Source organism: Micromonospora sp. DT178 (genome assembly GCF_049841695.1).
Lineage (GTDB): Bacteria > Actinomycetota > Actinomycetes > Mycobacteriales > Micromonosporaceae > Micromonospora.
This window is the reverse complement of record NZ_JBNCKV010000018.1, coordinates 1-57,671: the sequence shown is the minus strand read 5'-3', so window position 1 is coordinate 57,671 and position 57,671 is coordinate 1. Positions and strand designations below refer to the sequence as shown.

At 74.5% G+C, this 57,671-nt stretch carries 48 protein-coding genes (1 of these 48 running past the window's edge); 31 read left to right on the top strand and 17 right to left on the bottom strand.

The window, feature by feature from the left end; genetic code table 11:
- From ACLQ22_RS26440 to eccCa, 3 genes are all read right to left on the bottom strand, one after another.
- On the bottom strand, positions 1-736 hold the 5' portion of the coding sequence (locus ACLQ22_RS26440; protein WP_425694698.1) for a phosphatase PAP2 family protein. It extends 35 nt beyond the left edge of the window; the window shows 736 of its 771 coding nt (coding positions 1-736); its start codon is at positions 734-736; the stop codon falls past the left edge of the window.
- Positions 737-859: 123 nt separating this feature from the next.
- Positions 860-2,266, bottom strand: a complete 1,407-nt coding sequence (gene mycP / locus ACLQ22_RS26435) for a type VII secretion-associated serine protease mycosin (RefSeq protein WP_425694697.1) — start codon at positions 2,264-2,266, stop codon at positions 860-862.
- A gap of 74 nt (positions 2,267-2,340) precedes the next feature.
- Entirely contained in the window at positions 2,341-6,309 is a 3,969-nt protein-coding gene (eccCa, locus tag ACLQ22_RS26430) for a type VII secretion protein EccCa (RefSeq protein WP_425694696.1), read from the bottom strand.
- Positions 6,310-6,410: 101 nt separating this feature from the next.
- Between eccCa and eccD the strand changes: the two genes are divergently transcribed.
- Positions 6,411-7,811: a type VII secretion integral membrane protein EccD gene (gene eccD / locus ACLQ22_RS26425; RefSeq protein WP_425694695.1), complete on the top strand. Its 1,401-nt coding sequence runs from the start codon at positions 6,411-6,413 to the stop codon at positions 7,809-7,811.
- Between the two features lie 33 nt (positions 7,812-7,844).
- Here the strand turns inward: eccD and ACLQ22_RS26420 are convergent, their stop codons facing one another.
- Positions 7,845-8,351, bottom strand: a complete 507-nt coding sequence (locus tag ACLQ22_RS26420) for an inorganic diphosphatase (protein WP_121401614.1) — start codon at positions 8,349-8,351, stop codon at positions 7,845-7,847.
- A 551-nt stretch (positions 8,352-8,902) separates the two neighbouring features.
- Here ACLQ22_RS26420 and dacB point away from each other — a divergent pair.
- The 4 genes from dacB (at position 8,903) to ACLQ22_RS26400 (ending at position 14,302) form a co-directional block, all read left to right on the top strand.
- On the top strand, positions 8,903-10,327 hold the full coding sequence (gene dacB / locus ACLQ22_RS26415) for a D-alanyl-D-alanine carboxypeptidase/D-alanyl-D-alanine endopeptidase (RefSeq protein ID WP_425694771.1): 1,425 nt from the start codon (positions 8,903-8,905) through the stop codon (positions 10,325-10,327).
- 191 nt (positions 10,328-10,518) lie between these two features.
- Entirely contained in the window at positions 10,519-11,589 is a 1,071-nt protein-coding gene (locus ACLQ22_RS26410) for a zinc-dependent metalloprotease (RefSeq protein ID WP_425694694.1), read from the top strand.
- A 10-nt stretch (positions 11,590-11,599) separates the two neighbouring features.
- Positions 11,600-12,592, top strand: coding sequence for a tRNA lysidine(34) synthetase TilS (gene tilS / locus ACLQ22_RS26405; protein ID WP_425694693.1), 993 nt, complete (start codon positions 11,600-11,602; stop codon positions 12,590-12,592).
- A 69-nt stretch (positions 12,593-12,661) separates the two neighbouring features.
- Positions 12,662-14,302 carry a gamma-glutamyltransferase family protein gene (locus tag ACLQ22_RS26400; protein ID WP_425694692.1) on the top strand — a complete coding sequence of 547 codons (1,641 nt, stop codon included), beginning with the start codon at positions 12,662-12,664 and terminating at the stop codon, positions 14,300-14,302.
- 33 nt (positions 14,303-14,335) lie between these two features.
- On the opposite strand, the gene ACLQ22_RS26395 is transcribed toward ACLQ22_RS26400, so the two are convergent.
- Positions 14,336-15,292, bottom strand: coding sequence for a GlxA family transcriptional regulator (locus tag ACLQ22_RS26395; RefSeq protein ID WP_425694691.1), 957 nt, complete (start codon positions 15,290-15,292; stop codon positions 14,336-14,338).
- A gap of 150 nt (positions 15,293-15,442) precedes the next feature.
- Between ACLQ22_RS26395 and ACLQ22_RS26390 the strand changes: the two genes are divergently transcribed.
- The 4 genes from ACLQ22_RS26390 to folE all read left to right on the top strand — a co-directional run bounded on the left by ACLQ22_RS26390 (position 15,443) and on the right by folE (position 19,479).
- On the top strand, positions 15,443-15,580 hold the full coding sequence (locus ACLQ22_RS26390) for a hypothetical protein (RefSeq protein ID WP_192581456.1): 138 nt from the start codon (positions 15,443-15,445) through the stop codon (positions 15,578-15,580).
- A gap of 101 nt (positions 15,581-15,681) precedes the next feature.
- Positions 15,682-16,257, top strand: coding sequence for a hypoxanthine phosphoribosyltransferase (gene hpt, locus ACLQ22_RS26385; RefSeq protein ID WP_366643717.1), 576 nt, complete (start codon positions 15,682-15,684; stop codon positions 16,255-16,257).
- A 493-nt stretch (positions 16,258-16,750) separates the two neighbouring features.
- Positions 16,751-18,775, top strand: coding sequence for an ATP-dependent zinc metalloprotease FtsH (ftsH, locus tag ACLQ22_RS26380; RefSeq protein ID WP_425694690.1), 2,025 nt, complete (start codon positions 16,751-16,753; stop codon positions 18,773-18,775).
- Positions 18,776-18,813: 38 nt separating this feature from the next.
- On the top strand, positions 18,814-19,479 hold the full coding sequence (gene folE, locus ACLQ22_RS26375) for a GTP cyclohydrolase I FolE (RefSeq protein WP_121401600.1): 666 nt from the start codon (positions 18,814-18,816) through the stop codon (positions 19,477-19,479).
- 92 nt (positions 19,480-19,571) lie between these two features.
- Here folE and ACLQ22_RS26370 read toward each other — a convergent pair whose 3' ends face one another.
- Both ACLQ22_RS26370 and ACLQ22_RS26365 read right to left on the bottom strand, forming a co-directional pair.
- Positions 19,572-20,255, bottom strand: a complete 684-nt coding sequence (locus ACLQ22_RS26370; protein WP_425694689.1) for a hypothetical protein — start codon at positions 20,253-20,255, stop codon at positions 19,572-19,574.
- A gap of 68 nt (positions 20,256-20,323) precedes the next feature.
- Positions 20,324-22,873, bottom strand: a complete 2,550-nt coding sequence (locus ACLQ22_RS26365) for an FtsK/SpoIIIE domain-containing protein (RefSeq protein WP_425694688.1) — start codon at positions 22,871-22,873, stop codon at positions 20,324-20,326.
- A 195-nt stretch (positions 22,874-23,068) separates the two neighbouring features.
- Here ACLQ22_RS26365 and ACLQ22_RS26360 point away from each other — a divergent pair, with 195 nt between their 5' ends.
- On the top strand, positions 23,069-23,623 hold the full coding sequence (locus ACLQ22_RS26360) for a hypothetical protein (protein ID WP_425694770.1): 555 nt from the start codon (positions 23,069-23,071) through the stop codon (positions 23,621-23,623).
- A gap of 4 nt (positions 23,624-23,627) precedes the next feature.
- On the opposite strand, the gene ACLQ22_RS26355 is transcribed toward ACLQ22_RS26360, so the two are convergent.
- Genes ACLQ22_RS26355 through ACLQ22_RS26325 form a run of 7 tightly spaced genes read right to left on the bottom strand, consistent with a single transcriptional unit; the run spans position 23,628 to position 32,062 of the window.
- Positions 23,628-24,230 carry a hypothetical protein gene (locus tag ACLQ22_RS26355; RefSeq protein ID WP_425694687.1) on the bottom strand — a complete coding sequence of 201 codons (603 nt, stop codon included), beginning with the start codon at positions 24,228-24,230 and terminating at the stop codon, positions 23,628-23,630.
- Positions 24,231-24,243: 13 nt separating this feature from the next.
- Positions 24,244-25,413: a M23 family metallopeptidase gene (locus ACLQ22_RS26350; protein WP_425694686.1), complete on the bottom strand. Its 1,170-nt coding sequence runs from the start codon at positions 25,411-25,413 to the stop codon at positions 24,244-24,246.
- Complete coding sequence (locus tag ACLQ22_RS26345; RefSeq protein ID WP_425694685.1) at positions 25,410-25,967, bottom strand: hypothetical protein; 558 nt, start codon at positions 25,965-25,967, stop codon at positions 25,410-25,412. Before ACLQ22_RS26345 ends, ACLQ22_RS26350 begins: the two co-directional genes overlap by 4 nt.
- Positions 25,964-27,919 (bottom strand): MFS transporter, encoded by a 1,956-nt coding sequence (locus ACLQ22_RS26340; RefSeq protein ID WP_425694684.1) that lies wholly within the window; start codon positions 27,917-27,919, stop codon positions 25,964-25,966. Before ACLQ22_RS26340 ends, ACLQ22_RS26345 begins: the two co-directional genes overlap by 4 nt.
- Position 27,920: 1 nt before the next feature.
- On the bottom strand, positions 27,921-31,322 hold the full coding sequence (locus tag ACLQ22_RS26335) for an ATP-binding protein (protein ID WP_425694683.1): 3,402 nt from the start codon (positions 31,320-31,322) through the stop codon (positions 27,921-27,923).
- 49 nt (positions 31,323-31,371) lie between these two features.
- Complete coding sequence (locus tag ACLQ22_RS26330) at positions 31,372-31,734, bottom strand: hypothetical protein (protein WP_121401589.1); 363 nt, start codon at positions 31,732-31,734, stop codon at positions 31,372-31,374.
- 13 nt (positions 31,735-31,747) lie between these two features.
- The gene (locus tag ACLQ22_RS26325; protein WP_121401588.1) at positions 31,748-32,062 is read right to left on the bottom strand and encodes a hypothetical protein; all 315 of its coding nucleotides are present in this window, start codon (positions 32,060-32,062) and stop codon (positions 31,748-31,750) included.
- 343 nt (positions 32,063-32,405) lie between these two features.
- Here ACLQ22_RS26325 and folP point away from each other — a divergent pair, with 343 nt between their 5' ends.
- From folP to ACLQ22_RS26290, 7 genes are all read left to right on the top strand, one after another.
- Complete coding sequence (folP, locus tag ACLQ22_RS26320; RefSeq protein ID WP_425694682.1) at positions 32,406-33,326, top strand: dihydropteroate synthase; 921 nt, start codon at positions 32,406-32,408, stop codon at positions 33,324-33,326.
- Positions 33,323-33,688: a dihydroneopterin aldolase gene (gene folB / locus ACLQ22_RS26315; protein WP_121401586.1), complete on the top strand. Its 366-nt coding sequence runs from the start codon at positions 33,323-33,325 to the stop codon at positions 33,686-33,688. Before folP ends, folB begins: the two co-directional genes overlap by 4 nt.
- On the top strand, positions 33,685-34,212 hold the full coding sequence (gene folK / locus ACLQ22_RS26310) for a 2-amino-4-hydroxy-6-hydroxymethyldihydropteridine diphosphokinase (protein WP_425694681.1): 528 nt from the start codon (positions 33,685-33,687) through the stop codon (positions 34,210-34,212). The genes folB and folK overlap by 4 nt, the downstream gene beginning before the upstream one ends.
- 19 nt (positions 34,213-34,231) lie before the next feature.
- Positions 34,232-34,774 carry a DUF3180 domain-containing protein gene (locus tag ACLQ22_RS26305; RefSeq protein ID WP_425694680.1) on the top strand — a complete coding sequence of 181 codons (543 nt, stop codon included), beginning with the start codon at positions 34,232-34,234 and terminating at the stop codon, positions 34,772-34,774.
- A 122-nt stretch (positions 34,775-34,896) separates the two neighbouring features.
- Complete coding sequence (locus tag ACLQ22_RS26300) at positions 34,897-36,111, top strand: ABC transporter permease (RefSeq protein ID WP_425694679.1); 1,215 nt, start codon at positions 34,897-34,899, stop codon at positions 36,109-36,111.
- Positions 36,112-36,165: 54 nt separating this feature from the next.
- Entirely contained in the window at positions 36,166-36,480 is a 315-nt protein-coding gene (locus ACLQ22_RS26295; RefSeq protein ID WP_121401583.1) for a hypothetical protein, read from the top strand.
- 60 nt (positions 36,481-36,540) lie between these two features.
- The gene (locus ACLQ22_RS26290) at positions 36,541-37,038 is read left to right on the top strand and encodes a hypothetical protein (protein ID WP_366643734.1); all 498 of its coding nucleotides are present in this window, start codon (positions 36,541-36,543) and stop codon (positions 37,036-37,038) included.
- Positions 37,039-37,050: 12 nt separating this feature from the next.
- Here ACLQ22_RS26290 and ACLQ22_RS26285 read toward each other — a convergent pair whose 3' ends face one another.
- Complete coding sequence (locus ACLQ22_RS26285; RefSeq protein ID WP_425694678.1) at positions 37,051-38,052, bottom strand: ABC transporter ATP-binding protein; 1,002 nt, start codon at positions 38,050-38,052, stop codon at positions 37,051-37,053.
- Positions 38,053-38,054: 2 nt separating this feature from the next.
- Between ACLQ22_RS26285 and ACLQ22_RS26280 the strand changes: the two genes are divergently transcribed.
- The 4 genes from ACLQ22_RS26280 to ACLQ22_RS26265 all read left to right on the top strand — a co-directional run bounded on the left by ACLQ22_RS26280 (position 38,055) and on the right by ACLQ22_RS26265 (position 42,786).
- Positions 38,055-38,738 (top strand): ABC transporter permease, encoded by a 684-nt coding sequence (locus tag ACLQ22_RS26280; RefSeq protein ID WP_121401580.1) that lies wholly within the window; start codon positions 38,055-38,057, stop codon positions 38,736-38,738.
- Positions 38,739-38,911: 173 nt separating this feature from the next.
- Complete coding sequence (locus tag ACLQ22_RS26275) at positions 38,912-39,634, top strand: ABC transporter permease (protein WP_421455508.1); 723 nt, start codon at positions 38,912-38,914, stop codon at positions 39,632-39,634.
- A gap of 249 nt (positions 39,635-39,883) precedes the next feature.
- Positions 39,884-40,888, top strand: a complete 1,005-nt coding sequence (locus ACLQ22_RS26270) for a glycine betaine ABC transporter substrate-binding protein (protein ID WP_425694677.1) — start codon at positions 39,884-39,886, stop codon at positions 40,886-40,888.
- 167 nt (positions 40,889-41,055) lie between these two features.
- On the top strand, positions 41,056-42,786 hold the full coding sequence (locus ACLQ22_RS26265) for a hypothetical protein (protein ID WP_425694676.1): 1,731 nt from the start codon (positions 41,056-41,058) through the stop codon (positions 42,784-42,786).
- Positions 42,787-42,855: 69 nt separating this feature from the next.
- Here ACLQ22_RS26265 and ACLQ22_RS26260 read toward each other — a convergent pair whose 3' ends face one another.
- Entirely contained in the window at positions 42,856-44,016 is a 1,161-nt protein-coding gene (locus ACLQ22_RS26260; protein WP_425694675.1) for an NADH-quinone oxidoreductase subunit D, read from the bottom strand.
- A gap of 4 nt (positions 44,017-44,020) precedes the next feature.
- Complete coding sequence (locus ACLQ22_RS26255; RefSeq protein WP_425694674.1) at positions 44,021-45,124, bottom strand: SAM-dependent methyltransferase; 1,104 nt, start codon at positions 45,122-45,124, stop codon at positions 44,021-44,023.
- Positions 45,125-45,321: 197 nt separating this feature from the next.
- Between ACLQ22_RS26255 and ACLQ22_RS26250 the strand changes: the two genes are divergently transcribed.
- From ACLQ22_RS26250 to ACLQ22_RS26205, 10 genes are all read left to right on the top strand, one after another.
- Positions 45,322-46,275 (top strand): Rossmann-like and DUF2520 domain-containing protein, encoded by a 954-nt coding sequence (locus tag ACLQ22_RS26250; RefSeq protein ID WP_425694673.1) that lies wholly within the window; start codon positions 45,322-45,324, stop codon positions 46,273-46,275.
- 53 nt (positions 46,276-46,328) lie between these two features.
- The gene (panC, locus tag ACLQ22_RS26245; RefSeq protein ID WP_425694672.1) at positions 46,329-47,177 is read left to right on the top strand and encodes a pantoate--beta-alanine ligase; all 849 of its coding nucleotides are present in this window, start codon (positions 46,329-46,331) and stop codon (positions 47,175-47,177) included.
- A gap of 36 nt (positions 47,178-47,213) precedes the next feature.
- Positions 47,214-47,642, top strand: a complete 429-nt coding sequence (gene panD / locus ACLQ22_RS26240) for an aspartate 1-decarboxylase (protein WP_425694671.1) — start codon at positions 47,214-47,216, stop codon at positions 47,640-47,642.
- A gap of 178 nt (positions 47,643-47,820) precedes the next feature.
- Positions 47,821-48,714: a septum formation family protein gene (locus tag ACLQ22_RS26235; protein ID WP_425694670.1), complete on the top strand. Its 894-nt coding sequence runs from the start codon at positions 47,821-47,823 to the stop codon at positions 48,712-48,714.
- Between the two features lie 82 nt (positions 48,715-48,796).
- Positions 48,797-50,491 (top strand): L-aspartate oxidase, encoded by a 1,695-nt coding sequence (locus ACLQ22_RS26230; protein WP_366643755.1) that lies wholly within the window; start codon positions 48,797-48,799, stop codon positions 50,489-50,491.
- Entirely contained in the window at positions 50,488-51,384 is an 897-nt protein-coding gene (gene nadC / locus ACLQ22_RS26225; RefSeq protein WP_425694669.1) for a carboxylating nicotinate-nucleotide diphosphorylase, read from the top strand. The genes ACLQ22_RS26230 and nadC overlap by 4 nt, the downstream gene beginning before the upstream one ends.
- Before the next feature lie 32 nt (positions 51,385-51,416).
- Positions 51,417-52,175, top strand: a complete 759-nt coding sequence (locus ACLQ22_RS26220) for a type III pantothenate kinase (protein WP_121401570.1) — start codon at positions 51,417-51,419, stop codon at positions 52,173-52,175.
- 206 nt (positions 52,176-52,381) lie between these two features.
- Complete coding sequence (gene lysS, locus ACLQ22_RS26215) at positions 52,382-53,890, top strand: lysine--tRNA ligase (RefSeq protein ID WP_425694668.1); 1,509 nt, start codon at positions 52,382-52,384, stop codon at positions 53,888-53,890.
- A gap of 109 nt (positions 53,891-53,999) precedes the next feature.
- Positions 54,000-54,350: a histone-like nucleoid-structuring protein Lsr2 gene (locus ACLQ22_RS26210; RefSeq protein WP_165947879.1), complete on the top strand. Its 351-nt coding sequence runs from the start codon at positions 54,000-54,002 to the stop codon at positions 54,348-54,350.
- A gap of 461 nt (positions 54,351-54,811) precedes the next feature.
- Positions 54,812-57,343 carry an ATP-dependent Clp protease ATP-binding subunit gene (locus ACLQ22_RS26205; protein WP_366643778.1) on the top strand — a complete coding sequence of 844 codons (2,532 nt, stop codon included), beginning with the start codon at positions 54,812-54,814 and terminating at the stop codon, positions 57,341-57,343.
- The last annotated feature ends 328 nt before the right edge of the window (positions 57,344-57,671 follow it).

Genomic DNA, 57,671 nt, shown 5'->3' with positions numbered 1-57,671 from the left:
GCGGCGCCGGCCGGCCGGGCGGGTCGACCCGCCAGACGGTGAGAGCGGCGGCGGTCGCGGCCACCACGGCCGCGCCGAGCAGCCAGCCGGCCAGCACGTCGCTGGTCCAGTGCACGCCGAGGGCCACCCGGCTGAACCCGGTCACCAGGGCGAGCAGCACGGCGGCCGTCCACACCACCCGGCGCGCGGCCGGCCGGGCGTGCGGGAGGAACACCACCAGCAGCACCCCGGCGGCGAGGGCGGCGTTGAGCGCGTGCCCGGACGGAAAGGCCAGGCCGGGCGCCTCGGCCACCGGGTCCGGCAGGTCCGGCCGGGGCCGACCGACGAGCAGCTTGAGCAGCGGGCTGAGCAGGCCGCCGACCGCCATGGTGACGGCCACCCAGACCGCCAGCTGCCGGGCACCCCGGCGGACCAGCCAGAGGACCAGGACCAGGGCCCCGACGCGCAGCGGCATCGGGGCGAACACGTCGGTCCAGAGGGCCATCAGGCGTACCCACGCCGGGTGGTCGGCGGCGTAGCCGACCAGCGCGTGGGTGACCGCCGTGTCCAGCCGGCGCAGCGGGGACCAGTCTCCGAGGACCAGGACGGCCAGCAGCGTGAACGGCACCGCCACCAGGAACGCGGCAGCCGCCGCGAGGGTCAGCCGCAGGCCCCGGGCGTGCTCCGGGTGCAGGCGGCGGTCACGCCACGAGGAGCGCGGCGGGGCGGCGAGGGTACGCGGGCCGGACGGGCTCATGACAGTCGTTCTACCCGGGAGGCGGCCCGGTCAGACCCGATCGGGGACCTCCGCCGGGGCCGGTCGCCCGCGCGGGGGCGACGACGGCTCCTCCAGAGGGCGACGACGGGGAGCGCCGGCGGCTCAGCGCGCCGGCGGGCGACGCCACGTCCCGGTGCCGCGCCGGGGCGAGGCCAGCGGGGTCCACTGGCGGAACCGGCGCACCATCAACGCCGCCCCGGTCAGCAGGGCGACGAAGAACGCGGCCCCGGTCCACAGCTGCTCCGGCGTGCCGTCCTCCTGCGTACCCGCCGGCTGCGCCGCCCACCGGGACTGCTGTCGCGGCACGGTGAAGCCGCGCGGGTCGCCGCCGACCCCCGCGACGTCCGGCTGCGTCGACCCCGGGGCGGGGCCGAACCCGACCACGCCCGGGGAGGACTGGTCGTCCAGCGGGTTGCGGCCCACCGGGCTCACCTCGGCGTCCAGCGCGGCGACCGGGTCGACCATGCCGTACCCGAAGCGGTCGTCCCGACCGGTGGGGCCGATGTCGCGGGCGCTGGCGAGCAGCCGGTTGACGACGTCGCCGGCGGACATCTCCGGGTAGCGGGCCCGCACCAGCGCGGCGGTGGCGGCGACCAACGGCGCCGCGAAGCTGGTGCCCTGCACCCGCCAGTAGCCGCCCGGCCGGGCCCCGACCAGGCCGGTCGCGGGGGCGGTGAGCACGGTGGCCCGCCCGGTGATCGAACCGGACCAGAGGTTGTCGCTGTCGCGCTCCGACCCGGCGACCGCGATGACGCCCGGCTCCCGGGCCGGGTACCAGACCTTCGCGTTGGACGAGTTGCCCAGGTTGCCGGTGCAGGCGACCACGACGACGTCCCGGGCGAAGGCGTAGTCGAGCGCCGCCGCCAGGGCGGGGCTGTCGCCGCTGCCGCCGAGGGACAGGTTGATCACGCGGGCGCCGTTGTCGACGGCCCAGCGCACGCCCTTCGCGACGATCAGGGCGTCGTCGTAGCGGTTCTCGGCGTCGAGGACGCGGACCGGGAGGATCCGCGCGTCCGGCGCCAGGCCGACGGCCCCCCGCGCGTCGTCGTTGCGGCCGGCGATCAGCCCGGCCACGGTGGTGCCGTGGCCGACCGGATCGGGGTCGCCGGCCGCGCCCCGGGGCGCGACCAGGTCGAGGCCGGGCAGCACCTGGCCGGCCAGGTCGGGATGGGCGGCGTCCACACCGGAGTCGATCACCGCGACGGTGACCCCCTTACCGGTCGAGCTGCGCCACGCGGTCTTCGCCTGCAACACGTCGAGCTGCCACTGCTCGTCGCGGACCTGGTCGGGGCGGTTCTTGCTGTCGGGCGCCGCGAGCGCCACCGGGACGGCGGCGGCCGGGGGGTGGAGGACCGGCCGGGCGGCGGGCTGCCGAGGGGCGGCGTCGGCCGCCGTGACCGGACCCGCGACCGACACGACGGCGGCCGCCAGACCGAGCAACGTACGTCCGGCGATCCGCCGAGCCGCTGGCGGACAGCTGTGCCGCACGGTCGTCACATCCTCAGGCATTCATCGCGACGCAAACATGACGATCGGAGATTACCGGTTCCTCGCCGCCTTGCGGGGCGTTCCCGGGACACCGGTCACGGCGGCGGCAGATGGGCCAGCTGGACGAGGCGTACGCCCTCGCGCCGGGTGACCAGCCGGCCGCGCCCCGGGGGCAGCGGGCCGGGCCGGACCGGGCCGACCAGCGCCCCCTCCTCCGGGCTGCCCGCCATGACCAGCCCCGAGGTGGACAGCTCGCGCAGGCGCTGCACGAGCGGCTCGTACTGGGCCCGTCCGGCGCCGCCCGAGCGACGGGCGAGCACCAGGTGCAGCCCGACGTCCCGGGCGTGCGGCAGGTGCTCCTCCAGGGCACGCAGCGGGTTGGACGGCCCGCTGGCGACCAGGTCGTAGTCGTCGACCAGCACGAACAGCTCCGGCCCGGACCACCACGACCGCTGCCGCAGCTGGGCGGGCGTGACGTCGGGCCCGGGCACCCGCCCCGCCATGTAGCCCGCGGCGGACTCGATCAGGTCGGTGGTGTGCGCCGCGGCGGAGCCGTACCCGATCAGGTGCGGCGACGCCGACTCGGTCAGGTCCACCAGGCTGCGGCGGTAGTCGACCAGGATGACCCGGGCCTGCTCGGGGGTGAACCGGGTCATGATCGAGGTGGCCAGCGCGCGCAGGAACGACGACTTGCCGCACTCGGCGTCGCCGAAGACGACGAAGTGCGGCTCGGTGGCGAAGTCCAGCGCGACCGGGCGCAGGTCGGCCTCGGCGATCCCCACCGGGACGCGCAGGCCGGTGGCGGCGGTCAGGTCCAGCTCGGCGTACGGGAGCACCGGCGGGAGCAGCCGCACCGGGGGCGCGACGGGGCCGGCCCAGCCCTCGGCGGCCCGCTTGACCAGGTCCGTGGCGTCCCCGCCGGAGGCGGCGAGCTGCGGCAGCGCGGTGAGGAAGTGCAGGCTCTCCGCCGTGATGCCCCGGCCGGGGGTCTTCTCCGGCACGTTCGTCGCCGCCCGGCGGGCCACCAGCGAGTCGGCCGGGTCGCCGAGGCGCAGCTCCAGCCGGGAACCGAAGAGGTCCCGGATCGCCGGCCGGAAGTCCAGCCAGCGCACGGCCGTCGCCACCACGTGCACCCCGTACGACAGCCCCCGGGTGGCCAGGTCGGTGATGAGCGGCTCCAGGTCGTCGTACTCGCCGCGCAGGGTGGCCCAGCCGTCCACCACCAGGAACACGTCGCCGAACGGGTCGGCCCCGGGCTGGCCGGTGTGCGCCAGCGCGGCCCGCCGTTGCCGCCAGGCGGCCATCGACTCCACGCCCAGCTCGGCGAAGCGCTGTTCCCGGTCGACCAGCAGGGTCGCGATCTCGCCGACCGTACGCCGGACGGCCGTCGGGTCGGCGCGGCCGGTGACCCCGCCGACGTGCGGCAGGTCGCGCAGCGCCGCCAGCCCGCCGCCGCCGAAGTCGAGGCAGTAGACCTGCACCTCGGCCGGGGTGTGGGTGAGCGCCAGGGCGCAGATCAGCGTGCGCAGCGCGGTCGACTTGCCGCTCTGCGGCCCGCCGACCACCGCGACGTGGCCGGCGGCGCCCTCCAGCGCCAGCCAGAGCAGGTCGCGGCGCTGCTCGAAGGGCTTGTCGACGATCGCGACCGGCACCTGGAGCGCGCCGTGCAGTTCCGGGTTGCCGAAGGTGAGACCGCGCGCCGGGTCGACGCCGACCGGCCCGAGCAGCTCGTCCAGCGCGGGCGCCCGGCCGAGCGGGGGCAGCCAGACCTGGTGGGCGGGCGGCCCCTGCCCGGCGAGCCGGTCGACCATCAGCTCCAGCAGGCTCTCCGTGCCGCCCTCGTCGGCCGTCGCGGGCAGGGCGGGCGGCCCGACCGGCTCCGGCTTGGGCACGAGGTGGGTGGAGAAGGCGAGCAGGCGCGGGGCCCCGGTGCCGCCCGCGCCCGGCGCCGCACCGCGCCGGCGCAGCGCCCCCGAGACGTACGCGGCCTTGAACCGCACCAGCGGTTCGGTGCCGAAGCGCAGGTAGCCGTGCCCGGGGGAGCGGGGCAGCTCGTGCGCGTCCGGAACCCCGAGCACCGTGCGCGACTCCAGCGCCGAGAAGGTCCGCAGCCCGATCCGGTACGACAGGTGGGTGTCCAGCCCGCGCAGCCGGCCCTCCTCCAGCCGCTGCGAGGCCAGCAGCAGGTGCACGCCGAGCGACCGGCCCAGCCGGCCGATCTGCACGAACAGGTCGATGAAGTCGGGCTTGGCCGAGAGCAGCTCGGAGAACTCGTCGCAGATCAGCAGCAGCGACGGCAGCGGGGCGAGCGGGGTGCCGGCGGCGCGGGCCCGCTCGTAGTCGCGCAGGCTGGCGAAGTTGCCGGCCCGGCGCAGCAGCTCCTGGCGGCGGACCAGCTCGCCGTTGATGGCGTCGACCATCCGGTCGACCAGCGGCAGCGCGTCGGCCAGGTTGGTGATCACCGCGGCGGTGTGCGGCAGCCGGTCGAACGAGGCGAAGGTCGCGCCGCCCTTGAAGTCGATCAGTACGAAGTTGAGCTGCTCCGAGCTGTGCGTGGCGGCCAGCCCGAGCACCAGGGTGCGCAGCAGCTCGGACTTGCCGGAGCCGGTCGCCCCGATCAGCAGGCCGTGCGGCCCCATCCCGTCCTGCGCCGACTCCTTCAGGTCCAGCTCGATGGCGCCGCCGTCGGTGCCCACCCCGATCGGCACCCGCAGCCGCTCCCGGGCGGACCGGGGCGCCCACCCCTGCTCGGCGGTGAAGCTCTCCGGGTCGCCGAGACCGAGCAGCTCGGGCAGGCCCAGCTCCGCGCCCGGCGGGGCGTCCGGGCCGCGTGCCGCGGTGGCCAGCCGCAGCGGGGCCAGCCGCCGGGCGACCGCCTCCGCGTCGACCGGGTCCAGCCGGTCCGCCGTACCGACCTCGGCGTGCCCCTCGGCGGAGTGGGAGTGCAGCCGTCCCCCGCGCAGCTCCAGCAGCAGCGCGAACCGGTCCAGCAGGCGCGGCGGCGGGGTGTCCAGGTCGATGATCGTGACCGCGTCGATGCCGCCGTCGCCGGTCAGGTCGGTGGCCCCGGTCAGGTCGCCCCCGTCGAGCACCACCACCACGTGCGGGCCGTCGGTGGCCGGGCCGGCGGGGCTGAACCGGGACCGGCTGGCCAGCACCTCGTCCAGCAGCCCCTCCAGTTCGGCCCCCGCGCTCGTGACCAGCCGGACCGGGCCGAGCGCGTCGGTGCGGGTGGGGTGGTGGGCGTGCGGCAGCCACTTGACCCACTCCCAGGCGGCCCGCCGTTCCGGCCCGGCGCAGACGGCGACGAGCAGCTCGTCCGGGGCGTGGAAGACCGCGAGCTGGGCGAGCATCGCCCGGGCCAGCGCCTGGGCGGCGGGCCCGTCGCCGTCGTCGGCCGGGCCGGCGGCCCGCACGAAGACCCGGGCGAAGCTGCGCAGCGAGAGCGCCACCGGCAGGTCGGGCACCACGGAGTACGCGTCCAGGAACCGGCGCAGCGCGCCGGCGGTCATCGGTTCCAGCTCCTCCAGCGGGCGGGTGACCGGGGGGACCAGCGGGGTGGCGAGGGTCTGCGGGCCGACGGCGACCCGGACCACCGCGAAGTCCGGGTCCGTGGGGCGGCGTTCCCAGACGCGGTGGCTGTCGACGGTCGACCAGAGCCGGCCGGGATCCGGGTGCCGGTAGTAGAGCCCGGCGCGCTGCTGCCCGGCGGTCTGCCGGACCCGGCGTCGCAGCACGGTCAGGTGCCGCAGGTAGTCCCGCCGGGCGGCCATCATCTCCGACTTCTTCGGGGTGCCGGAGGCGCTGCCCCACGAGGTCACCAGCATGGCCAGCGAGGAGAGCCCGAACATCCCGCCGACCACGTAGGAGTAGGCGCCCCCGCCGCGGCCGAACATCATCGCCATCGCCACGGTGCCGCCGAGCATCGGCAGCACCATGAGCAGCTGCTGCCAGCGCCCGCCGGCGACGGCGGGGATCTCCGGCGGCGCGTCCACCGGCAGCTCACCCACCGGAATCTCCGGCGCCGGTCGGCGGGGTGGCCGCTTGATGACGACAGTGGACACTCGACCTCCTGACAGCGCTCGGTAACCCGAGCCTGGCTCATGGTAGGTAAAGTCCTGTCGTCCGCGCAGCCACCAACCCCGCCGGAGATGGAGATCAGTCGATGACGATCGGGCTGGCCCGGGTCACCATCAGCGCCCCCCAGCGGCGGGTCGACGTCGCGCTGCCCGAGCAGGTGCCCCTGGCCGAGCTGCTGCCCGAGGTGCTGCGGCACGCCGGCGAGGGGCTCGCCGACGACGGTGAACGGCACGGCGGCTGGGTGCTGCGGCGCACCGACGGCGCGGTGCTGACCACCGCCCAGGCGCTGCTGCCGCAGGGGGTCCGCGACGGCGAGGTGCTGCACCTCGTGCCGGCCCGCGCGCAGTGGCCCGAGCTGGAGTACGACGACGTGGTCGAGGCGATCGCCGACGGCGCCCGGCGGCGCGGCGGGGCCTGGTCACCGGCCGCCACCCGGGCCGCCGCCCTGGCCGGGGCCGCCGTGCCGCTGGCCGTCGGGCTGCTCGCCGTGACGGCCGGCGGGCCGGCGTACGAGTCCGCCTGGCCGGCCGCCGCCGTGCTGGCGCTCCTGCTCACCCTCGCCGGGGTGGTGGCGTCCCGGGCCCACGCCGACGGGCCGGCCGGCGCGACGCTGGGCGGCTACGCCCTGCCGTACGCGGCGGCGGCGGGCGCGCTGGCGGTCAGCTCCGGCGACCCGGTCGGGCCGGTCCCGGGGCTGCGCTGGATCGGCGCGCCCGAGCTGCTCGCCGGGTCGGTGGCGCTGCTGCTGGTGTCGGTGCTCGGGCTGGTCGGCGTCGCCACCCGGCTGCGGGTCTTCGTGGCGGGCGCCACCGCCGGGTTCGTGGGCGCGCTCGCGGCCCTCGGCGGACTGCTGCTCAGCCCGGCCGGCACGGCGGCGGTCCTGCTCTGCGTGCTGGTCTTCGCCGTGGGGGCGGTCCCGCTGCTGGCCATCCGGCTCGGCAAGGTGCCGCTGCCCCCGATCACCCTGCCCACCGGCGAGCCGGACGGCGCCGACCGGGCCCGCGACCTGCCCGACCGGGACCGGGTCTACGCGGCGGTGGCCCGCACCGAGGAGATGCTCACCGGGATGCTGCTCGGGCACGCCGTGCTGGCGGTCGCCGCCGCGGTGGTGCTCTGCCTCGCCGGCGGGACGGCGGGCCGGCTGCTGGTGGCGGTCGCCGCGGCCGTGCTGCTGCTGCGCTCCCGGCTCTTCGTGTCCCTGCGCCACCGGGTGCCGACCGTCGCCGCCGGCCTCGCCGGGTACGCCGTGCTGGGCGCCGTGCTCGTCGGGCGCCTCGGCCCGACCGGCCGCCTCGCACTGGTCGTCGGCGGGCTGGCGCTGGCCCTCGTGGCGGTGGCCGCCGGCACCACGTACGCCCGCCGCCCGGTCTCCCCGTACGTCGGCCGGATCGCGGACCTGACCGACACCGCCCTGGTGGTGTCGGTGGTGCCCGTCGCCTGCGCGGTGCTCGACCTGTACGAACGGGCCCGGGGGCTGCTCGGCTGAGCGGCCCCCGGGCCCGTCGGTGGTCTGGTCGGGTCAGTGCGCGGACTCGCCGCGCGCCTCGGCCTCCCGGGCGCGCCGGTACGACGCCACGATCTCCGCCTCGGCCTCGATCCGCCCCACCCACGTGGCGCCCTCGACCGACTTGCCGGGCTCCAGGTCCTTGTAGACCTCGAAGAAGTGCTGGATCTCCAGCCGGTCGAACTCGCCGAGGTGGTGGATGTCGCGCAGGTGCTCCTGGCGCGGGTCCTCGTAGGGCACGCAGAGGACCTTGTCGTCGCCGCCCTTCTCGTCCGTCATCCGGAACATGCCGATCGTGCGGCACCGGATCAGGCAGCCCGGGAAGGTGGGCTCGGGGACCAGCACGAGCGCGTCCAGCGGGTCGCCGTCCTCGCCCAGCGTCCCCTCGATGAAGCCGTAGTCGGCCGGGTACTGCGTGGAGGTGAAGAGGGTACGGTCCAGCCGGATCCGGCCGGTCGCGTGGTCGACCTCGTACTTGTTGCGGTGACCCTTGGGGATCTCAACCGTAACGTCGAAATCCATCTGCACGCTCCCTCGTTTGCCCACGCTGGCCAACGGAAACCAGCGGCACGCCGCTCCCGCACGGGTGAATGCCCACCCGCGGGCTCCGGCCGCCGCATAGTGTTCGGACCGAAGTAGTGTCACCCAAGCAGATTTTCGGGGGCGAGGAGGGGGCCGTGGGGAGGGAAGATTCACACTACCGTCCGGATGCCGACGCTGGACCGGGTACCGGTCGATCTGCTTCCGGCGGGGCGACCGGGCGGTTCCCGGTGCCCGACGCCCACCTTCCCCGCCCGCCCGCGTCCCCGGGCGACCGCGACCTGACACCCGGCCCACCCCCGGGCATCGCCGCCCCGAGCAACGGTGCCCCGGGCAACGGTGCCCCGGGCAGCGGCGTCCCGGCCGGTCCCGGCGGTCAGGCCGGCGCGACCGGTCCGACGGGTCAGGACATCTCGTCGGGTTCGACCGATCTCTGGGCCGCCGCCGCGAACCGGCCCGCCGGCGGGCCACCCGGCCCCGGCGCCCCGGACCCCGCCGCGCCGCCCGCGCCGGCCCCCCGCCGCCGCCGGGCCCTGCCCGTCGTGCTGGCCGCGGTGCTCGTGCTGGTGCTGGCCGCCGTCGGGATCGCCGTGGTCCGGCCGGGACCGGTGGCGGACTGGCTGGGCGACGAGCCCGCCGGTCGCGGTGCCGCCGCGACGGTGGCGGAACCGGCGCCCGTCGAGGTGCTGGCCGGCACGGACGCGAACGCCCCGATGCCCACCCCCGAGGGCGTACGCGCCGCGCTCGCCCCGCTCGTCGGCGTGCCCGCCCTCGGCGACCGGGTGCACGTCTCGGTGGCCGACGTGACCACCGGCCAGCCGCTCTTCGGCCGGGGCGAGGACGACGCCACGGTGCCCGCCTCGGTGACCAAGCTGGTCACCGGCGTCACGGTGCTCGCCGCGCGCGGTCCGGCGTACCGCATCCCTACCCGGGCGGTCGCCGGCGCGGCCCCCGGAGAGGTGGTGATCGTCGGCGGTGGCGACCCCACGCTGGCGGTCGACAAGAAGGGCTTCTACCCGGGCGCGGCCCGCCTGGACGACCTCGCCGCCCAGGTGCGCGCGGCCCTCGGCGGCACGAAGCCGACGAAGGTGACCGTCGACTCGTCGCTCTACTCCGGCCCGGTCTTCGAGCCCGGTTGGGACGACGACATCCCCACCGGCGGCTACGGCGGCGCGATCACGGCGCTGATGACCGACGGGGCCCGCAGCGACGTGACCCGCGCGAAGAAGGACGAGGCGGCCGGCAACCACTGGGCCGAGCGGGTACCCCAACCGGATCTCGCGGCCGGCCGGGCCTTCGCCCGGCTGCTCGGCGTGCCGGCCGGCGCGGTCGCCCGCGGCACCGCCCCCGCCGACGCGACCCCCGCCGCCGCCCCGGGGCCCGGCGCGGAGCTGGGCAGGGTGGAGTCGCTGCCGATGGTCCGGCTGGTCGACGTCATGATCAGCGACAGCGACAACATCGTCGCCGAGGCGCTGGCCCGACAGGTCGCGTTGGCCCGCAACCAGCCCGCCTCGTTCGCCGGCGCCGGGGCGGCGATGGACGCCGTGGCCGGGGAGCTCGGCCTGCCGGCCGACGAACTCACCCTCGCCGACGGCAGCGGTCTGTCGCGCAGCAACCGGATCAGCCCCTCGCTGCTCACCGACCTGATCGCGCTCGCGGGCGACGGCAGCCGCCCCGAGCTGGCCGCGATCTTCGGCGGCCTGCCCGTGGCCGACTGGTCCGGGACCCTCGCCGACCGCTACGAGACGGCGGCGACGAAGGCCGGCGCCGGGGTGGTCCGGGCCAAGACCGGGACGTTGACCAAGGTGCACGCCATCGCCGGCCTGGTCAGCACGGCGGACGGGCGGCTGCTCACCTTCGCGGTGCTCACCGACGCGGTGCCCCCCGACGGGCTGACGGCCGCCCGGGGAGCGCTGGACCGGATCGGCGCCGCCCTGGCCGGCTGCGGCTGCCGCTGACCGCCGCCGCGCGGCACCGCCACCGCGCGCACCGCCACCGCGCGGCACCGCCGCCGTGCGGAGCCGGCCTCGGGCGGCACCGGCGGCGCGCAGTGCCGGCCCCGGCCGTGGACCGCCGCCGGGCGGGACCGGCGTCGATCGCCGGATGCGAGCCCGGGCCGGGGTGTCGCGGCGCGGGTACGGTGGGGTGCATGGCGCAGTTCGTGGACTGGGATCTGGCCGCCGCGACCGCGGGGGCACTGAGCAAGTCGGGCCCCCGGGTGTCGTACGCCGAGGCCACCGACGTGGTCGCTGAGCTGCGGCGGCTGACCGACGAGGCGGCCGGGCACGTCGCGGACTACACGGGGCTGCGTTCGCAGGTGTCGCACCCGCCGGTGCGGGTGGTGGACCGACGGGACTGGGCGGCCACCAACATCGCCGGCCTGCGCGAGGTGATCACCCCGCTGGTCGGCCGGCTCACCAAGGACAAGCGGCCGGGCGCGCTGACCGAGGCGATCGGCTCCCGGGTCACCGGCGTGCAGGCCGGCACCGTGCTGGCGTACCTCTCCGGCCGCGTCCTCGGCCAGTACGAGGTCTTCTCCGCCGACCCGGGGCAGCTGCTGCTGGTCGCGCCGAACATCGTCGAGGTGGAGCGCAAGCTCGGGGCCGACCCGCGGGACTTCCGGCTCTGGGTCTGCCTGCACGAGGTGACCCACCGCACCCAGTTCACCGCCGTGCCGTGGATGCGGGCGTACTTCCTCAGCGAGGTGCAGGCCTTCGTGGACGCGTCGTCCAGCGGCGGCGAGCACCTGCTGGAGCGGCTGCGCCGGGGCGTGGCCACGCTCTCGGACGCGGTGAAGGACCCGGAGAGCCGCACCAGCGTGCTGGACATCGTCCAGACCCCGGCGCAGCGGGCCGTGCTGGACCGGCTCACCGCGCTGATGACCCTGCTGGAGGGGCACGCCGAGTTCGTCATGGACGGCGTCGGCCCCCAGGTGGTCCCGAGCGTCGAACAGATCCGGGCGGCGTTCACCCGGCGCCGGGAGGCCGGCAACCCGCTGGAGAAGGCCATCCGCCGGCTGCTCGGCATCGAGGTCAAGATGCGCCAGTACGCCGAGGGCCGCAAGTTCGTGCACGGCGTCGTCGACCGGGTCGGCATGGCGGGCTTCAACAAGATCTTCGGCTCGCCGCTCACCCTGCCCCGGCTGGAGGAGCTGGGCGACCCGGACGCCTGGGTGGCGCGGGTGCACGGGCCGGTCGGCCCGGCCCCGACCCTCGGCTGACCGCACGCCCGTGGCCGCGCTCGCCCCGCCGGTGGCCGCGATCCGGGTCGCGGTCCGCCGCGCGCTGGCCGACCTGCCGCCCGGGGGACCGGTGCTGGTCGCCTGCTCGGGCGGCGCGGACTCGCTCGCGCTGGCCGCCGCCACCGCGTTCGTGGCGCCCCGGACGGGTCGCGCCGCCGGCCTGGTGACGGTCGACCACGGCCTCCAGGAGGGCTCGGCGCGGCGGGCCGCGGCGGTGGTGACCTGGGCCCGCGAGGTCGGCCTGGCCCCGGTCGAGTCGGTACGGGTGGAGGTGGCCGGGCGACCGGGCGGGCCTGAGGCGGCCGCCCGCGAGGCCCGCTACCGGGCGCTCGCCGAGGTGGCCAACCGGCTCGGGGCGGCGGCCCTGCTCACCGGGCACACCCGCGACGACCAGGCCGAGACCGTGCTGCTCGCGCTCGCCCGGGGCGCCGGCCCGCGCGGGCTGGCCGGGATGCCCGCCCGACGGGACCTCGACGGGGTGCCGCTGCTGCGCCCGCTGCTGGACATCGGCCGGGAGCAGACCCGCACGGCGTGCGCGGTGCTCGGGCTGAACCCCTGGGAGGACCCGCACAACGCCGACCCGTCGTACGCCCGGGCCCGCGTCCGAGCCGACCTGCTGCCCGCCCTGGTCCGCGCGCTCGGGCCGGGGGTGCTGGACAACCTGGCCCGGACCGCCCGGCTGGTGGCGGCGGACAACGCGGTCCTCGACGAGCTGGCCGCCGCCGCGCTGGCCGACGTCCGCCATCCCGACGGCGGGCTCGCGGTACGGGCGCTGGCCGGTCTCCCACCCGCGGTGCGCGGCCGGGTGCTGCACGCCTGGGCCCGGGAGTTGGGCGCTCCGCCGGCCGCCCTGTCGCACCGGCACGTGACCGCGCTGGACACGCTGGTCACCGGCTGGCGGGGGCAGGGGGCGGCACACCTGCCGGGCGGGCTGCGGGTGTTGCGCCGCGACGGCCGGCTCGCCGCCATCGGCCCCCGCTGATCCACTCGCCGGGAAACGGGGGCCCGTTCCGGGGCCGCGGGATCCGCCGGGAGGCGGTAGACATGGCGCATGGCGTACCCCCGACAGCCGCTCTTCGCGCCGCACGGCGCGGTGGCGACGAGCCAGCCGCTGGCCGCGGCGGCCGGCCTGGCCGTGCTGCGACGCGGCGGCAACGCCGTCGACGCGGCCCTGGCCACCGCGATCACCCTGACCGTGGTGCAGCCCCCCTCCAACGACATCGGCGGCGACCTCTTCGCGATCGTCTGGGACGGCGAGCGGCTGCACGGCCTCAACGCCTCCGGCCGGTCCCCGGCGGCCCTGACCCGCGAGCTCGTGCTCGCCGCGACCGGGGGGCGCGGCGCGGCTCCGGTCGACGCCCTGGGCGGCGCGCAGCGGGTGGGGGCGGCGATGCCCGCCCGGGGCTGGCTGCCGGTGACCGTGCCCGGCGCGCCGGCCGGCTGGCGCGACCTGCACGACCGGTTCGGCTCGCTGCCCTTCGCGGATCTCTTCGCCGACGCGATCGGCTACGCCGAGCACGGTCACCCGGTCTCCCCCGGTGTGGCGGGGATCTGGTCGCGCGCGCTCGCCGCGCCCGGCCCGACCGGTGCGGAGTTCGCCGAGTTCGACCGCGTGTTCGCGTCTGGCGGCCGGGCGCCCCGGGCCGGGGAGCGCTGGCGCAACCCGGACGCGGCGCGGACCCTGCGGCTGATCGCCGACACCGGGGCGGAGGACTTCTACCGGGGCGGGATCGCGGAGGCGCTGGCGGCGCACGCGGCCCGCACCGGCGGCCTGCTCACCGGCGACGACCTGGCCGGGCACGCCTCGACCTGGGTGACCCCCGTGTCCGCCCGCTACCGGGGTCACGAGGTCTGGGAGCTGCCGCCCAACGGGCAGGGCCTGGCGGCGCTGCTGGCGCTGCACATCCTCGACGGGGCCGACCTCGCCGGGCTGCCGCTCGCCGAGCGGCTGCACCGGCAGATCGAGGCGATGAAGCTCGGCTTCGCCGACGCGCACGCCCACGTCGCCGACCCGGAGCGGGTGCCGGTGCCGACGCAGGCGCTGCTCTCGCCGGCGTACGCGGCGGCCCGCCGCGCGCTGATCACCGAGCGGGCCGGGGAGCCGACCGCCGGCGACCCGGAGCGCGGCGGCACGGTCTATCTCTGCACCGCCGACGCCGGCGGCATGATGGTCAGCCTGATCCAGTCGACCTACCTGGCGTTCGGCTCCCGCGTGGTGCTGCCCGGGCACGGCTTTGCCCTGCAGAACCGGGGGCTCGGGTTCCGCCTCGACCCCGCCCACCCCAACGTGGTGGGGCCGGCGAAGCGGCCCTACCACACGATCATTCCCGGCTTCCTGACCCGCGACGGGCGGCCGGTGGGCCCGTTCGGGGTGATGGGCGGGCACATGCAGCCGCAGGGGCACGTGCAGCTGGTCTCGGCGACCCTGGACGGCGGGCTCGACCCGCAGGCGGCGCTGGACGCGCCGCGCTGGTACTGGCACGCCGGCCGGTCGGTGCTGGTCGAGTCGGAGCTGGTCGCCACCGCCGAGGGGCGGGCCGCGGTCGCCGAGCTGCGGGCCCGGGGCCACGAGATCGCCGTCGCGGACGAGCCGGGGGTCTTCGGGCACGGGCAGGCGATCTGGCGGCTGCCGGAGGGCGGCTACGCCGTCGGCTCGGAACCCCGGGTGGGCGGTGGGATGCTCGGCTGGTGACTCCGCAGTCGGCCCCGCGATCGGCCCGAGGGCTCAGGCCCCCACCCGGTCGCGGAAGGTGGTCCGGTAGGTGTGCGGGGTGGCGCCGACCCGGCGGGCGAAGTGGTGCCGCAGCGCCGCCGAGTCGCCGAAGCCGGCCCGTTCGGCGACGGCCTCGACGCTGAGCCCGGTCTCCTCCAACAGCCGCCGGGCCAGCAGCACCCGCTGGTTGGTCAGCCAGTCGTGCGGCGTGGTGCCGGTCTCGGCGCGGAACCGCCGGGCGAACGTGCGCGGGGACATCTCCGCCCGGGCGGCCAGCTCGTCGACGGTGACCGGGCGGTCCAGGTGCCCCATCAGCCATTCCAGCACCGGCTCCAGCGTCGGCGCCTCGGGGGTCGCGGGGATGGGCGCCTCGATGTACTGCGCCTGCCCGCCGTCGCGGTGCGGGGGGACCACCATCCGGCGGGCCAGCCGGGTGGCCGTCGCCGAGCCGTGCTCCTGGCGGATCAGGTGCAGGCAGGCGTCGATGCCGGCGGCGGTGCCGGCGCTGGTGAGCAGCCGGTCGTCCTGCACGTAGAGCGAGTTGCACCGGACCCGGGCGGTCGGGTGGCGGCGTTGCAGCTCGTCGACGTACCGCCAGTGGGTGGTGCACTCCCGGCCGTCGAGCAGGCCGGCCTCGCCCAGCACGAACGCGCCGGAGCAGACGCTCAACACGTACGCCCCCCGGTCGGCGGCGCGGCGCAGCGCGGCGAGCACCGTGGCCGGCACGACGGTGCCGTGGTGGGCCGGGACGGCGACCAGGTCGGCCTCCTCCATGGGGCCGAGGTCGGCGTGCGGGGTCAGGTGGAAACCCGACGAGGTGCGGACCGGGGCCCCGTCGGGGCTGCACACGTGGAAGCGGTGGCCGGGGAACCCGTCGGCGGTGCGGTCGGTCCCGAAGACCTCGGCGAGGACCCCGAGTTCGAATGTGGCGACCTGGTCCAGGACGAGAACCGCGACGGATCTGAGCATGTGACGAGGGTAACCGCACAGGTGGCAGGAAATCGAGGGGGAGTGGCATTCCTGCCACTGTCCGGGCGGTGGTGGCCGGCGGAGACTGGTTCCAGTCCGGTGCGCACCGGCGGCGAAAACGACAGCAACCACGCGAAAGCGAGCGCCGCCATGGAGATCCTGCTCTTCCTCTTCTTCTTCGTCCTCCTCGCCCTGGCCTCGGCCGCCGGCCTCACCGCCGACAGTCGGGACTCGGCCGACTGGAAGCCGTCCGACGACGGTCGCCGCTGGCGGTCGCGTGCCTGCTGAGGTGGATCGCGGCCTTCGCGAGGTTCGTCCGGGGTGGGACCGCGCCCAAAAGGGGCGGCCCCGCCGACGGAGGCCATCCGGCGTACGGCAGGCTAGGAGCCATGGCTGACGGCTCCTGGTACGACGCCGACATCGACCACGTGATCATCTCCGAGGCGCAGATCCGCGAGAAGACCGCGGAACTCGCCAAGCAGGTCTCGGCGGACTACGCCGACGTCGATGACGGGCTCCTGTTGGTCTGCGTCCTCAAGGGCGCGGTGATGTTCATGGCCGACTTCGCCCGGGCGCTGGGACGCAGCGGGCCGCCCGCCGAGCTGGACTTCATGGCCATCTCCTCCTACGGCCAGGGCACCACCTCCTCCGGCGTGGTCCGCATCCTCAAGGACCTGGACCGGGACATCGCCGGCCGGCACGTGGTCGTGGTCGAGGACATCGTCGACTCCGGCCTCACCCTCTCCTGGCTGCTGCGCTACCTGGAGTCCCGCTCGGCCGCGAGCGTCGAGGTGGTCGCGCTGTTCCGCAAGCCGGACGCGGTCAAGGTGCCGGTGCCGGTCAAGTACGTCGGCTTCGACATCCCGACCGAGTTCGTCGTCGGCTACGGCCTCGACTTCGGCGAGCGCTACCGCGAGCTGCCCTACGTCGGGGTGCTCAAGCCAGAGGTGTACGCCCGGTCCTGAGCCCTCACCGGGCCCCGGCGCATCGGCACCGGTCGAGCGGACGTTCAGCGGGCTCTCAGCGAATCGGACTACGGTAGAGGCCGGTGGCGTGGAGGCACCCTCCACGCCCGACCCCTCGAACCGCGGGACCGGGCGGACGGGAGGCCGGGCGCGGAGCTCCCGTCACGCCGGCTGACCCGGTTCGCCCTACGCGTAATTGTTGGGCTCGCAGGCGCGTTCCGCGCGCGCACGATGATCGGATCGTGCGCGATCGCGGGGTTCGCAAGCTCGCTCGGTGCGCGCACAGCTGTTCCCTTTGTGCGCGACTGCGGGGCTCGCAAGCTCACTCCTCGCGTGCACGGTGTACCGTCGAATGACCGCGGCGCGGCAGTTTCGTGCCTCGGGGTCGAGCCGGCCCGCACGGCGGCTCCGGCCGCCGCCGCAGGCGGCGACACCATCAGACGGTCAGGACGTCGATCAGGAGGATGCGGGCGCCTCGGCGCTCGACAACAGCATGGAACGTACGCGTTTCTTCCGCCGACCGGTGGTCTGGATCATCCTGGTCATCCTCGGCGCCGTTGTGCTCAGTCAACTGTTCACCGCTGGTCCCAGCTACCACCGCGTGGACACTTCCATTGCGCTCGACCAGCTCAACAAGGGCGGCATCGACAAGGTCGTCTTCCAGGACAAGGAGCAGACGCTCCGGCTCGACCTGAAGGACAAGGCCAAGTTCGGTGACACCGACACCGACCGGATCGAGGCGCAGTTCCCCTACGAGGTCGGCGACGAGGTCTGGAACGAGGTCCTCGAGGCCAAGGCGAACAACCGGGTCACCGGCCCGGCCAACGTCGAGGTGTCGTCCGACAGCATCTGGGTGAGCCTGCTGGTCAACCTGCTCCCGATCGCCCTGCTGGTGCTCCTGCTGCTCTTCTTCATGTCGCAGATGCAGGGCGGCGGCTCCCGGGTGCTCAACTTCGGCAAGTCCAAGGCGAAGATGATCACCAAGGACACGCCGAAGACCACGTTCGCGGACGTGGCCGGCGCCGAGGAGGCCGTCGAGGAGCTGCACGAGATCAAGGACTTCCTGCAGAACCCGGCGAAGTACCAGGCCCTGGGCGCCAAGATCCCGAAGGGCGTCCTGCTCTTCGGCCCGCCCGGCACCGGTAAGACGCTGCTGGCGCGCGCCGTCGCCGGCGAGGCAGGGGTGCCCTTCTACTCGATCTCCGGCTCGGACTTCGTGGAGATGTTCGTCGGTGTCGGCGCCAGCCGGGTCCGCGACCTCTTCGAGCAGGCCAAGGCGAACGCGCCCGCCATCGTCTTCGTCGACGAGATCGACGCAGTCGGCCGCCACCGCGGCGCCGGCATGGGCGGCGGTCACGACGAGCGCGAGCAGACCCTCAACCAGCTGCTCGTCGAGATGGACGGCTTCGACACCAAGGGCGGGGTCATCCTGATCGCCGCCACCAACCGGCCGGACATCCTCGACCCGGCGCTGCTGCGCCCGGGCCGCTTCGACCGGCAGATCCCGGTGGACGCCCCCGACATGGAGGGCCGCAAGGCGATCCTGCGGGTGCACGCCAAGGGCAAGCCGTTCACCCCCGACGTCGACCTCGACGCGGTGGCGCGGCGCACCCCCGGCTTCAGCGGTGCCGACCTGGCCAACGTGATCAACGAGTCCGCGCTGCTCACCGCCCGCAAGGACCAGCGGGCGATCTCCAACGACTCCCTGGAGGAGTCGATCGACCGGGTGATCGCCGGTCCGCAGCGCCGGACCCGGGTGATGAGCGACCAGGAGAAGAAGATCACCGCGTACCACGAGGGTGGGCACGCGCTGGTCGCCTGGGCGCTGCCGCACGCCGCGCCGGTGCACAAGGTGACGATCCTGTCCCGCGGTCGGTCGCTGGGCCACACCCTGGTCCTGCCCACCGAGGACAAGTACACCCAGACCCGCGCCGAGATGGTCGACACCCTGGCGTACGCGCTGGGTGGCCGGGCCGCCGAGGAGCTGGTCTTCCACGAGCCGACCACCGGCGCCGGCAACGACATCGAGAAGGCCACCCAGCTGGCCCGCGCGATGATCACGCAGTACGGCATGAGCTCCAAGCTCGGCGCGATCAAGTACGGCACCAGCGGCGACGAGCCGTTCCTGGGCCGCAACATGGGCCACGAGCGGGACTATTCCGACGTCGTCGCCGCCGAGATCGACGGCGAGATGCGGGCGCTGATCGAGCTGGCCCACGACGAGGCCTGGGAGATCCTGGTGGAATACCGGGACGTCCTGGACAACATCGTGCTGGAGCTGATGGAGAAGGAGACCCTCTCCACCGCCGACATGGCCCGGATCTGCGCCCGGGTGGCCAAGCGGCCGCCGATGGCGCCGTACAACGGCTTCGGCAAGCGCCAGCCCTCCACCGAGCCGCCGGTGCTCACGCCGGCGGAGAAGGACGCGCTGAAGGTGCAGGCCCAGGCCGACGGCGCCCAGGCGACGGTGGGCGGCGGCAGCCCGAACAACTCCAACAACTCGGACGGTACGCACTGAGCACCGACCCGACGGCCAGTTCCCGGGAGCACCGGGAACTGGCCGTCTCCGCGACCGAGCCGGACGGCGACGACACCCTCGACTACGTCGCCGCGCGCCTGATCAGCGGCAAGCTCACCGGCCGGCCCGTCGAGGAGACCATGGACCTCGGGCGGATCGAGAAGGCCGTCCGCGAGATCCTGATCGCAGTCGGGGAGGACCCGGACCGCGACGGGCTCCAGCAGACCCCGGCCCGGGTGGCCCGCGCGTACGCCGAACTCTTCGCCGGCCTCCGGGTCGACCCGGCCCAGGTGCTCAGCACCACCTTCGAGGCCAACCACGAGGAGCTGGTGCTCGTCCGGGACATCGACGTGATGAGCCTCTGCGAGCACCACCTGCTGCCGTTCCGGGGCAGCGCCCACATCGGCTACATCCCGGGGCCGGACGGCCGGATCACCGGCCTGTCCAAGCTGGCCCGGCTGGTCGAGGTCTTCGCCCGCCGGCCGCAGGTGCAGGAGCGGCTCACCTCGCAGATCGCCGACCTGCTGATGGAGCGGCTCGCGCCGCGCGGCGTGGTGGTGGTGCTCGAATGCGAGCACATGTGCATGGCGATGCGCGGCATCCAGAAGTCGGGTGCCAAGACCATCACCTCGGCCGTGCGGGGCACCCTCCAGCGCGACGCCAAGTCGCGCGCCGAGGCGATGGCGCTGATCATCCCCCGCTGACCGCCACAGACCGGCCGGCCGGACCCGCACCGCGGGTCGGCCGGCCGTCGCGTGTCAGCCCGCCGACGCGGGCCCGCGAGGTGGGGCGCCGCTCAGCCGGCCAGCATCGCGAGCAACAGGCCCGCGCTGACCAGCACCGCCGGGACCAGACACACCAGGGCGCCGAGCCGGGCCGTGCGCTCCACCCGGCCGCCCGCCGGCGGGGGAAAGAGCCGTCCGACGCCGATCCAGCCCGCCACGAACGCCACCGCCGGCATCGGCAGCCCGCAGACCAGCGCGGCCACGCTGGCCGCCCCGGTGCCGGTCGCCACGAACAACGCGAGCTGGATCGCCGGCACCAGCAGCGCCAGGGGTCCGTACACCAGCAGGTTCCGCGGGCGCGGCGGCCAGGCGGCCAGCCGGGGCAGCCCACGCGCGGAGAGCGTCGCGTCCGCGGCGTCCGCCCGGCCCCGGGCGGCGCGCAGCGCGGCCAGCACCGCCGCCGGCCCGCCCGCCATCGCCCGGGCCGCCTCGGTCAGCTCCGGCGGCGTCGGGACCAGCGAGATCGGCGGTACGCCCCGCTCGCGCAGTCGGGCCTCCTGCGACGCCAGCCGGGTGCGTACGGCGGTCAACTCCTCGCGGGCGGCCTGCACCGACCGGGCCTGCTCGCCGGCGGCGGTGGCCGCGTCGCGGCGTACCCCGTCGAGCTGGCGGGCGGCGGCGAGGTACTCGGTCCACGCGGCGCGCACCGGGTCGACGCCTCCCGCCGGCCCGGCCGTGTCGGTGCTTACCGGCATCGGATCGGCGCCGGAACGCTGCCGCCCCGGCGCGGCGTGCCCCGTCGTGTTCCGTGCCCCGCCGCCGGTCATACCGGATCCCCCTCCTCGCCGAACGGGACCAGCACGGTGCCCTGCTCGCCGGGGCCGTCCCAGAGCACCGCCCGGCCGGGGCGGGGCCGCCACTGCACCTGCCGGCCGAAGACCGACGCGAGCTGCGCGCCCGGCAGGTCCACCACGGCCACGGCGGCGAGCTTGTCCACCTCGCCCTCGGGTTCGAGCAGCGCCGCGAAGGACGGCACCGTCCGCCAGCGGCCCAGCAGGTGCCGGCCGGCGGGCGGTCCCTCCCGCAGCAGCGCGCGCAGCCGCTCCGGGGGCAGCTGCTCCGGCGTCGGCACGTCCAGTCCGAAGACCACCAGGTAGGCCGGCACGGCGTCGTCCACGGCGGCACGCAGGCCGGCGAGGTCCACCGTGTCCACCGGGTGCCGCCCGGCCAGCTCGGCCGCCAACGCCTCGGCCACCGGCCGGCACTCCTCGTCCGGCGCGGCGAGCACGAAGCGGGCGGCCCCCGGCGCGTGGTGCGCCGCCGCGCTGCGCGCCGCGGTGGCCAGCAGCCGGGCCGCCTCCGGCCCGGGACCGAGCACGGCCAGGTTCCGCCCCGGGGCCGGCCCGAGCGACACCGCGACGGTGGTCCGGGGCACGTCCACCGCCCGGCCCAGCAGGGCGGCGGGACCGGGTGCCTGCCCGGCGAGCGCGGCCCGGTGCCGGGGGTCGTTGCGCAGCAGCGGGCGGGCGTAGCCGGCGAAGACCACCGGCGGGGTGGCCCCCTCCGGGCGGGCCGACCAGAGCCGGTGCCGCAGTTCCTCCACCGTGTCGGGGTGGTCCTGCGGGTCCGGGAACCGGACCATCCGCTCGTGCCCCCGGATCGCGCCCCGGGGCCCGCCGAGCCCGCCGGCGGTGTTCACCACCGCGCTGCCCACCGGCAGCCCGGCGGCCGAGTCGTTCGTCGGCTCCAGCACGGCCCCCCCGCCGGGCAGCGCCACCCGCACCGGGAACTGCCCCAGCACCGAGTCCCGGTCCGTACGCGAGCCCAACCCCAGGTCGCCCTCGCCGGCCAGCAGCAGGTGCACCCCGTACGCGCGCCCGGTGCGGGCCAGCGCGTCCAGCCGGGCGGCGGCGTCGGCGGCCAGCCGGTCCCGCTCGGCGAAGAGCAGCGGGAGATTGTCGAGCACGCACACGATCCGGGGCATGGCCCGGTGCTGCCGCAGCTCGGCGAAGCGCTGCCCGCCGGCCCGGCCGCCCGCCTCCTCGCGGCGGCGCACCTCCGCCACCAGCTCGTCCAGCAGGCTCAGCACGTACTCCCGGTCGGCGGCCATCGCGGCGGCCCGCACCTGGGGGATCCACGACCGGTCGCGCTCGGTCTGGAGGAACTCCACGAAGGATTCGGCGTCGGCGAGATCCGCCAGGTAGAGAGCCAGCTCGTCGGGGCCGTACCGGGCGGTCAGGCCGAGCAGCGCGGTGGTGAGGAACGTGGACCGGCCCGCGCCCGAACGGCCGCTGACCAGCCAGTGCGGCGTCAGCTCCGTGAAGCCGAGCGACACGGGGCGGCCACCGGCATCCCCGACGGTCGTGGTCAGCCCGCCCACCCCGCTCGCCGTCCACAGCTCCTCGTCGGCCGGCGGCAGCAGGTCGGTGAGCGCCAGCCGGGAACCCGCCTCCACCTGCGCGGCGAGCCGGCGGCAGACCGCGTTGACGAGTTCGGCCGGCGGATCCGCCTCGATGAAGACCGGCGAGTTCAGCCCGCCCGGCGGTTCGGCGCCCGGGCCGGCGAACGACCCGCCCGGCGGGTCACCCAGCAGCGCGTACGCGGTGCGGACCGCCAGCGTCGTCGCCCGCGGCAGCGGCTCCCGGTCGCCCGCCGGAGGCCAGCCCGCCACCACCAGGTGCAGGCCGGCGGACCGACCCGGCTCGGCCAGGGCCTCGATGCGGGCCAGGTCGGTGGCTCCGGTCGACTCGGGCAGGGCGGCGATCACCAGCAGCAGCGTCCGGTCGTGCCGGCGTCGCCCGCTCGTTCCCGGCGCCACCCACTGCTCGGCCTCGGTGAGCACGGCCCGCAGCCCCGCCACGTCCACCGCCGGGGGCGGCAGCAGGCCCGCGTCCGCGAGCGGCGCGAACGGCGCGAGGGCCGTGCCGGTCGCGTCCACCGCGCGGACCAGCAGCGCCCCGGCCGGGGTCGCCGCCAACAGCCGCAGCAGTACGCCCCGCAGCAGCCCCGCCACCCGCGGATCCCGGGCGTCCACGTCCACCGAGAGGTGGCCCGTGCCGAGCAACGGCACCAGTGCGGGGAACCGGGCGTCGTCCAGCGGTGCCGCCGTACCGACCCGGACGAAGGGAGGTGGCCCCTCACCGGCCGGTGTGGTCGGTGCCACCGTCTCCAGGGGAGCGCCCGCCCAGCCGGGGGCCAGCACCGCCGCCGCGGACCGGAGGCGGTCGGCCAGCTCGTACTGGCGGCGCTGGTCGGCGGGGACGGGCCGGGTGTCGTCGAGGACGCTCGCGGCGGCGGTCGCGGTGGCGGCAGCCCGCCGGTGCAGTGCGGCGGCGCGGTTGGTGCGTGCCTTCGGACCGGCCACCGCGTCCACCCCCTCTGCCCGAGGTCGGCAACCCCTCCCCGCGCAGAGACCGTAACCCAGCCGGGCCGACTCGTCCGGGATGCGCGGCGGCACTGCGCCGGGGATGTCGTGGATCTCACCGATGGGGAGTGGTCCGTCACGATCCGCTGGATCTGGGGCATTGGGTCTACCGCGTCCAGCCGCTAGCCTCAGGGGGTGGAATCAGTGCAGCCCCCCGCCGGTTCCCAGGTCTCCCGCGTACCGGCGCAACGGCCCCCTTCGGACCACCTGGCGCCGCCCTCGCCGGCCCCGGTGCCGGAGCGGCCACGGCGGCGGCTGCGCACCGTGCTCACCGTGGTCACGAGCGTCGTCGTGGCACTCTGCCTCGGCGGAGTGGCCGCCGGATACGTGCTCTACAACCGGGCTGCGGCACCGGACCGCGGATCTCCGGACGTGGCTGTCGTCAACTACCTGCAGGCTGCGCTTGTCTCGCGCGACCAGAACCGAGCTCTGCTCTTCACCTGTGGCGGCCCGCTGCAGTCGATTGATGATCTGCGAACTCAGGTCGAGCGACGTGAACGGGAACTGGAGACGAGCTTTTCGATCAATATCGAGAACGTCGTCGTGGTAATGAACGGCTCATCGGCGGCCACAGTCACAGCTGTCATCCGTCGTAGTGCCTCTGTGGACGGAGTGCAGCAGAGCCTCACTGACCCATGGCGTTTCGAGGCACAGGACAGAAACGGGTGGCGGGTCTGTGCCGGAGCACCAGCGAGCTGAGTCCTCACTCAATCCACAGCAGATGCACCGGGACTTCCAGCGTGGTCGGCGACTGGCCCCGCCAAGCCCAGCGGTACCACTCCACCTCCGGCGTCACCCGGACGCAGATGTCGCCTTCCGCGCCGGAGTAGGTCTCCGTGACGGCACGCAGATCCCGGTGTTCGACGGAGTCCACGACGTGCACCACCCGGCGACCCGTGACGGCGTCCGACTCGAAGACCGGGGTCGGCATGCGATGCGCCGGGGCGTCCAGCGAGACCAGGCGGACGCCCGTCGCGCGATCCGCCGGCGCGTCCGGCCGCTGGGCGCCCACCGTCTCCACCCAGACCCGCTCGACCGGGACCAGCGGCGCGAAGACCTCCACCTGGTCGGACTCCGCCCGGTACCACTCGTGCTCGGGTATGACCGGCACGTAGGTCCGGCTGCCCTGCACCACCCGGTCGTCGGCGCGTAGGTCACCGCGCCAGCCGAACCCGGGCAGGCCGACCAGCACGCGCTGCCCGCGAAGTTCGACGCGGCCGGTGGCCGGCACGATCTCGATCGGTCGGGGCGGCCGGGGCGCCCAGTCCGGATGGTCGGCGAACGGGTCGGGAAGCGGCTCGTTCATGACGGCGAGCGTCTCATCCCGCGCCCTTGAGCGGCGCGCCGCGGGATCGCATGAACGGCACCGGGTCGATGGCGCCCCGGCTGCTCCGGTCCTCGTCCTTGTGTACCTCGAAGTGCAGATGAGGGCCGGAGGAATTGCCGCTGCTGCCCACCTCGCCGATGACCGTACCGGCCTCGACGAGTTGGCCGACCGTGACCCGAGGCTTGCTGACCATGTGGCAGTAGCGGGTGATGAAGCCACCGGCGTGCAGGACGTCCACGAACCAGCCGCAGCCGCCCTTGTTCGGCCAACCGTCCACGTTGCAGGTGCGCCTGCCGCGATTGTCAGGGTCGCAGCGGGACACCAGGACGCGTCCGGTGGCCGCGACCCGGATGTCGGTGCCCTTCGGCGCGGCGATGTCTACCCCGTTGTGCCCGGGTCGGCTCGCGGTGCGGAATCCTGAACCGACGCCGCCGGGTATGGGAGCCGTCCAGCCGGAGGCGGCGATTTGTCCTCCGGCGGCGCGGTCGCACTCCTGTTTCTCCCCGACCAAAACGATCCGAGCGGCTCCGCCGGCCAGCGCGTTGACGATCTGGGCGGCGACGTCCTCGTGCTTGGCGTAAGCGTCCGGGAAGGCGCTGATCTGCACGGCCTGCGCGGCCCGGGTCAGCGACATTGTCTCCCAGCCGGGCACCTTGACCAGCTTCTCGTAGAACTTCCGAGCGGCGTACTCCGGCCGCATTCGCTGAGCCACGCTGCCCCAGCCGGCCCGTTGCTGAAAGAGACCGACGGAGTCGTGGTCAGCGCCTATGCCCTCGTTGGGCAGGTTCTCGGACTCGCCAACCGTCCGGTTTGCCAGATTGAGAAGTCTGGACTCCTGCATGGCGGTCGCCACAGCGATCACCCACCCGCGGGGCGGCACCTTCATCTCCTGCCCCACCTTGATGATTCGCGCGGCGTTGCGGAGCTGACGATCGCCGTATTGAGGAATCCGAGGCATGTCGCCTACTACATTTACCTGGGAATTCTCCTTGCAATCCTGGCTGGCCAACGTCATACCGGTACTGGACTCGCCGCCCAGTTCCGTGAGGAAGAAGGCACCCGCGCCGCCGGTGCAGCAGAGCAGGGCGAGCGTTGCGGTCAACGCGGCGGCCAACGCGCCGAGCCGGAGCTGCCGACGGCGGGGTCGTTTCTCGTCGCTCATCCCTGCTCCCAGTCCACCGCGTCCACCAGCCACCGCCCTTCGGGCGCCACCAGTTCGAGGCGGAGCCGTCCTGTGTCCAGCGGAACCAGCACCTCGACGAAGTTCTCGGACCGGGGCCGGAGCGTGACATCGCCGTCCACCTGCCCGGCCGGAACCCCGGACGGGTCGACGCCGGCCAGCTTGTCGGTCAACACCGGGGTCGACAGCGGCCGTAGGCCCTCCTGCCACCGCTCCGCTGTCATGCCCGGCTTGCCGAGCCAGGCGGCGACGAAGCGTTCGGCGGTCTGCTCCGGAGTGAGGTCGCCGGGTCGGGTGACCGGGGAGGGGGGAGCGCCCGTCGAGAACGCCCCGTCGTCACCGGCGGTCGGGGCGACCGTGGTGATCGGCCGGCTTGGGCGGTTACTGAGCCCGGAGGTGGGATCGCCGGGCCCGGACACCAACCGCGCCGCGCCGATGATCCCGAACACGAGGACGGCGATGCCGATCGCGATGCCGATCCGGGACCGGAGCACCCGGGTGACCAGGAATTCGACCGCCCGCCGCATCGCACTCACCGCGCCTCGGACCGGATCCGGGGAGTGGGCCGGTCAGGCTCGCGTTCCGCGGATCCAGGACGGTAGATGACGAACGAGGGGTTCTCGTCCGGCACGTCCGGCTCCGTCCAGGTGGCCGGCTGCCGCCGCCGGGGTCGAGGTGCGGCCGGGCGGGAGGTGCCTCGTTCCTCGGACGGCGCCACCTCTTCAACGGCCGACTCACGGCCGTCGGGCCGCTGCCGCTCCTTCCCACCGGGATTGGCGGCCTGCCCACCGCGGGTGGCGGCGTGTGCCGGATCCTCCCGCCGGGCCTCGGGCCGGAGGGTGCGCTGCTCCGCCACGACGGCACGACGCCGGCCCATCGCCGGCTCGGCCGTGCCGCCGGGCTCAGCGACGTCGAGCCGGGCGGCGGTGCGCATGTCCCGGAAGAAGCGCCGGTGCCACGAGCCGGCCGAGCTGACCGCCTCGCTGCTGTCCTTGCCGCCGAGCTGGGTGATCCTCCGGTAGGGACGCAGCAGCAGCCAGCCGACCACCCCGCAGAGCCAGACCAGCACCACTTGGAGCCAGCCGGGCAGGGTCGGCGTGCTCATGATGAGGTCGACCGCGAAGAGATAGATAGCGGCACCGGTGCCGAAGATGGCGATGTTGAAGACGGCGGCGACCACCGCATTCGCCAACCGCCGCAACCCGGCGCTGGCCGGGCGCATCAGGCCCACCGTGCCGAGGATCGGCGCGGCGATCACCGCCCAGCGGAAGATCAGGAAGCCCAGCAGCACCAGCAGCGAGGCGGTCAGGTCGAACATCGCGAAGAGCACGGCGGCCAGCACCGCGATGAAACCGGCACCCACCCGGTCCATGTCCCGGACGCCCTGGAGGTACTCGTACGCCTCCGGGTCCTCTTCTTTGATCTGCTCAGCCACCTTCATCCACTGCTGCTGCTTCGCCTCCATGGTGGCTTGACGTGTCGCCGGATTTGCGCGAATAGACTGCGCCTCACCCCAGGTCAGCGATCGGGCGTCGTACAGGGCCTGGCCGTACTTCTTGGCGGTTTCGCTGTCAGCCGAACCAAGGACGCCCCGTAGCCAGTTCCGGTACAGCATGGATTCGGTAGCGGTGTCGCTGGCTCGGACGGCAGGCTTGCGGTTGTCCTTGCAGCGTGCGGGATCAGGGTCGATGCATCGGCCGGGCGCAGGTTCCTTCACCTGCGGCCCGACAGCGTCATGCACCACGCCCAGGGTGGTGACGAGGGTGCCGTCGGCGATGTTGGCCGACTTGACCGGCCAGGCGGCCAGCGCGGTCACCGCCACCATCACCAGCAGGGCCCAGCCCGCCGTGGTCATCGCGTTGCTCATGTCGGACTGGCGGGAGCGCCAGAGCAGATACAGGCCGACCACGCAAAGGGTGACGATGCCGAAGACGCTGAACACCTTCTGGTAGACGGCCTTGGTCGCCTGGTCCACCAGCGGGTCGGCCCAGCCCCACATCGAGCGCGGGTCCCAGGCGCGTTCCCGCAGCGCGTTGGAAGCGCCGATCACTGCAGTGGCGATCATGAACTCGCCGTTGGCGACGGTAGTCGTGAATTTATAGTCCGGGTGGAGCACGGTTGACGCGCAACCGATGTCGTAAGTCGTGTAGCTGTACCCGGCGTAGCCGTAGAGGCTGTATCTGCCGGTGATGCCGGCGGAGGCTTCCGGTGGGGAACTAGCGAACCAGCCAGCAAGACCTGCGTCGGGAGCCCCGGGCGTTGGTGGCTCAAGGCACTCCGCCCGGGCAGCCGATACGTCCTTCAGCTTGGCGACGCAGGCGCGGAAGTCGGCCTGCCACTCCGGGGTCGTGCAGAGGTCGGCCTTCGCCTGGGCGGTCAGCGGTGCGGGGGCCGCCATGGCGCCGACGGCCGGCCAGCCGATCGTGGCCCCGGCGAGTACGCCGACCGCGAGCAGGAACGCCGCCAACCGTGCCCGGGCCCGCGCCATGTCACGCCTCCATGTTCGGCAGGATGGCCGGCAGCACCCCGGCCGCCGCGGCGATCGCGGCGGGGGTGGTGTCGAGGTGGTCCAGCAGCCCGTCGACGTACGAGACGTCGACCCGGACCTTCTGCACCCGGCCGTCGACGTCCCGCATGACGAATTCCCGGAAGCCGAGCCGGGTCGCACTGGTGGCGTCGGCGGTGGAGAGGGAGGCCAGGGTGGCCTCGTAGCCGTCGTTGACCGGCACCCGCAGCAGGCGGAGCGCCTCGGAGGCGATCTCCGCGTCCTCGGCGATCCGGCCGACGAAGACGGTCGAGACCAGGTTCTGCACGTCGAGCCCGAGGATGTCCCGCGGGTTCTGCGAGGCCACCAGCGCGGCGAGGTTCCACTTGCGGGAGTCGCGCGCGAGCCGGACCAGGAACGACCGCCCGGAGCGCCACCCCTCCATGAAGTGCGCCTCGTCCAGGCCGACGAGCTTCCGGGACGACATCGAGCCGCCGTAGCAGCGGCGTACGGCGAGCCGGTGCGCGGTGTGCAGCATCGGCAGGGCCAGCGCCTCCTCGGCGGACCAGTATTCCCGCTCGATCTTCAGGTCGGGCAGTCGCAGCCCGGCCATGGTGATCACGGTGAGCGCGGCGTCCGCGCCGAGCAGTCCCTCCGGCGGCCGGCCGAAGAAGAGCATGGCCAGCGGCATCTCGGCGGTGTCGAGCAGCAGGTTGGCCAGTTCCTTGCCGGCGTCGTCGTCGAGTTGGCTGAGGCAGGCGACCACGTCGTCCAGGGTGGAGGTCTCCTCCGCCGGCACCTGGCGTACGGCGTGGCGGAAGAGGGTGGCGGTGGACGCCTCCCGGGCGACCTGCGGGGGCACCAGCATCATGCAGATGTCCTGCACCAGCATCCGCCGCTCGGCGCGGGCGTTGGAGACCGCGATCTCGAACTCCCGGTCGCCCGAGGCCCCGGTGCCGAACTCGCTGCGCAGCGGTGTCGGGATGAGCGAGTACGGGGCCAGGGTGCCGTGCTCGGAGCCGGTCAGGTTCAGCACCCGCGCGTACGGCCGCAGTTCCGGCATGGCGCAGAGCCGGGCGAGCGGGCCGGACGGGTCGAGCAGCGTCACCTGGACCCCGCGTCGGGCCGCGAGGTAGCCGAGCGCGCCGAGCAGGGTGGACTTGCCGCCGCCCGGTTCGGCGACGAAGACGGCGAGCCCGGAGCGTTCGCGTACTTCCATCGGGAAGTGCAGGTCGAGGAAGACCGGCCGGCGGCAGGTGCCGGCGGTGCGCCCGATGAGGTCGCCGCGCCGGTCGCCGACGGTGGAGGCCGCCTGGGGGAGCGCGGCGGCGAGCAGGTTGACCGGCATCCGCCGGACGTAGCCGGTGTTGGCGATGGGCTCGCCGGGGATGAACTCGCGGGCCAGCCAGTCCTGGTTCTTCGGGTGTTGCAGCGAGATCCGCAGCTCGCGGGAGTAGAGCTGGATCAGCCGGCGGGCCCGCTCCAGGCACTCCTCGCGGTTGCGACCGCCGACGGCGATCCGGTGCCAGCCGTGCGCGCGGGCCGAGTCGACCGGCAGCCCGGTGGTCATCTCGTCGCCGATGACCAGTGCGCGCTTGGCCAGCCGCTCCAGCTCCGGCGGGGCGTCGATGCCGTGTTCCGCGTAGTCGAGCTGCTGGGAGCGGATCATCCGCAGCCGGTGCTCCAGGTTACGGAAGGAGTCGCCGGAGCCGAGGATGTCGACGCGGGTGGAGAGCTCCATCGGCCACGGCAGCCGCTCGTGGAAGTGCAGCCAGGGCTCGTGCCGCTCGGGGATCTCCAGCGGCTCCATCCGGCCGACCGCCAGCACGGCGACGTGCCGTTCCTCGCCGGTCATCCGGTTGACCAGCTTGACGGTCGAGCCGTACGGGGTGCGGTAGCGCTCGACCTGCTCGGTGAGGGCGAGCAGGTCGCCGCGTTCCCACTTGCCGTTGGTGAGCGGGGAGAGCTGCCCGGGCGGCGCCATGCAGAGCGCCACCGAGCGGTAGAGCAGCCACTCCAGTTCCTGCGCGGTGACCCGCCGGCCGCGCATGCCGAACGCGCCCAGCACCTCGTCGAACTGCTCGACGGTGCGGCCGAGCTTGCGGCGCTCGCCCTCGGCCACGCCCCGGCCGAAGGTGCGCAGCAGCCGCTCGGTGAGCGAGTCGCCGAGGGAGCGCCGGGCGAAGGTGACGCCGAGGTAGGTCTGCCCCTCGGCGTGGTTGACCGAGAGCAGGTGCCGCTGCGCGGCCACGAGGTGGTCGCCCCAGCCGGCGGTGCCGGGCACGTCGGGCAGCGGCGAAGCGGTGTGCGCGTCGATGGTGCGGGCCCACTCGTCGGCCGGGAAGGGCCGGGTGGTGCGCCGCAGGTGCAGTCGGAAGCCGGCCAGTCCGGCGTACTGCTCGGAGATCGCCGAGAGCAGCGCCTCCCGTTCCGCGTCCGGCCGGAACGCCCAGCGCACCTCCGGGAGCCAGTACCAGGCGGTGACGGTGTTGGGGGTGAAGGTCAGGTGGCCGGCGATCTCGGTGATGGCCAGCTCGTCCGCCGGGTCCCGGTCCCCGAACTTGATCTTCGGCGGCTTGACCCGGGCGGGCTTGGTGGGCTGGCTCCGCCGGCCGGCGGAGCGTTGCCGCGGCGGCGCCACCTCCCGGCCGGCCCGCTCCGGCGGGCGCTCCCCGGTGCGGCGGGACGCCGGCTCGGACGCCGGGACCGGCGTGGGCGGGTCGAGCGGCGCCGGCTGCTGGAGAGGTGCCGGGTGGGACGACGGCGGCGCCGCCGCGACGGGCGGCATGCCGGCCGTCGCGTCCTCCGCCGGTGGGCGGAGCGTGGGCAGCCGGTCCCCGGACTGGTGCGGCACCCGGGACCTGGCCGGTCGGGCGGGCGGCTCGTACGCGTCGGCCGGGGGCTGTTCGACGGCCGGTGTGACCCCCGGGGACGTCCGGTGGGTCGCGTCGGCCGGGTGGCCGGTCCGGTAGGCGTCGGCGCCCGCCCGTGCGGGCGGCGGCAGGGGAGCGGCGGGAGCCGGCGGGAGCGCGGCCGGGGCCGGTGCGGCGGGAGCCGACTGCTGCCCGATGGCGGGTTGCTCCCGCCCGCCGGCCCGCTGCGGGGGCGCCGTCGGCCGGGTCGCGCCGGGGCGCGCGCCGCCGAACAGGTCGAGGAAGGGCGAGTCGATGTCGGCGCTGTCGCCGGTGCTGGCGGGTTGCGCCTCGGCCGGCGGCGTCCGGCGTGGCACCGGGCGGGGGGCCTGGAAGACGCCCACGCCACCGTGCCCGGGTGTCGTCACCAGGGCCGGATCGAGGGCGACCTCGTCCGTCTCGGGATCGTCAGGGTAGTCGAACGACCGCGCACGGTTACCGTGCGGGACGGCCGGACGCCCTGCCGGGGAACCCGGCGTGGAACTGCGATTCATGCGACCGCCTCATCCGCGTCGTTCGACTGCCTGGTCGGGGTGCGACCGGTCATGCCAGTTCCTCCCGGATCCTGATCCGACTGCCGACCAGGCGGGGGTCCCGCTGCTCCGCGGCCGGCTCCCGGGTCCGCCGCCAGTCGGTCAGCGCGGTGCGGATCACCATGCGCGCGGGCCGGTCAGGGTCGACGTACCGGAAGATGAACGAGGTGCTCACGATGGCGAGCGCGATCTCCCAGGCGGGGAAGAGCTCGACCTGGAACGTGAACAGCCAGTGGATGAACATGTAGAGGGGAACGAGCAGCATGAACAGCCCGTACTGGGCGTACGGCAGGTGGACGGGAAGGGTGTAGCCGGGCGGCCCGAGGTAGACCAGGCGAGCCCGGTAGATGTCGTCGTCGGTGCGCAGCCGCATCTCGTGCCCGCGCCTATTCGAAGATCAGGTCGATCAGGTAGTCGCCGATGAAGAAGAGTGTGGCGGCTCCGGCGATGAAGGCGAGCCCGACGATCGCGATCGCCGAGCTGGTGAGGACCTTGGAGATCTCACCCCGGCTGGCGCGCCCGATGAAGATGACGCCCAGCACGGCCAGCAGGATCGGAGCGATCTTGCTGGCGAAGAACGTGACGACACCCTCGGTGTCGATCCCCTTGGGCGCAGGCTCGGCGAGTGGAGTCGACGCCAGGGCGGAGAGCGTGTGGGCGGCGGCGGACGTCGCCGTCTCCATCAGCTCGATGGCGATCACTGGAACCTCCCCAAGTCGCGGCCGGCGGCGCCGCGGTGGTGCAGTAGGCATGCCTGGCGGGAACGGTGCTCCCTTTGCGCAGCGTCGGCGACCCTGCGTTCGTTACCCACCACGGAGGGTGGTGAGCTTTGGGCGGATTCTCCCGCTTCGGCCCTCCCTCCAGGCTTCGCCATCTCGATGCCGGGCAGTTCCAAAGCGTACGGGCACCCACTGTTTGCGACAAGCCGCGAAGAGTCTGCCCGATCCGACCAGGACGACCGATCGTACACCCGTTCGAATGTGCATGTCATCGCCCTCGACCCGGCCCGCTGGGGGCGCTCCGGCCGACCGGTACCGTCTAGCCGTGACCGATCTGGTACGGGCCTCGGACCCGGTGGTGATGGGCGTCCTCAACGTCACGCCCGACTCCTTCTCCGACGGCGGACGGTACGCCGACCTCGATGCCGCCGTCGGACACGGCGTGCGGCTGCGGGCCGACGGCGCCCACCTGGTGGACGTCGGCGGCGAGTCCACCCGGCCGGGCTCCGACCGGGTCGACGCGGAGACCGAGACGGCCCGGGTGGTCCCCGTGATCCGGGAGCTGGCCGCCGCCGGCGTGCCCGTCAGCATCGACACCACCCGCGCGCGGGTCGCCGAGGCGGCCCTCGCCGCCGGCGCGTCCGTGGTCAACGACGTCTCCGGCGGCCTCGCCGACCCCGACATGGCCCGGGTGGTCCGCGACGCCGGCTGCCCCTGGGTGCTCATGCACTGGCGGGGCCACTCCCGCGAGATGGGGGAGCTGGCCCGCTACGCCGACGTGGTCGCCGAGGTGCGCGCCGAGCTGGGCCGCCGCGTCGACGAGGCGCTGCGGGCCGGGGTCGCCGCCGACCGCATCGTCGTCGATCCGGGGCTGGGCTTCGCCAAGACGGCCGCGCACAACTGGGAGCTGAGCAGGCACCTGTCCGAGCTGCTGGACCTCGGCTTCCCGCTGCTCTTCGCGTCCAGCCGCAAGTCGTACCTGGGGCGGCTGCTGGCCGGTCCCGACGGCACCCCCCGCCCCACGGACGGCCGCGACGTGGCCACCGTCGCCACCAGCCTGCTCGCGGTGGCGGCCGGCGCCTGGGGCGTACGCGTGCACGACGTCCGGGCCACCGTGGACGCCCTCGCCGTCTGGCAGGCCACGGGCGCGCCCCGCCTGGCGCCCGCGTCCACCGGTGGGGCCCGGGCGGTCCACGCCGGCGCCGGACGGGCGGACCGCACCGCCGACCACGGAGGAGACCGATGACCGACCGGATCCAGTTGACCGGCCTGCGGGCGCACGGCCGGCACGGGGTGTACGACTTCGAGCGCGTCCAGGGCCAGGACTTCGTGGTCGACGCCGTCCTGGAGATGGACCTCGCCCCGGCGGCCCGCTCCGACGAGGTGGGCGACACCGTCCACTACGGCGAACTGGCCGAGCGGCTGGTCGCGGTGGTGACCGGCGAGCCGGTCAACCTGATCGAGACGCTCGCCGACCGGCTGCTGGCCGTCTGCCTGGCCGATCCCCGGGTCGAGGCCGCCACGGTCACCGTGCACAAGCCGGAGGCGCCCGTCCCGCACGCCTTCACCGACGTGGCCGTCACGATGACGCGGCGGCGGGACCGGTGACCCGCGCCGTCCTCTCCCTGGGCAGCAACCTCGGCGACCGGCTCGCCCACCTGCGCGGCGCCGTCTCGGCGTTCGGCGACAGCGTGCTCCTGGTCTCCGGCGTCTACGAGACTCCACCGTGGGGGGACGCGGACCAGCCCGCGTACCTGAACGCCGTGCTGCTCGCCGAGGACCCGGCGGCGACCCCGTACGACTGGCTGGAGCGGGCCCGGGCGGCGGAGCGCGCCGCCGGGCGCACCCGCGACCCGCAGCGGCGTTTCGGGCCGCGCACCCTGGACGTCGACGTCATCGCCGTGTGGACCGACGGCGACGAGCCGGTGCTCAGCGACGACCCCGAGCTGACCCTGCCGCACCCCCGGGCCCACCTGCGGGCCTTCGTGCTGCGGCCGTGGATCGACCTCCAGCCGTACGGGCGGCTGCCCGGGCACGGCTGGCTGACCGACCTGCTCAACACCTCTCCGGTGGCCGACGACGCGCTGGATCTGCGCCCCCGGCCGGATCTGGCGATAGAGTCGACGGCATGACCCAGTGGAGCCGGCCGGCATGACGCAGGCGCAGTCCCCGCGACCGGGCGGGACGGGCCCCGAGCGGTCCCGGATGGGCCCCACCCGGATCTCCACCCTGGTGGTGGCCGCCCTCGCCGCCGCCGCGGTGGCCTGGTTGCTGATCAGCACCCTCTACTACGACTACCTGCCGGAGCTGCCCTGGCTGCCGGTGGTCACGCTCGCCGCGCTGGCCGTGCTGGAGGCGTACGCCGCCGTCAACACCCGGGGGCGCATCGAGCGCAGGCCGGGCCGCGAGCCCGTCAACCCGCTGCTGGTGGCCCGGTTCGTGGTGCTGGCGAAGGCGTCCGCGTTGGCCGGCGCGATCTTCACCGGGTTCTACGCCGGGCTGACCGGCTGGCTCTTCGTGGAGCGCACCGACGCCGCGATGGACGACCGGCCGATCGCCGGCGCCGGCCTGCTCGCCGGTCTGGCGCTGGTGGCGGCGGCGCTCTGGCTGGAGCGCTCCTGCCGGGTTCCCGAGCAGGAGGACGACGAGGACCGCGAGCCCGGCGGCCGGGAGGGCCGCCCCGGCCCACGCTGATTCCGGGGGGTTACGCCCGGCCTCCCGCGCGGGTACGGTGCCTCCGACCGGAGAGCAACGCCGCCCCGGTCCGCCCGCGCGTCGGACCAGGCTGGACGGGCGGCCACGTGGGAGGCGGCGTCATGCGGTACGACGAACCGGGGCGTGAGCCGTCCCCCGAGCCCTCGTCCGGCATCCCCGCCTCCGTCCTGGAGAACGTCTTCGACGACCCCGCGCACGGCGAGCCCGGCCGCGACCGGTTCGCCGTCCACGTCGTCTGGGAACTGCTGCTCCTGGCCGGGCTGGTCGTCCTGGCGTACCTGCTGTGGCGGGAGGACCCGGCCGCGCTGCGGGGCGACGGGCTGCGCTCCCTGCTCCTCGACGCGGTCGTGCTCGGGCTGCTGGGGCTGGCCGCCGGGCTGACCCTGCGTACCGCCGCCGTGAACCTGGCCGTCGGCCCCGTGGCGGTCGCCGCCGCGCTGCACGTCGCCGAGCAGGGCGACCGGGGCGTCAACGCCGCCGCCGGCCCGGCCCTGCTGGTCGCCGCGCTGGGCGGGCTCGCCCTGGCGCTGGTCGTGGTGGTGCTGCACGTGCCCGGCTGGGCCGCGTCCCTCGCGGGCGCGGCCGGGGTGATCGTGTACGTCGAACAGCGCTCGTCGTCGGTCCTGCCGCAGGGCGACTACGACCCGGAGCGCGGCGCGCTGCACCTCTTCGTCGGGTTCGCGGCCGTCGCGGTGCTCGGCGGTCTGTTCGGCTCGGTGCGGGCCGTCCGCCGGGTGGTCGGCCGGTTCCGCCCGGTCGTGGATCCCGCCCGCCGCCGGGGCGTGGTGGCGGCGGTGGTTACCTCCGGCGCGCTCGTCGGCTCCACGGTGCTGGCCGCGCTGGCCGGCATGTTGACGGCCAGCCGGGACACCGCCCCGGTCGCGCCGGACCCGGGGCTGGACTGGACGGTGCTCGCGGTCGGCCTGGCGCTGCTCGCCGGCACCAGCGCCTACGGCCGGCGGGGCGGCGTCTTCGGCACCCTGCTGGCCGTCTGCCTGGTCACGGTCTTCCTCGCGTACGCGCAGGCCCGGGGCTGGACGGTGAGCCGGTGGGCGGTCGGCGCGGCGGCGCTCGGCGTCGGGCTGCTGGTCACCCGGCTGGTCGAGGCGTACGGGCGGCCGGCGACCGGCGCGGCGGCGGAACCGGTCCCCGCCGGGGACGGCCGGATCGGCGCGGGCTGGACGGCGCCGTCGGCGGACCCGGTCGGCGACTGGCCGCCCGCCGTGCCGAGGCGGTCCCCGGAGAGCCCGGTGGACCCGTGGAGCGATCCCGGCTGGGAGACCGGCCCGCGCCGCTGGGACGCCGGCGACCGGTGAGCCGGCACCGCGTCCACCGGGCCGGGAGTGATCTCGCCGGTTAGGCTCGGCGGCATGACCGACACACCATCGACCTCCGCCGGCCCGTCGTTCGAGGAACTCGACGCGCTGTCCACCGAGGAACTGCGGGAGCGGGCGTTCGCGGTCGCCCGGGAGCGCCACGACGTGCGCTTCTTCTGGTCCGTGCTGCGGCACCTGCCGAACGCGGACGAGGCCGCCGTCCTCGACGGCGCGCCCAATTCGGTCGGGCCGACGATCGACGAGGCCGCGGCGCTGTGGCGGGAGCTGACCGGGCACGGCTACGAGGAGTCGGCGCCGCTGCTGCGGGCCGCGTTCATCGACTACCTGATGAAGCACCCGCGAGGGTGACGGCGGTCGACGGCCCCGGTCAGGTTTGCCCCCCGCGCTCCGCCGGGAACTGACCCGATCATGGCGCTCACCAACCCGTCACGCACCGGCGGTCGCTACGGGACGGCGGCGGGCACTGGCGCGCTCGCGGCGCTCCTCCTGGTCGCGGTCTGCGGCAGCCCGGCGTACGTCGGCTGGGCCGCCGGCACCGACCCGAACTCCGCCGGCGGCTGGTACCTGCAACTGCTCTCCTGGCCGGCGTGGCACTTCAGCGGCGACGGGGCGACCGGCAACCTGCTCGTGGCGAACCTGCGGGCCGTCCTGCTGGTCATCCTCGCGGCGCTCTTCCTCTACCTGCTGCCCACCTCGCAGGTGGCCCGGGTGCAGGGGTCGGGGACGCAGTTCTTCTCCGGCTGGGCCGCGTACGTCCTGGCCAGCGGCTTCGCCTCGCTGATCGCCGCCTTCCTCGGCCCGGAGCCGGCGCTGCTGACGGCGATCCAGGCGGGCGGCGCCGGCGCGACGTACGGCTTCCTCTCCGGCTGGGTCATCGGCACGGCCAGCCTCGGCGGTCGCGCCTGACCCGGCCGCCTCTCACCGCTCGGGCGCGCCCAGTTCGAGCAGCCGCTCCCGGCTGAGCACCCCGATCGGCCGCCCCCCGTCGGTCACCACGACCCGGTCCGCGGCCGAGGTCAGCAGCATCCCCAGCGCGTCGTACGCCGAGCCGCCGACCGGCATCGTCGGCAGCCCGGCCACCCCGGCCTCCGGCAGCGGCTCGACGGCCCCGCCGGTGACCGGGGTGACCGCGAGCCGGCGGATGCCCCGGTCGGCGCCCACGAACTCCCGGACGAAGGGCGTGGCGGGCGCGCCCAGCACGGCGGCCGGGGTGTCGAACTGCTCCAGGCGCCCGCCCTCGGAGAGCACCGCGATCCGGTCGCCCAGCCGGACCGCCTCGTCGAGATCGTGGGTGACCAGCACGATGGTCTTGCGCACCTCGGCCTGCAACCGGAGGAACTCCTCCTGCAACCGGGTCCGCGCGATCGGGTCGACGGCCGAGAACGGCTCGTCCATCAGCAGCACCACCGGGTCGGCGGCCAGCGCCCGGGCCACCCCGACCCGCTGCCGCTGCCCGCCCGAGAGCTCGTGCGGGTAGCGGCGGCCGAACGTGGCCGGGTCGAGCCCGACCAGTTCCAGCAGCTCGTCGACCCGGCGGCGGCTGCGCTGGCGGGGCCAGCCGAGCAGCCGGGGCACGGTGGCGACGTTGGCGCTGACCGTCTGGTGCGGGAACAGCCCGACGTTCTGGATCACGTAGCCGATCCGGCGGCGCAGCCCGACCGGGTCGACCCGGGTGACGTCCTCGCCGCCGAGCAGGATCCGGCCGCCGGTCGGCTCGATGAGGCGGTTGACCATCCGGAGCACCGTGGACTTGCCGCAGCCCGACGGTCCGATCAGCACCGCCAGCTCGCCGGCTCTGATGTCCAGGCTCAGCTCGCGTACGGCCTCGGTGCCGTCCGGGTAGCGTTTCCGGATGCCCTCCAGCGTGATCGACGCCGCGCGCGGTTCGGCGGGGGCGGTGCCCTCCGGGGTAACGTCCACACATGTCCTTCCGCCTGAGCTACCGGGCCGACCCGGGTAACCCGTGGTTCTCCTGGCAGTACGTGCGGGACAACTCTGACACGATCGTCGCCGCCGTGCGGGAGCACGCCTCGCTGACCGCTCGCGCGGTGCTGATCGCCGCCCTGATCGCGCTGCCGCTGGCGGTGGCCGCGTACTGGTACCGCTCGCTCGCCGGGCCGGTCCTGGCCCTCACCGGGGTGCTCTACACGGTGCCGTCGCTGGCGCTCTTCGCGTTCGTCGCCCCCTACCTGGGCATCGGCGCGGCGACCGCGCTCAGCGTGGTGGTCCTCTACGCGCTGCTGGTGATCGTCCGCAACGCCGTCGCCGGGCTCAACCAGGTGCCCCCCGAGGTCCGCGAGGCGGCGGAGGGGATGGGGTACGGCCGCTGGGGCCGGCTGTTCCGGGTCGAGTTGCCGCTGGCCCTGCCGGGCATCCTCACCGGGCTGCGGCTGGCGACCGTCTCCACGGTGGCCCTGGTGACCGTGGGTGTGGTGATCGGGCGCGGCGGTCTCGGGCAGCTGATCTTCGCCGGCTTCCAGAACAACTTCTACAAGGCGCAGATCATGACGGGGACGCTGCTCTGCGTCCTGCTCGCCCTGGTGCTCGACCTGGTCCTGGCCGGTGCGGGCAGGCTGCTGACCCCCTGGCTGAAGCGGGCCCGGTGAGCGCGAGGAACGCAGCGCAGCGGAGTCCCGCAGTCGCGAGCGGAGGGTTGGCTCGGTGAGCGCGAGGAACGCAGCGCAGCGGAGTCCCGCAGTCGCGAGCGGAAGGTTGGCCCGGTGAGCGCGAGGAACGCAGCGCGGCGGAGTCCCACGGTCGCGAACGGGAGGGTGGCTCGGTGAATCCGGTCGAGGCGGCGCTGGTCTGGCTCAACGACCCGCTGAACTGGACGAACCCGGGCGGCGTCCTGGACCGGCTGGGCGAGCACCTGTCGATGTCGGCGGCGGCGGTGGCGCTCGGCTGCCTGGTCGCCTGGCCGATCGGGCTCTGGCTCGGGCACACCGGGCGGGGCGGCGGCCTGGTGGTGCTGGTGTCCAACGTGTCGCTGGCCATCCCCACGCTCGCCCTGCTCACCATCCTGCCGCTGACCTTCCTCGGTTTCGGCCGGCCGTCGGTGGTGGTCGCGCTGGCCGTCTTCGCGGTGCCGCCGCTGCTGGCCAACGCGTACACAGGGGTGCGGCAGGCCGATCCGGAGGCCCGGGACGCGGCGCGCGGGATGGGCTTCTCGGGGTGGCAGCTGCTGCGCCGGGTCGAGCTGCCGCTGGCGGTGCCCTACCTGGCGGCCGGGTTCCGCACGGCGGCGGTGCAGGTGGTGGCGACGGCCGCGCTGGCGTCCTTCGTCAACGGCGGCGGCCTGGGCCAGATCATCCGGGCGGGCTTCGGGCTGGACATCGCCGCCGGCGGCGGCCAGATCATCGCCGGCGGCGTGCTGGTGGCCGGGCTCGCCATGCTGCTGGAACTGGTGCTGGCCCTGGTCGAGCGGCTGGTCACGCCACGCCCGCTGCGGGCCGGTCGCCGTCGGGCGCGTCGCCGGGCGGCGCAGGCGGTGGCCGGCGGCTGACCGTCGTCCGCCCACCCGGACGCCGAGCCCGGGCGGGCGCGCGACGGCGAATTCGATTCACCTCCGGTGACGATCCGGTGACAAACTCCGCCTCGGGTTGTCGGTCCCGCGTGGAAGATGTTGGGGTGGGAAACCGGGCGGTCGCAAGGCGAGCCGCCCGTGGGACACAGCGGGCGGCCGGACCAGATCGCCCGTCGGACACGCGGCCGGCCCGACAGGGTCGCGCCGGGACACGGAAGGCGGGCACTGATGCGCGCACGTACACGCCTGGCGGTCGGTGCGGTGGGAGCCCTCGCCGCGGCGGGGCTGCTGACCGGCTGCGGCGACGCCGGCTCCTCCGGCACGGACGCCCCGGAGCAGGCGGCCTCGGGGGCCGGCTGCGCGCCGGTCGCCGGTGACCAGCTCGTCGTCCTCGACGACGACAAGAAGCTCCAGAACACCGACAACGTCATCCCGGCGGTCAACGCCGACGCGGCCAACCCGCAGTTGATCGCGGCGCTGGACAAGGTCTCGGCCGCGCTCGACACGCCGAAGCTGATCCAGCTCAACAAGGCCGTCGACGTCGACCGCAAGACGGCCCAGAAGGCGGCCGAGGAGTTCGCGGCGGCCAACGACGTCACCGCCGGCATCGCCAAGGGCCCCGGTGGGCAGATCGTGATCGGCGCGGCCAACTTCACGGAGAACCAGATCCTGGCCGAGCTCTACAAGATCGCCCTGACCGCCGCCGGCTACGACGCCAAGGTGCAGCAGATCGGCAACCGCGAGCTCTACGAGCCGGCCCTGGAGAAGGGCGAGATCCAGGTCGTCCCGGAGTACGCGGCGACCATGGCCGAGTTCCTCAACACCAAGGCCAACGGCAAGGACGCCCAGCCGGTTTCCTCGCCGGAGCTGGAGAAGACCGTGGCGGCGCTCAAGGCGGCCGGCGACAAGGCGGGCCTCGTCTTCGGCACGCCGGCCGCCGCGCAGGACCAGAACGCCTTCGCCGTGACGAAGGCGTTCGCCGACAAGTACGGCGTCAACACGCTCTCCGAGTTGGCCGCCAAGTGCTCGGGCCAGGCCACGGTGCTCGCCGGGCCGCCGGAGTGCCCGCAGCGGCCGAAGTGCCAGGCGGGGCTCGTCCAGGTCTACGACTTCAAGGCCGGCTCGTTCAGCTCGCTGGACCAGGGCGGCCCGCAGACCAAGAACGCGCTGAAGACCGGGGCCGCGAGCGTGGGCCTGGTGTTCTCCTCGGACGGCGCACTGGCCGTCGGCTGATCCCCGACCGGCCGCCGGTGGCCCCGTGCCACCGGCGGCCGACGGGCGGGCCGACGGCTGGCGGCCCGGCCGGTCGGCCGACGGCCGCGGGGCGATCGGCGGCGAAGACGCCGGTTGCCCTGTGCACCCTTTCCCCGGCGGGGCAGCCCTCGGTAGGCTGCGGACCCATGCCAGCCCCGGTCGCCCCCGCCGACAAGCGCAGCCCGTCGCTGCTGACCGCGCTCTTCTGGGTCGGTGTGGCCCTGGCGCCGGTGGCGGCGTTGATCCTGCTCGTTGCCGACGGCAACGGCCCGCTGCGGTTCGCCGCCGTGCTGGCCATCATGGCCGTCGTCCTGATCGGGCTGTCGATCGCGTTGCGCGCCGACGGCGCGGGCCCGGCCCGCACCGATGAGCTGCTGGACGAGATCGAGCAGCTCCGCCGCGAGCTGCGCGGGGAGATCGTGGCCGCCGCCCAACGCGGCAACCAGGCGCTCGACCACGCCCAGCGGGCACAGGATGAGGTCACCGCGCTGCGTCGGCGGCTGGACGCGAGCAGCGCCGCGCTGGCCGGCGTCGACGCCCCGGCCGGCGCCGGCCGGGCCCGGGCGTCCGCCGACGACGCGGTCACCGGCCGCAGGCGGGTGCCGGACCAGGACGACGCGGTGCCCCACCGGGGACGCGCCGACCGGGACGACGAGGAGCCCGCCCGCAGGCCGCAGCCGGCTCCGCGTGCCGAGCGGCCCGCGCCCGGCCCGGCCGGTGGGCACGGCGTGGACCGGCCGGCTACGGGTGCCGCCGGCGGGTACGGCGCGGACCGGCCGGCCGCCGGCGGAACGGCCGGGGTGTACGGGGCGGCCCGGCCGGCGGAGCCGGCGAGCCAGCCCTCGGCCCGGCCACTCGGAGTGGTACGGCACACCGAGACCGTGCACGTCACCACCCGGCACACCATCGTGGACGGCGCCGCGTCCGTCCCCGGCGACCGGGCGGCCCGGTACGGCGACGGGTACGCGGGACGCTGGTCGCCGGAGCAGGAGGAGCGGGCGTGGCCGGGTGAGCCGGACGACCGTTCCTGGGCCGGTCACGGGCACGGCGGACCGGACGACCGGTCCCGTCGCGAGGACCGGCCACGCCGGGACGACGACGTGTCGCGGCCGGGCCCCGGGGCCGCCCGGCACGACCGCCCCCGGCCGGTCCAGCCCGGCGGCCGGGAATGGTCCGCCGAGCCCGGCGGCCGGGAGCGGTCCGGCGAGCGCGGCGAGCGGGAGTGGTCCGCCGAATCCGGCGGCCGGGAGTGGTCCGGTGCGCGCGGCGAGCGGGAGTGGCACGACGAGCGCGGACAGCAGTGGGACGACCCGGGTCGGGGCGGCGCGGAGGCACCGGGCCGGGCGGCGCCGGCGGAAGCGCGCGGGCGCGGCCGGTCGTACCCGCCGGACGAGGCGGGGGCGGAGAGCGGGGAGTACTGGTCGCAGCTACGGGCCGGGGACCGGTGGGCCGCGGTGCGGGACGACGACCGGGGTCGGGAACTGCGGGTCGGGGAGCGGCGTGCCGAGGTGCACGCGGACGCGACCGGCACCGAGTACCGGGTCGCGGACCGCTGGGCGGCGATCCGGCGGGACGAGCCGCGCCGGGGTCCGGACCGGGCGGGCGACGGGTGGCGCGGCGGCTGGCCGGAGCCGGACGACGCCCCGGCCCTGCCGGCCGGCGGGGTGCCGGTGCCGGACGAGTGGCGTCCGCCCCGTCAGCGGGGACACCAGCCCGGGGCGCGGCACGACGCCGGTCCGCCCGAGGCGCACCGCACCCGTCGGGCGGAGCCCGAGCCGGAGCGGTACGGCCGGCGGCAGGAGGAGCACCACGGCTACCCGCCGCAGGGCGACGAGCCCCGCGCGGGCGGCGCCCGCAACGCCGACCGCTGGCGCTGACCCCGCCCGGCCGCCCACCGGCAGCCACCGCGCCGCCCGCCGCGACCGGGCGGGCGAACGCGGTCGGGGTCACTTGTCGATGTCGCCGACCACGAAGAACATCGAGCCGAGGATGGCGATCAGGTCCGGCACCAGGCAGCCCGGGAGCAGGGTGGCCAGCGCCTGCACGTTCGCGTACGACGCGGTGCGCAGCTTCAGCCGCCACGGCGTCTTCTCGCCCCGGGAGACCAGGTAGTAGCCGTTGATCCCGAGCGGGTTCTCGGTCCAGGCGTAGGTGTGCCCCTCCGGGGCCTTGAGCACCTTCGGCAGCCGGGTGTTGACCGGCCCGGTGAGCCGGTCCACCCGGTCCAGGCACTGCTCGGCGAGGTCGAGCGAGGCGTACACCTGGTCGAGCAGCACCTCGAAGCGGGCGTGGCAGTCCCCGGCGGTCTTCGTCACGACCGGCACGTCCAGCTGGTCGTAGGCCAGGTAGGGCTCGTCGCGGCGCAGGTCCAGGTCGAGGCCGGAGGCCCGGGCGACGGGCCCGGACGCGCCGAACGCGGCGGCGTCCGCCGCGGAGAGCACCCCGACGCCGACCGTACGGGCCAGGAAGATGTCGTTGCGCCGGATGAGGTTGTCCAGGTCCGGCATCCGCCGGCGGACCTCGGCGATGGCGGCCCGCGCCCGGCCGGTCCAGCCGGCGGGCACCTCCTCCTTGAGCCCGCCCACCCGGTTGAACATGTAGTGGATCCGGCCGCCGGAGACCTCCTCCATCACCGCCTGGATGGTCTCCCGCTCGCGGAAGGCGTAGAACATCGGCGTGATCGCGCCGATCTCCAGCGGATAGGAGCCGAGGAACATCAGGTGGTTGAGCACCCGGTTCAGCTCGGCCAGTGCCATCCGCAGCCAGGTGGCCCGCTCCGGCACCTCCATGCCCATCAGCCGTTCCACGGCGAGCACCACGCCCAGCTCGTTGGAGAAGGCCGAGAGCCAGTCGTGCCGGTTGGCCAGCACGATGATCTGCCGGTAGTCGCGGACCTCGAACAGCTTCTCCGCGCCCCGGTGCATGTAGCCGACGATCGGCTCGCAGGCCACCACCCGCTCGCCGTCGAGCACCAGCTTCAGCCGGAGCACGCCGTGCGTGGAGGGGTGCTGCGGCCCGATGTTGAGCACCATGTCGGTGCCGAGCTGCTCGCCGCCGGCCCCGGTGCCGACGGTCAGCTCGCGGAGGTCGCCGGCGTCCGTGGTCATGACGTCATCGTGCCATGAACCGCCCGGGGTCGACGCCGACCGGTTGCCGCAGCCACCAGTGCCCGCCCAGGCCGGCCGGGTCGGTCAGCTCGGCCACCGCCGACGCGGCGGCGAGCGCCCGCACGTACCCGGCCGGGTCGCCGGCGGCCAGGCTCAGCGGCGGTCGCCCGCCGTCGGCCCCGAGCGCCCGCAGCGCCTCCCGCTGCGACATCAGGTCGTACGCGCACCCGGCGACCGTGGCACCGGCGGAGGCGACCGAGTCGACGGCGACGTGCGCGGTGACGTCGCGGGTCCCGTCCGGCACCGGCGGCACCTGCCGCCCGCCCCGGTACCCGGTCAACGTCCCGTCCACGGGTCGGCCGTCGCGCAGGTGCCCGTAGTCCACGGCCAACGCCAGCCCCCGGTCCATCCTGCCGACCGCTGCGGCCCAGGCGTCGTCGCGCGTCCGGCCGATCTCGGCCCGCGCGCCGATGAGGTGCCGGGACCCGGGCCCGGTCCCGTCGGCTCCGCCCGCCGGCGCCGGCCACCACCTGGCGAGCCAGTCGGCGTCGGCGGGGACGACGGGGTCACCGACGGTCTCCTCCCCGGTGGCCGGGTCGACCAGGAGGTACCGCCAGCCGTCCCAGGTGTGCGCCGCCAGGTCGAGCGGCACGTTGTCGAGCCACTCGGTGGCCACCAGCAGCCCGGTGATCCCGGCGGGGATCTCGTCCACCCACCCGATCTCCGCGGGGAGGCCGTCGGGCCGGGCCGCCTTCTCGACGGCGGTGAGGCGTACCCGGGAGGCGAGCGAAACCGGCGCGGGGGACGAGCCGACGGCGGACGGCGACCCGGCGGGCGACGGGCGGGGATCGGCCCCGGTGGCCCCCAACGCGGCGGAGAGCCCGCGCAGCAGCTCGCCGCGGCCCGCCCCCACGTCGACGACGGAGAGGACACGGGGGCGGTCGAGGGCGGCGTCGACCTGCTCGACCAGCCGCAGCAGCGCGGCGGTGAAGGTGGGCGACGCGTGCACGCTGGTGCGGAAGTGGCCGGCCGGCCCCGGGCCGGAGACGAAGAAGCCGCCCGGTCCGTAGAGCGCCCGTTCCATCGCGTCCCGCCAGCGGACGGACATCAGCTCGTTCCTCGCTCAGCGTGCGTCACCGTGCCGACCCTACGGTCAGCCGGTCGGGGGCCGTCCGTCCCCGTCCCGGCGGTCGTGCCGCCGGGTGCCGGCGGTGAACGTTTTCACACATCCTTGTCCCGGTTCCGTGACCCCGGCGCATACTTGCCATCGACCGGTACCCCTTCTCGAGGACTGGATCGTCGCCCATGAGCGCACCCCTGCGCCCGCGCCCGGCCGCCCCCCACGGGCCCGCCGTCCCGCCGGCCGCCACCCCCCGTCTCCTCACCGTCGGCATCGTCGGCTCCGGCCGGGTCGGCACCGTTCTGGGCGCCGCGCTCGCCGCCGCCGGCCACCGGGTCGTCGCCGTCACGGCCGGCTCGGGCGCCTCCCGGGCCCGGGCCGCGCTGCTGCTTCCCGAGGTGCCCCGCCGTTCCGTCGCCGCCGTGGCGCGGGCGGCCACCGACCTGCTGCTGGTCGCCGTGCCCGACGACGCGCTCACCGGGGTGGTCGCCGCCCTGGCCGACGGCGGCGCGCTGCGTCCCGGCCAGGTGGTCGCGCACACCTCCGGCGCGCACGGGCTGGCCGTGCTCGCCCCCGCCGCCGCGGCGGGCGCCCGCCCTCTCGCCCTGCACCCCGCGATGACCTTCACCGGCACGCCGGACGACCTCGCCCGGCTGGCCGGCATCTCGTACGGGGTGACCGCCCCGGCGGAGCTGCGCCCCCTGGCCGCCCGGCTGGTCGCCGACCTCGGCGGGGTGCCCGAGTGGGTCGGCGAGGCGGACCGGCCGCTCTACCACGCGGCGCTGGCGCACGGCGCCAACCACCTGGTGACCCTGGTCAACGAGGCCGCCGACCGGCTGCGCGACGCCGGGGTGACCCAGCCGGAGAAGGTGCTCGCCCCGCTGCTGCGGGCCGCCCTGGAGAACGCGCTGCGCCTCGGCGACGACGCGCTGACCGGGCCGGTGTCCCGGGGCGACGCCGGCACGGTCGAGCGGCACCTGGCCCGGCTCGCCGCGACCGCTCCCGAGTCGGTGGCGCCCTACCTGGCCCTGGCCCGGCGTACGGCCGACCGGGCCATCGCGGCGGGCCGGCTGCGGCCGGTCGACGCGGAGTCGCTGCTCGGCGTGCTCGCCGGCGACCGGCGGCAGGTGGCGGCGTGACCGGGCCGACCGCAGGTGGCGGCGTGACCGGGCCGACGGACGGAGGGGACCGCGTGACGGAACTGGTGCACGGCCGCGCCGAGCTGGCGGCGGCGCGGGACGGGCTGAAGGGCACCGTCGGCGTCGTGATGACCATGGGCGCGCTGCACTCCGGGCACGAGACGCTGCTGCGGGCTGCCCGGGAGCGGGCCGACCACGTGCTCGTCACGATCTTCGTCAACCCGTTGCAGTTCGGTCCGAACGAGGACTTCGACCGCTACCCGCGCACCCTCGACGCCGACCTGGAGATCTGCCGGCGGGCCGGCGCGGACGTGGTCTTCGCCCCCTCGGTGACGGACATGTACCCGGACGGCCAGCCCCGGGTCCGGGTGAACCCGGGCCCGCTGGGGGAGGACCTGGAGGGGCAGAGCCGCCCCGGGTTCTTCCACGGGGTGCTGACGGTGGTGCTGAAGCTGCTCCAGCTCACCCGCCCCGACCTGGCGTTCTTCGGCGAGAAGGACTACCAGCAGCTGACCCTGGTGCGGCGGATGGCCCGGGACCTCGACGTGCCGGTCGAGGTGGTCGGCGTGCCGACCGTACGGGAGCCGGACGGGCTGGCGCTGTCCAGCCGCAACCGCTATCTCTCCCCGGCCGAGCGGGAGGCCGCGCTGAGCCTGTCGGCGGCGCTGCGGGCCGGGGCCGCGACCGCCGACGAGGGTGGTGACGCGGGGGCGGTGCTCGCCGCCGCGCACGCGGCCTTCGGCGCCGGTACGCCCGGCGCGCGGCTCGACTACCTGGTGCTCACCGACCCGGACCTGGAACCGGGGCCGGTCTCCGGGCCGGCGCGGCTACTCGTGGCCGCCTGGGTGGGCGCCACCCGGCTGATCGACAACGCCGCGATCCGGCTCGCCCCCCGTTCCTGAACCCCACCCCCGCCACCTTCCGCGAAAGGCATCCCGATGCTGCGCACCATGCTCAAGTCGAAGATCCACCGGGCCACGGTGACCCAGGCCGACCTGCACTACGTCGGCTCGGTGACCGTCGACGAGGACCTGCTCGACGCCGCCGACCTGATCCCCGGCGAGCAGGTGGCGATCGTGGACATCACCAACGGGGCGCGGCTGGAGACGTACGTGATCCCGGGCGAGCGGGGCAGCGGCGTGATCGGCATCAACGGTGCTGCCGCCCACCTGGTGCACCCGGGGGACCTGGTGATCCTCATCTCGTACGGGCAGATGGACGACGCCGAGGCCCGCGCGTACCGGCCGCGGGTCGTGCACGTGGACGCCGACAACCGGGTCGTCGAGCTGAACACCGACCCGACCACCGCCGCCCCCGGCACCGCCGGCGCCCCGATCCCCAACCCCTTCGCCGCCGCCGTCGTCTGACCCGCCCGGTACCTCGCTCGCCCGTTCCTCGCGCGAGCTTCTGTGGCGGTTCGTCCCCTTCGTGACCCAGGGGGCTTCCGGGCGTCGAAGTGGGGGCGCTCGCGGTCTGTCACCGGAAGGTCATCCCTGGGTAGTCTGGTTGCCCGTCGAGAGACGCGGGTGGCTGGGGGAGGCCGCGATGCGCCGTGCGATGAGTGCCCTGCTCGCTGCCGTCGCCACGGCCGCACTCCTGGCCGGCTGCGCCGATGCCGGCGGGCTGGACGGTGACCTGGTCGACGACTGGGCGGTCCTGCCCGCTCCCGGGCCCTTCACCCCGGCCGCCGGGGTGTGCCAGGTCGCCGACTTCGTCGACGTGGTGACCCTGGCGGCGTACGCGCCGGTGGACTGCGCCGCGCCGCACCGGGTCGAGACCGTGCACGTGGGCGCCTTCCCGGCCGGGCGGCCCGCCCCGCCGTCGGGCGGCTCGGCCGAGTTGCGGGGCGCCTTCGCCGACTGCGACGCCCGGGCGACCGGTCACGTGGGCGCCGACTGGCGGACGGGGCGGCTGCGGCTGGCGGTGGCGGTGCCGTCCGGGGCGGGCTGGACGGCCGGCGCCCGCTGGTACCGGTGCGACCTGACCGAGGTGAGCACCGTCGAGGCCGCCGCCACGGTGGTGGTCCGCACCGGCAGCCTCCGGGACGCGCTGCGGGTGCCGTCCCCGCTGCGGTTGGGCTGCCAGCAGGCCCGCTCCGACGGCGGGTCGGTGCGGACGCTGCTCCCGGTCGACTGCGCCGCCAGACACGACGCCGAGTTCGTCGGGGTGTGGCGGGCGCCCGACCGTCCGTACCCGACCCGCCCCGCCGACTGGGCCCCGCTCTACGCCGGCTGTCGCTCGGTGCTCGGCCGCTACGTGGGGGTGCCCGACGACGCCGACCTGCGCTTTCGCAGCGGCGTGGTGGCCCGCCCGCCGGGAGCGGGCCGGTGGCGCGTCGGCGACCGGGGCGTCCGCTGCTACCTCTGGCTCGACGACCATACGGTGACCGGCTCGCTGCGGGGCGCGGGCCCGGCTGCCCTCCCGGTCCGGACGAGGTAGCGGCACGTCCGGACCCGATGGCCCAAACCACTCGTCCCGCCCCCGCCGCCCCCCGCGAGGACCCTTCGGGTTGACTGTGGGTATGGACCTTCCGACCGTCGACCTGCCGGCGCTGCCCAGACTGCTGGCCGCCCCCGCGCCCGGCTGGGTGGAGACCACCGACGTGATCGTGGTCGGTTCCGGGGTGGCGGGCCTGACCGCCGCGCTGCACCTGCGCGAGGCGGGGCTGCACGTCACCGTCGTCACCAAGGTCGACATCGACGAGGGGTCGACCCGCTGGGCGCAGGGCGGCATCGCCGCCGTGCTCGACCCGCAGGACACCCCGACCGCGCACGCCTCGGACACCGAGATCGCCGGCGTCGGGCTCTGCGACCCGGCGGCGGTGCGGGTGCTGGTCGAGGAGGGCCCCACCCGGCTGCGTGAGCTGATGCGGATCGGGGCGGAGTTCGACCGCAACCCGGACGGCTCGCTGATGCTCACCCGGGAGGGCGGGCACCGGGCCGACCGGATCGTGCACGCCGGCGGCGACGCCACCGGGGCCGAGGTGCAGCGCGCCCTGCACGCCGCCGTGCGCCGCGACCCCTGGATCCGGCTGGTCGAGCACGCCCTGGTGCTGGACCTGCTGCGTGCCCCCGGGGACTCCCCGGACGGGCTCGGCCCGGCCTGCGGCATCACCCTGCACGTGCTCGGCGAGGGTAGCGAGGACGGGGTGGGCGCCATCCTGGCCCGGGCGGTCGTCCTGGCCACCGGCGGGATGGGCCAGATCTACGCGGCCACCACCAACCCGGCCGTGTCGACCGGGGACGGGGTGGCCCTCGCGATGCGGGCCGGCGCGGCGGTGACCGACGTGGAGTTCGTCCAGTTCCACCCGACCGCGCTGATCACCCCGGCCGGTGCCGGCGTGCCCGGCGCCGGGCACGCCCAGCAGCCGCTGGTCTCCGAGGCGTTGCGCGGCGAGGGCGCCCACCTGGTCGACGGCGACGGCAAGCGGTTCATGGTCGGGCAGCACGAGCTGGCCGAGCTGGCGCCCCGGGACGTGGTGGCCAAGGGCATCCACCGGGTCCTGCTGGCCACCGGGGCGGACCACGTGTTCCTCGACGCCCGGCACCTGGGCGGTGACTTCCTGGCCCGGCGCTTCCCGACCATCGTCGCGTCCTGCCTGGCCATCGGGGTCGACCCGGCGACCGACCTGATCCCGGTCGCCCCGGCCGCGCACTACGCCTCCGGCGGCGTCCGCACCGACCTGCGCGGCCGCACCTCCATCCCCGGGCTGTACGCGTGCGGCGAGGTCGCCTGCACCGGCGTGCACGGCGCGAACCGGCTGGCCAGCAACTCGCTGCTGGAGGGGCTGGTCTTCTCCCGGCGGATCGCCGAGGACATCGCGGCCGGGCTGCCCGAGCAGGCCCAGCCGGCGGCGACCGGCGCCTGGGTGGGCGGCGAGGGCTGGGTGGTGCCGGCCGAGGCGACGCCGACGCTGCAACGGGCGATGACCCGGGGCGCGGGCGTGCTCCGCTCGGCGGAGACCCTCGCCGGGACCGCCGGCGTGCTGACCGGGCTCGGCGAGGGCCGGGGCCGGCCCCGGACGGCCGACTGGGAGGCGACGAACCTGATCACCGTGGCGTCGACGCTGGTCGCCGCCGCGTACGCCCGCCGGGAGACCCGGGGTTGCCACTGGCGGGAGGACTTCCCGACGGCCGACGAGCGGTGGCACGGACACCTGGTCGGCGCGGTCGGGGCGCAGGGCCGGCTGACGCAAGCGTGGGAGGGGACCCGATGACGGAGTCGACGGAACGGGCACTGCGGGACGCCGGCCTGGATCCGGCGCGGGTACGGCAGACGGTCGAGGCCGCGCTCGCCGAGGACCTGGGGCCGGACTTCCTGGACGTCACAAGCGTCGCCACCATCCCGGCCGACCAGACCGACACCGCCGACCTGGTGGCCCGCGCCGACGGCGTGGTGGCCGGGCTGGCCGTGGCGGCGGCCGTGTTCGAGCTGGTCGGCGAGACGACCGGCGCCGGCCGTACGGTCGAGGTGTCGGTGGTGGCCCACGACGGCGAGCGGGTGGCGCGCGGCGACGTGCTGGCCACGGTGACCGGCCCGACCCGGCTGCTGCTCACCGCCGAGCGGACGGCGCTCAACCTGCTCTGCCGGATGTCCGGGGTGGCCACCCACACCCGGGCCTGGGCGGACGCCCTGGCCGGCACCAAGGCGATGGTGCTGGACACCCGCAAGACCACCCCGGGCCTGCGCGCCCTGGAGAAGTACGCGGTCCGCGCGGGCGGCGGCACGAACAAGCGGATGGGCCTGCACGACGTCGCGATGATCAAGGACAACCACAAGTTCGCGGCGGGCGGCATCACCGCGGCCTTCCGCCGGGTCCGGGAGACGTTCCCGGACGTGCCGGTGCAGGTCGAGGTGGACACGGTCGCCGAGGCGGTGGAGGCGGTCGAGGCCGGGGCCGACTTCCTGCTGCTGGACAACATGACCCCGGAGATGCTCACCGAGGTGGTCGCGTCGGTCGGGGACCGGGCGGAGCTGGAAGCGACCGGCGGGCTGACGCTCGACGTGGCGGCGCGGTACGCGGCCACCGGCGTCGACTTCCTGTCGGTCGGGGCCCTGACGCACTCCTCGCCGATCCTCGACATCGCGATGGACCTGCGCACCGGGTGAACCGGCGGCCGGCCGTTGTCTAGGCTGCGTGCGTGCTGCTCTGCATCGACATCGGAAACACCAACACCGTGCTGGCGACCTTCGACGGCGACAAGCTGGTGCACTCCTGGCGGATCAAGACCGATGCGCGGTCGACGGCCGACGAGCTGGGCCTGAAGTTCCGGGGCCTGCTCGCCGGGGACGCCGTGGAGATCACCGGGGTCGCGGCCTGCTCCACCGTGCCGGCCGCGCTGCGCTCGCTACGCACCATGCTGTCGCGCTACTACGCGGACCTGCCGAGCGTGATCGTCGAGCCCGGGGTGCGCACCGGTGTGCAACTCGCCATCGACAACCCGAAGGAGGTGGGCGCCGACCGGGTGGTGAACACCCTGGCCGCGTACACCCTCTACGGCGGGCCGTCGATCGTGGTGGACTTCGGCACCACCACCAACTTCGACGTGATCAGCGCCCGGGGCGAGTTCCTCGGCGGCGCCTTCGCCCCGGGCATCGAGATCTCCTTCGACGCGCTCGCCGCCCGCGCCGCCCAGCTGCGCAAGGTGGAGGCGGCCAAGCCCCGCTCGGTGATCGGCAAGAACACCGTCGAGTGCCTCCAGTCCGGCCTCTACTTCGGCTTCGCCGGGCAGGTGGACCGGATCGTCGAGCGGATGATCGAGGAAATGGGCGAGGTGAGCGCGGTGATCGCCACCGGCGGGCTGGCCTCGCTCGTGATCAACGAGTGCCGCACGATCACCCACCACGAGCCGATGATCACCCTGATCGGGCTGCGGATGGTCTACGACCGCAACGTCTGACCCCGGCCGCCGCCGGGGCCGGGCGCCGGGCGGGCCTCAGCGCCGCCGGGCCCGGCGGACGAGCGCGCGGTACGGCGACGAGGCCGAGCGAGGTGGCCGGAAGTGGGGCCGGTCATGCGGGCCGGTTATCCCGTAACGCCTCCCGAGCGCCTTGAGTACGCTCGGGGCCTGACCCCGCCCGAAATCTCCTTCTGAGGAAGCGTGCCGTGACCGAGCAGAACCCCGTGCCAGTCGATCCCGCCGACGACCTTCCCGAGCAGATGAAGGTCCGCCGGGAGAAGCGGGACCGGATGCTCGCCGAGGGCGTCGAGCCGTACCCCATCGGATTCCCCCGGACCAGCACGCTGGCCGAGATCCGCGAGAAGTACGCCGAGCTGCCCACCGACACCGCCACGGGAGACCAGGTTTCGGTCACCGGCCGGGTGATCTTCGTACGCAACACCGGCAAGCTCTGCTTCGCCACCCTCCGGGACGGCGACGGCACCGAGTTGCAGGCCATGCTCTCCCTCGACCGGGTCGGCGCCGACCGGCTGAACGACTGGAAGCGCCTGGTCGACCTCGGTGACCTCGTCGGGGTGACCGGCGAGGTGATCACCAGCCGGCGCGGCGAGCTGTCCGTGCTGGTCGAGCAGTGGGCGGTGACGGCGAAGGCGCTGCGCCCGCTGCCGGTGGCGCACAAGCCGCTGAGCGAGGAGGCGCGGGTCCGGCAGCGCTACGTGGACCTGATCGTCCGCCCGCAGGCCCGCCAGATGGTGCGTACCCGGGCCGCGACCGTGCGCAGCCTGCGCGACGTGCTGCACGGCCGGGGCTTCATCGAGGTGGAGACCCCGATGCTCCAGCTGCTGCACGGCGGCGCGGCGGCCCGGCCTTTCGTGACCCACAGCAATGCACTCAGCACCGATCTGTATCTGCGAATCGCGCCGGAACTGTTTCTCAAGCGGGCCGTCGTCGGCGGCGTCGACCGGGTCTTCGAGATCAACCGCAACTTCCGTAATGAGGGTGTCGACTCTTCGCACTCGCCCGAGTTCGCGATGCTCGAGGCATACGAGGCGTACGGCGACTACGACACCATGGCCGAGCTGACCCGGAATCTCGTGCAGCAGGCGGCGATCGCGGTCAGCGGCTCGACCGTGGTGACGCACGCCGACGGCCGGGAGTTCGATCTGGGCGGCGAGTGGCGCTCGGTGACCCTCTTCGGGGTGCTTTCCGAGGCGCTCGGCGAGGAGGTCACCGTACGCACCGAGCGCGCCCGCCTGGTGGAGTACGCCGACAAGGTGGGCCTGGCGGTCGACCCGAAGTGGGGGCCGGGCAAGCTGGCGGAGGAACTGTTCGAGGAACTGGTGGTGCCCAGCCTCCAGGCGCCCACCTTCGTCCGCGACTACCCGGAGGAGACGAGCCCGCTGACCCGGGCGCACCGCAGCGAGCCCGGGCTGGCCGAGAAGTGGGACCTCTACGTGCTCGGTTTCGAGCTGGGGACCGCGTACTCCGAGCTGGTGGACCCGGTGGTGCAGCGGGAGCGGCTGGTGGCCCAGGCCCAGCTCGCCGCCCGCGGCGACGACGAGGCCATGCGGCTGGACGAGGACTTTCTCCGGGCGATGGAGTACGGAATGCCGCCGGCCGGGGGTATGGGAATGGGAATCGACCGGCTCTTGATGGCGCTCACCGGCCTGGGAATTCGGGAAACCATCCTCTTCCCCCTGGTTCGCCCGGAGTAGCCGCGCATCTCCACCGGGTCGTTACCGCATCCTATTGACGCGACAAGCGCCGCGCGGGTTATTGTGCTTACAGTTTGCAGGAGCACCCTGCTCGAAAGGAATGTGGGACGTGGCCAAGCAGATCATTCATAAGCTGGTCGATGACCTGGACGGCGGGGACGCTGACGAGACGGTCAAGTTCGCGCTCGACGGCGTTCAGTACGAGATCGACCTGTCGAGCTCGAACGCCGAGAAATTGCGCGACGTATTCGCCTCGTACATCGCCCACGGCACCAAGGTGGGCAGGGGCGGCGTCGTCGTCGGCGGCCGGGCCGCACGCGGTCGGGGTGGCGCCACCGCCGACCGGGAGCAGAACAAGGCGATCCGCGCCTGGGCCAAGAAGGCCGGTAAGGACATCTCCGACCGGGGCCGGATCCCCCAGGAGATCGTCGACGAGTACCACGCGAAGGCCGGTCACTGACGAGACCGCCGAAGGGCGACACCGACGCCGGGCCGGAGCACGACTCCGGGCCGGCGTCGCCGTATCCGCCCGGGACCGGCGTCCGAGCGGGAAGAATTCCGTCCCGACGGTCGTTGTCCACAGCCGGTGGAGAGTCTGTCCACAGCCTGTGGACGACTCCCGGACGGCCCGGATCCGGGCCGCGTCGGCGCCGGCGCGACCCGCATGACGGGTCCGCGACCGTGGCCGAATTTCGCTCTGCGCGTACAGGTAGGGGTACCGGAACACCCCCTGAGCGCGGACGGTTGTGTAAAACGACGCGTACACGGCCTCCGACGGGGACACACGACCTCAGCGGAGTCGGTTCGCGGCGATAGAGTAAGGAGGCACGGACGCCCGTCCCGGTCGTCCGCGCACCGGCCCCGCCACGACTTCTTGACCATCAAGATCGAGTGCGCACGGCACGTGAGGAGCACGAGGGCATGTTCGAGCGGTTCACCGACCGAGCGCGACGGGTTGTCGTCCTGGCCCAGGAAGAGGCCCGGATGCTCAACCACAACTACATCGGTACGGAACACATCCTGCTGGGCCTGATCCACGAGGGTGAGGGCGTCGCCGCCAAGGCTCTGGAGAGCCTCGGCATCTCCCTGGAGGGTGTGCGACAGCAGGTCGAGGAGATCATCGGCCAGGGCCAGCAGGCGCCGAGCGGGCACATCCCGTTCACGCCGCGGGCCAAGAAGGTGCTTGAGCTGTCCCTGCGCGAGGCGCTGCAGCTCGGCCACAACTACATCGGCACGGAGCACATCCTGCTCGGCCTGATCCGCGAGGGTGAGGGCGTCGCCGCCCAGGTGCTGGTCAAGCTCGGCGCCGACCTCAACCGGGTCCGCCAGCAGGTGATCCAGCTGCTCTCCGGCTACCAGGGCAAGGAGCCGGCCGCGGCGGGCGCCACGCCGGGTGAGGCCGCGCCGTCCACCAGCCTCGTGCTGGACCAGTTCGGCCGCAATCTGACCCAGGCCGCCCGCGAGGGCAAGCTCGACCCGGTCATCGGGCGCGAGAAGGAAATCGAGCGGGTCATGCAGGTGCTCTCCCGCCGGACCAAGAACAACCCGGTCCTGATCGGTGAGCCCGGCGTCGGCAAGACCGCCGTGGTGGAGGGGCTGTCCCAGAAGATCATCAAGGGCGAGGTGCCCGAGACGCTGAAGGACAAGCAGCTCTACACGCTCGACCTCGGTGCCCTGGTCGCGGGTTCCCGCTACCGCGGTGACTTCGAGGAGCGCCTCAAGAAGGTGCTCAAGGAGATCCGCACCCGCGGCGACATCATCCTCTTCATCGACGAGATCCACACCCTGGTCGGCGCGGGCGCCGCCGAGGGCGCGATCGACGCGGCGAGCATCCTCAAGCCGATGCTGGCCCGTGGCGAGCTGCAGACCATCGGCGCGACCACGCTCGACGAATACCGCAAGCACCTGGAGAAGGACGCCGCCCTCGAGCGCCGCTTCCAGCCGATCCAGGTGGGTGAGCCGTCGCTGGCCCACACCATCGAGATCCTCAAGGGCCTGCGGGACCGCTACGAGGCGCACCACCGGGTCAGCATCACCGACGCGGCTCTCGTGGCCGCCGCGACGCTGGCCGACCGGTACATCTCCGACCGCTTCCTGCCGGACAAGGCGATCGACCTCATCGACGAGGCCGGCGCCCGGATGCGGATCCGCCGGATGACCGCGCCGCCAGACCTGCGCGACTTCGACGAGCGCATCGCCCAGGTGCGTCGCGACAAGGAGTCCGCGATCGACGCGCAGGACTTCGAGCGCGCCGCGCAGCTGCGCGACAAGGAGAAGCAGCTCCTCGGGCAGAAGGCCCAGCGGGAGAAGGAGTGGAAGGCCGGTGACCTGGACGTCGTCAGCGAGGTCGACGACGAGCAGATCGCCGAGGTGCTCGGCAACTGGACCGGCATCCCGGTCTACAAGCTGACCGAGGAGGAGACCTCGCGCCTGCTGCGCATGGAGGACGAGCTGCACAAGCGCGTCATCGGCCAGGAGGACGCGGTCAAGGCGGTCTCGAAGGCGATCCGGCGCACCCGGGCCGGCCTGAAGGACCCGAAGCGTCCGTCGGGCTCGTTCATCTTCGCCGGCCCGTCCGGTGTCGGTAAGACCGAGCTCTCCAAGGCGCTGGCCGAGTTCCTGTTCGGCAGCGAGGACGCCCTCATCCAGCTGGACATGTCCGAGTTCCACGACCGCTACACGGTCTCCCGGCTGGTGGGTGCCCCTCCCGGCTACGTCGGCTACGACGAGGGCGGCCAGCTGACCGAGAAGGTGCGGCGTCGGCCGTTCTCGGTGGTCCTCTTCGACGAGATCGAGAAGGCCCACCCGGACGTGTTCAACACGCTGCTCCAGATCCTGGAGGACGGTCGGCTCACCGACGGTCAGGGCCGGATCGTGGACTTCAAGAACACGGTCATCATCCTGACCACCAACCTGGGCACCCGCGACGTCGCCAAGGCGGTCTCGCTCGGTTTCCAGGCGTCGGAGGACTCCGAGTCCAACTACGACCGGATGAAGCAGAAGGTCAACGACGAGCTCAAGCAGCACTTCCGGCCTGAGTTCCTCAACCGGATCGACGACACCATCGTCTTCCACCAGCTGCGCCAGCAGGAGATCCTGTCGATCGTCGACATCATGATCCAGCGGATCGAGGGCCAGCTGCGGAACAAGGATATGGGCCTGGAGCTGACCGACAACGCCAAGAAGTACCTGGCGAAGAAGGGCTTCGACCCGGTGCTCGGTGCGCGTCCGCTGCGTCGCACGATCCAGCGCGACATCGAGGACAACCTGTCCGAGCGGATCCTCTTCAACGAGCTGACCCCGGGTCAGATCGTGGTGGTGGACTGCGAGGGCGATCCGGAGAACATCGACAAGTCCAAGCTCGTCTTCACGGGCGCGGACCGGCCGGCCACGGTGCCGGACGCCGTCCCGGCCGACCTCGGTGGCACCGCCGCCGCAGGCGCGGACGAGTAAGTCCGAAACAGCACGAGGGCGGCGGCCCGGTGGCACCAGCCACCGGGCCGCCGCCCTTTCTGGCGATCAGCACCCCGCCCGCCGCAGGCGGATCGCGCCGACGTGGGGCCGGGTGATGTTCCAAGCGATTCAGCTCGACAGGGCAGAAACTGCGCGGCCGACGCAACTGGCGGCAGGCGTCATGGTCCGGTCTCGCACGGGCTGGGCACGTGTGTCCGGGACGTCCGTATCCGCCGGAACTGCGTCGGGCACATGATGCCTGTATGCCGGGTTTGTGGTGGTGGGCGCCACGGGTGGGGTGGGCATGGGCCGGGGCGCCGGGTCGTTG

Coding starts and splice junctions, on each gene's coding strand:
- ACLQ22_RS26340 (WP_425694684.1), bottom strand. CDS start 27,919: ATGGCGCGGGCCCGGGCACGGTTGGCGGCGTTCCTGCTCGCGGTCGGC.
- folB (WP_121401586.1), top strand. CDS start 33,323: ATGACCGACCGGATCCAGTTGACCGGCCTGCGGGCGCACGGCCGGCAC.
- ACLQ22_RS26270 (WP_425694677.1), top strand. CDS start 39,884: ATGCGCGCACGTACACGCCTGGCGGTCGGTGCGGTGGGAGCCCTCGCC.
- ACLQ22_RS26235 (WP_425694670.1), top strand. CDS start 47,821: ATGCGCCGTGCGATGAGTGCCCTGCTCGCTGCCGTCGCCACGGCCGCA.
- ACLQ22_RS26370 (WP_425694689.1), bottom strand. CDS start 20,255: ATGCCGGTAAGCACCGACACGGCCGGGCCGGCGGGAGGCGTCGACCCG.
- hpt (WP_366643717.1), top strand. CDS start 15,682: ATGGCTGACGGCTCCTGGTACGACGCCGACATCGACCACGTGATCATC.
- panD (WP_425694671.1), top strand. CDS start 47,214: ATGCTGCGCACCATGCTCAAGTCGAAGATCCACCGGGCCACGGTGACC.
- ACLQ22_RS26295 (WP_121401583.1), top strand. CDS start 36,166: ATGACCGACACACCATCGACCTCCGCCGGCCCGTCGTTCGAGGAACTC.
- ftsH (WP_425694690.1), top strand. CDS start 16,751: ATGGAACGTACGCGTTTCTTCCGCCGACCGGTGGTCTGGATCATCCTG.
- ACLQ22_RS26305 (WP_425694680.1), top strand. CDS start 34,232: ATGACGCAGGCGCAGTCCCCGCGACCGGGCGGGACGGGCCCCGAGCGG.
- ACLQ22_RS26230 (WP_366643755.1), top strand. CDS start 48,797: ATGGACCTTCCGACCGTCGACCTGCCGGCGCTGCCCAGACTGCTGGCC.
- mycP (WP_425694697.1), bottom strand. CDS start 2,266: ATGCCTGAGGATGTGACGACCGTGCGGCACAGCTGTCCGCCAGCGGCT.
- ACLQ22_RS26335 (WP_425694683.1), bottom strand. CDS start 31,322: ATGAATCGCAGTTCCACGCCGGGTTCCCCGGCAGGGCGTCCGGCCGTC.
- ACLQ22_RS26300 (WP_425694679.1), top strand. CDS start 34,897: ATGCGGTACGACGAACCGGGGCGTGAGCCGTCCCCCGAGCCCTCGTCC.
- ACLQ22_RS26395 (WP_425694691.1), bottom strand. CDS start 15,292: ATGCTCAGATCCGTCGCGGTTCTCGTCCTGGACCAGGTCGCCACATTC.
- ACLQ22_RS26265 (WP_425694676.1), top strand. CDS start 41,056: ATGCCAGCCCCGGTCGCCCCCGCCGACAAGCGCAGCCCGTCGCTGCTG.
- ACLQ22_RS26330 (WP_121401589.1), bottom strand. CDS start 31,734: ATGCGGCTGCGCACCGACGACGACATCTACCGGGCTCGCCTGGTCTAC.
- ACLQ22_RS26255 (WP_425694674.1), bottom strand. CDS start 45,124: ATGTCCGTCCGCTGGCGGGACGCGATGGAACGGGCGCTCTACGGACCG.
- ACLQ22_RS26260 (WP_425694675.1), bottom strand. CDS start 44,016: ATGACCACGGACGCCGGCGACCTCCGCGAGCTGACCGTCGGCACCGGG.
- ACLQ22_RS26290 (WP_366643734.1), top strand. CDS start 36,541: ATGGCGCTCACCAACCCGTCACGCACCGGCGGTCGCTACGGGACGGCG.
- nadC (WP_425694669.1), top strand. CDS start 50,488: ATGACGGAGTCGACGGAACGGGCACTGCGGGACGCCGGCCTGGATCCG.
- ACLQ22_RS26410 (WP_425694694.1), top strand. CDS start 10,519: ATGGCGCAGTTCGTGGACTGGGATCTGGCCGCCGCGACCGCGGGGGCA.
- ACLQ22_RS26205 (WP_366643778.1), top strand. CDS start 54,812: ATGTTCGAGCGGTTCACCGACCGAGCGCGACGGGTTGTCGTCCTGGCC.
- eccD (WP_425694695.1), top strand. CDS start 6,411: ATGACGATCGGGCTGGCCCGGGTCACCATCAGCGCCCCCCAGCGGCGG.
- ACLQ22_RS26250 (WP_425694673.1), top strand. CDS start 45,322: ATGAGCGCACCCCTGCGCCCGCGCCCGGCCGCCCCCCACGGGCCCGCC.
- ACLQ22_RS26400 (WP_425694692.1), top strand. CDS start 12,662: ATGGCGTACCCCCGACAGCCGCTCTTCGCGCCGCACGGCGCGGTGGCG.
- ACLQ22_RS26350 (WP_425694686.1), bottom strand. CDS start 25,413: ATGAGCGACGAGAAACGACCCCGCCGTCGGCAGCTCCGGCTCGGCGCG.
- ACLQ22_RS26280 (WP_121401580.1), top strand. CDS start 38,055: ATGTCCTTCCGCCTGAGCTACCGGGCCGACCCGGGTAACCCGTGGTTC.
- ACLQ22_RS26390 (WP_192581456.1), top strand. CDS start 15,443: ATGGAGATCCTGCTCTTCCTCTTCTTCTTCGTCCTCCTCGCCCTGGCC.
- ACLQ22_RS26355 (WP_425694687.1), bottom strand. CDS start 24,230: ATGAACGAGCCGCTTCCCGACCCGTTCGCCGACCATCCGGACTGGGCG.
- ACLQ22_RS26420 (WP_121401614.1), bottom strand. CDS start 8,351: ATGGATTTCGACGTTACGGTTGAGATCCCCAAGGGTCACCGCAACAAG.